General features: G+C 71.3%; 48 protein-coding genes and 1 pseudogene (2 of these 49 running past the window's edge). 34 read left to right on the top strand and 15 right to left on the bottom strand.

Annotated elements, in window-relative coordinates; translation table 11 throughout:
* Positions 1-48 carry the beginning of a hypothetical protein gene (locus ACGFML_RS20770; protein ID WP_393546436.1) on the bottom strand. Its footprint begins 84 nt before the window's first position, so the window shows 48 of its 132 coding nt (coding positions 1-48); it begins with the start codon at positions 46-48; its stop codon lies beyond the left edge, outside the window.
* A 131-nt stretch (positions 49-179) separates the two neighbouring features.
* On the opposite strand from ACGFML_RS20770, the gene ACGFML_RS20775 reads away from it, so the two are divergent.
* The 5 genes from ACGFML_RS20775 (at position 180) to ACGFML_RS20795 (ending at position 4,864) form a co-directional block, all read left to right on the top strand.
* Positions 180-638 (top strand): Lrp/AsnC family transcriptional regulator, encoded by a 459-nt coding sequence (locus ACGFML_RS20775; RefSeq protein WP_393545709.1) that lies wholly within the window; start codon positions 180-182, stop codon positions 636-638.
* A 189-nt stretch (positions 639-827) separates the two neighbouring features.
* Positions 828-1,991 carry an aminofutalosine synthase MqnE gene (gene mqnE, locus ACGFML_RS20780; protein ID WP_393546383.1) on the top strand — a complete coding sequence of 388 codons (1,164 nt, stop codon included), beginning with the start codon at positions 828-830 and terminating at the stop codon, positions 1,989-1,991.
* Positions 1,992-2,044: 53 nt separating this feature from the next.
* Positions 2,045-2,569 carry a GNAT family N-acetyltransferase gene (locus ACGFML_RS20785; protein ID WP_393545711.1) on the top strand — a complete coding sequence of 175 codons (525 nt, stop codon included), beginning with the start codon at positions 2,045-2,047 and terminating at the stop codon, positions 2,567-2,569.
* 185 nt (positions 2,570-2,754) lie between these two features.
* On the top strand, positions 2,755-3,042 hold the full coding sequence (locus tag ACGFML_RS20790; protein WP_393545713.1) for a DUF4229 domain-containing protein: 288 nt from the start codon (positions 2,755-2,757) through the stop codon (positions 3,040-3,042).
* Between the two features lie 460 nt (positions 3,043-3,502).
* Positions 3,503-4,864, top strand: coding sequence for a dicarboxylate/amino acid:cation symporter (locus tag ACGFML_RS20795; RefSeq protein ID WP_393545714.1), 1,362 nt, complete (start codon positions 3,503-3,505; stop codon positions 4,862-4,864).
* Positions 4,865-5,032: 168 nt separating this feature from the next.
* On the opposite strand, the gene ACGFML_RS20800 is transcribed toward ACGFML_RS20795, so the two are convergent.
* Positions 5,033-5,452 carry an alpha/beta fold hydrolase gene (locus ACGFML_RS20800; RefSeq protein ID WP_393545715.1) on the bottom strand — a complete coding sequence of 140 codons (420 nt, stop codon included), beginning with the start codon at positions 5,450-5,452 and terminating at the stop codon, positions 5,033-5,035.
* A gap of 207 nt (positions 5,453-5,659) precedes the next feature.
* On the opposite strand from ACGFML_RS20800, the gene ACGFML_RS20805 reads away from it, so the two are divergent.
* Positions 5,660-6,328, top strand: a complete 669-nt coding sequence (locus tag ACGFML_RS20805) for a TetR/AcrR family transcriptional regulator (protein WP_393545717.1) — start codon at positions 5,660-5,662, stop codon at positions 6,326-6,328.
* Positions 6,329-6,382: 54 nt separating this feature from the next.
* Here ACGFML_RS20805 and ACGFML_RS20810 read toward each other — a convergent pair whose 3' ends face one another.
* Together ACGFML_RS20810 and ACGFML_RS20815 are read right to left on the bottom strand one after the other, a co-directional pair.
* The gene (locus ACGFML_RS20810) at positions 6,383-7,288 is read right to left on the bottom strand and encodes a MaoC/PaaZ C-terminal domain-containing protein (protein WP_393545719.1); all 906 of its coding nucleotides are present in this window, start codon (positions 7,286-7,288) and stop codon (positions 6,383-6,385) included.
* On the bottom strand, positions 7,288-8,664 hold the full coding sequence (locus tag ACGFML_RS20815; RefSeq protein WP_393545721.1) for a 3-oxoacyl-ACP reductase: 1,377 nt from the start codon (positions 8,662-8,664) through the stop codon (positions 7,288-7,290). The genes ACGFML_RS20810 and ACGFML_RS20815 overlap by 1 nt, the downstream gene beginning before the upstream one ends.
* A 71-nt stretch (positions 8,665-8,735) precedes the next feature.
* Between ACGFML_RS20815 and ACGFML_RS20820 the strand changes: the two genes are divergently transcribed.
* Entirely contained in the window at positions 8,736-10,091 is a 1,356-nt protein-coding gene (locus tag ACGFML_RS20820; protein ID WP_393545723.1) for an acetyl-CoA C-acetyltransferase, read from the top strand.
* 133 nt (positions 10,092-10,224) lie between these two features.
* Positions 10,225-12,147, top strand: a complete 1,923-nt coding sequence (locus ACGFML_RS20825; RefSeq protein WP_393545725.1) for an AMP-dependent synthetase/ligase — start codon at positions 10,225-10,227, stop codon at positions 12,145-12,147.
* 1,232 nt (positions 12,148-13,379) lie between these two features.
* On the opposite strand, the gene ACGFML_RS20830 is transcribed toward ACGFML_RS20825, so the two are convergent.
* Positions 13,380-13,583 carry a cold-shock protein gene (locus tag ACGFML_RS20830; RefSeq protein WP_003984261.1) on the bottom strand — a complete coding sequence of 68 codons (204 nt, stop codon included), beginning with the start codon at positions 13,581-13,583 and terminating at the stop codon, positions 13,380-13,382.
* 249 nt (positions 13,584-13,832) lie between these two features.
* Between ACGFML_RS20830 and ACGFML_RS20835 the strand changes: the two genes are divergently transcribed.
* From ACGFML_RS20835 to ACGFML_RS20865, 7 genes are all read left to right on the top strand, one after another.
* Positions 13,833-14,723, top strand: coding sequence for a menaquinone biosynthetic enzyme MqnA/MqnD family protein (locus ACGFML_RS20835; RefSeq protein ID WP_393545727.1), 891 nt, complete (start codon positions 13,833-13,835; stop codon positions 14,721-14,723).
* A 342-nt stretch (positions 14,724-15,065) separates the two neighbouring features.
* Positions 15,066-16,811 carry a serine/threonine-protein kinase gene (locus tag ACGFML_RS20840; protein ID WP_393545729.1) on the top strand — a complete coding sequence of 582 codons (1,746 nt, stop codon included), beginning with the start codon at positions 15,066-15,068 and terminating at the stop codon, positions 16,809-16,811.
* Between the two features lie 160 nt (positions 16,812-16,971).
* The gene (gene mqnC, locus ACGFML_RS20845) at positions 16,972-18,171 is read left to right on the top strand and encodes a cyclic dehypoxanthinyl futalosine synthase (protein WP_393545731.1); all 1,200 of its coding nucleotides are present in this window, start codon (positions 16,972-16,974) and stop codon (positions 18,169-18,171) included.
* A 7-nt stretch (positions 18,172-18,178) separates the two neighbouring features.
* Positions 18,179-18,730: a hypothetical protein gene (locus tag ACGFML_RS20850; RefSeq protein ID WP_393545733.1), complete on the top strand. Its 552-nt coding sequence runs from the start codon at positions 18,179-18,181 to the stop codon at positions 18,728-18,730.
* Between the two features lie 433 nt (positions 18,731-19,163).
* Complete coding sequence (locus ACGFML_RS20855) at positions 19,164-19,862, top strand: demethylmenaquinone methyltransferase (protein ID WP_393545734.1); 699 nt, start codon at positions 19,164-19,166, stop codon at positions 19,860-19,862.
* Between the two features lie 209 nt (positions 19,863-20,071).
* The gene (locus tag ACGFML_RS20860; protein WP_393545736.1) at positions 20,072-22,621 is read left to right on the top strand and encodes a hypothetical protein; all 2,550 of its coding nucleotides are present in this window, start codon (positions 20,072-20,074) and stop codon (positions 22,619-22,621) included.
* 135 nt (positions 22,622-22,756) lie between these two features.
* Entirely contained in the window at positions 22,757-23,422 is a 666-nt protein-coding gene (locus ACGFML_RS20865; RefSeq protein WP_393545738.1) for a hypothetical protein, read from the top strand.
* 97 nt (positions 23,423-23,519) lie between these two features.
* Here the strand turns inward: ACGFML_RS20865 and ACGFML_RS20870 are convergent, their stop codons facing one another.
* Positions 23,520-24,101 carry a GNAT family N-acetyltransferase gene (locus tag ACGFML_RS20870; RefSeq protein ID WP_393545740.1) on the bottom strand — a complete coding sequence of 194 codons (582 nt, stop codon included), beginning with the start codon at positions 24,099-24,101 and terminating at the stop codon, positions 23,520-23,522.
* A gap of 123 nt (positions 24,102-24,224) precedes the next feature.
* On the opposite strand from ACGFML_RS20870, the gene ACGFML_RS20875 reads away from it, so the two are divergent.
* Positions 24,225-25,544 (top strand): geranylgeranyl reductase family protein, encoded by a 1,320-nt coding sequence (locus tag ACGFML_RS20875; protein ID WP_393545742.1) that lies wholly within the window; start codon positions 24,225-24,227, stop codon positions 25,542-25,544.
* Between the two features lie 308 nt (positions 25,545-25,852).
* Here ACGFML_RS20875 and ACGFML_RS20880 read toward each other — a convergent pair whose 3' ends face one another.
* Entirely contained in the window at positions 25,853-26,650 is a 798-nt protein-coding gene (locus ACGFML_RS20880; RefSeq protein ID WP_393545744.1) for a C40 family peptidase, read from the bottom strand.
* 769 nt (positions 26,651-27,419) lie between these two features.
* Here ACGFML_RS20880 and ACGFML_RS20885 point away from each other — a divergent pair.
* Genes ACGFML_RS20885 through nuoN form a run of 14 tightly spaced genes read left to right on the top strand, consistent with a single transcriptional unit; the run spans position 27,420 to position 43,564 of the window.
* Positions 27,420-27,779 (top strand): NADH-quinone oxidoreductase subunit A, encoded by a 360-nt coding sequence (locus ACGFML_RS20885; RefSeq protein WP_030262580.1) that lies wholly within the window; start codon positions 27,420-27,422, stop codon positions 27,777-27,779.
* Positions 27,780-27,788: 9 nt separating this feature from the next.
* Positions 27,789-28,343: an NADH-quinone oxidoreductase subunit B family protein gene (locus tag ACGFML_RS20890; protein WP_046927389.1), complete on the top strand. Its 555-nt coding sequence runs from the start codon at positions 27,789-27,791 to the stop codon at positions 28,341-28,343.
* Positions 28,340-29,074, top strand: coding sequence for an NADH-quinone oxidoreductase subunit C (locus ACGFML_RS20895; RefSeq protein WP_393545746.1), 735 nt, complete (start codon positions 28,340-28,342; stop codon positions 29,072-29,074). Before ACGFML_RS20890 ends, ACGFML_RS20895 begins: the two co-directional genes overlap by 4 nt.
* Entirely contained in the window at positions 29,074-30,396 is a 1,323-nt protein-coding gene (locus ACGFML_RS20900) for an NADH-quinone oxidoreductase subunit D (RefSeq protein ID WP_393545748.1), read from the top strand. Before ACGFML_RS20895 ends, ACGFML_RS20900 begins: the two co-directional genes overlap by 1 nt.
* A 17-nt stretch (positions 30,397-30,413) precedes the next feature.
* Positions 30,414-31,301 carry an NADH-quinone oxidoreductase subunit NuoE gene (gene nuoE, locus ACGFML_RS20905; RefSeq protein WP_393546384.1) on the top strand — a complete coding sequence of 296 codons (888 nt, stop codon included), beginning with the start codon at positions 30,414-30,416 and terminating at the stop codon, positions 31,299-31,301.
* The gene (gene nuoF, locus ACGFML_RS20910; protein ID WP_393545750.1) at positions 31,301-32,674 is read left to right on the top strand and encodes an NADH-quinone oxidoreductase subunit NuoF; all 1,374 of its coding nucleotides are present in this window, start codon (positions 31,301-31,303) and stop codon (positions 32,672-32,674) included. The genes nuoE and nuoF overlap by 1 nt, the downstream gene beginning before the upstream one ends.
* Positions 32,671-35,202: an NADH-quinone oxidoreductase subunit G gene (locus tag ACGFML_RS20915; RefSeq protein ID WP_393545752.1), complete on the top strand. Its 2,532-nt coding sequence runs from the start codon at positions 32,671-32,673 to the stop codon at positions 35,200-35,202. Before nuoF ends, ACGFML_RS20915 begins: the two co-directional genes overlap by 4 nt.
* On the top strand, positions 35,202-36,590 hold the full coding sequence (gene nuoH / locus ACGFML_RS20920; protein ID WP_393545754.1) for an NADH-quinone oxidoreductase subunit NuoH: 1,389 nt from the start codon (positions 35,202-35,204) through the stop codon (positions 36,588-36,590). Before ACGFML_RS20915 ends, nuoH begins: the two co-directional genes overlap by 1 nt.
* Positions 36,583-37,194: an NADH-quinone oxidoreductase subunit NuoI gene (gene nuoI, locus ACGFML_RS20925; RefSeq protein ID WP_393545756.1), complete on the top strand. Its 612-nt coding sequence runs from the start codon at positions 36,583-36,585 to the stop codon at positions 37,192-37,194. The genes nuoH and nuoI overlap by 8 nt, the downstream gene beginning before the upstream one ends.
* Positions 37,191-38,060 (top strand): NADH-quinone oxidoreductase subunit J, encoded by an 870-nt coding sequence (locus tag ACGFML_RS20930; protein ID WP_393545758.1) that lies wholly within the window; start codon positions 37,191-37,193, stop codon positions 38,058-38,060. The genes nuoI and ACGFML_RS20930 overlap by 4 nt, the downstream gene beginning before the upstream one ends.
* Complete coding sequence (nuoK, locus tag ACGFML_RS20935; RefSeq protein ID WP_393545760.1) at positions 38,057-38,356, top strand: NADH-quinone oxidoreductase subunit NuoK; 300 nt, start codon at positions 38,057-38,059, stop codon at positions 38,354-38,356. Before ACGFML_RS20930 ends, nuoK begins: the two co-directional genes overlap by 4 nt.
* Positions 38,357-38,369: 13 nt before the next feature.
* On the top strand, positions 38,370-40,253 hold the full coding sequence (nuoL, locus tag ACGFML_RS20940; protein ID WP_393545762.1) for an NADH-quinone oxidoreductase subunit L: 1,884 nt from the start codon (positions 38,370-38,372) through the stop codon (positions 40,251-40,253).
* 3 nt (positions 40,254-40,256) lie between these two features.
* Entirely contained in the window at positions 40,257-41,915 is a 1,659-nt protein-coding gene (locus ACGFML_RS20945) for an NADH-quinone oxidoreductase subunit M (RefSeq protein ID WP_393545764.1), read from the top strand.
* Positions 41,912-43,564, top strand: coding sequence for an NADH-quinone oxidoreductase subunit NuoN (gene nuoN, locus ACGFML_RS20950; protein WP_393545766.1), 1,653 nt, complete (start codon positions 41,912-41,914; stop codon positions 43,562-43,564). The genes ACGFML_RS20945 and nuoN overlap by 4 nt, the downstream gene beginning before the upstream one ends.
* A gap of 87 nt (positions 43,565-43,651) precedes the next feature.
* On the opposite strand, the gene ACGFML_RS20955 is transcribed toward nuoN, so the two are convergent.
* From ACGFML_RS20955 to ACGFML_RS20975, 5 genes are all read right to left on the bottom strand, one after another.
* The gene (locus ACGFML_RS20955) at positions 43,652-44,146 is read right to left on the bottom strand and encodes a hypothetical protein (RefSeq protein WP_393545768.1); all 495 of its coding nucleotides are present in this window, start codon (positions 44,144-44,146) and stop codon (positions 43,652-43,654) included.
* Between the two features lie 188 nt (positions 44,147-44,334).
* Positions 44,335-45,012: a GPP34 family phosphoprotein gene (locus ACGFML_RS20960; protein ID WP_393545769.1), complete on the bottom strand. Its 678-nt coding sequence runs from the start codon at positions 45,010-45,012 to the stop codon at positions 44,335-44,337.
* Positions 45,009-46,286 (bottom strand): fumarylacetoacetase, encoded by a 1,278-nt coding sequence (gene fahA, locus ACGFML_RS20965; RefSeq protein WP_393545770.1) that lies wholly within the window; start codon positions 46,284-46,286, stop codon positions 45,009-45,011. The genes ACGFML_RS20960 and fahA overlap by 4 nt, the downstream gene beginning before the upstream one ends.
* 444 nt (positions 46,287-46,730) lie before the next feature.
* Positions 46,731-48,755 (bottom strand): CocE/NonD family hydrolase, encoded by a 2,025-nt coding sequence (locus ACGFML_RS20970; RefSeq protein ID WP_393545771.1) that lies wholly within the window; start codon positions 48,753-48,755, stop codon positions 46,731-46,733.
* A 32-nt stretch (positions 48,756-48,787) separates the two neighbouring features.
* Entirely contained in the window at positions 48,788-50,260 is a 1,473-nt protein-coding gene (locus tag ACGFML_RS20975) for a peptide MFS transporter (RefSeq protein ID WP_393545773.1), read from the bottom strand.
* A 238-nt stretch (positions 50,261-50,498) separates the two neighbouring features.
* On the opposite strand from ACGFML_RS20975, the gene ACGFML_RS20980 reads away from it, so the two are divergent.
* From ACGFML_RS20980 to ACGFML_RS20995, 4 genes are all read left to right on the top strand, one after another.
* The gene (locus ACGFML_RS20980; protein WP_393545775.1) at positions 50,499-51,512 is read left to right on the top strand and encodes a polyprenyl synthetase family protein; all 1,014 of its coding nucleotides are present in this window, start codon (positions 50,499-50,501) and stop codon (positions 51,510-51,512) included.
* A gap of 334 nt (positions 51,513-51,846) precedes the next feature.
* On the top strand, positions 51,847-53,124 hold the full coding sequence (locus ACGFML_RS20985) for an outer membrane lipoprotein carrier protein LolA (protein ID WP_393545776.1): 1,278 nt from the start codon (positions 51,847-51,849) through the stop codon (positions 53,122-53,124).
* Between the two features lie 103 nt (positions 53,125-53,227).
* Positions 53,228-54,247: an ATP-binding cassette domain-containing protein gene (locus ACGFML_RS20990; protein ID WP_393545778.1), complete on the top strand. Its 1,020-nt coding sequence runs from the start codon at positions 53,228-53,230 to the stop codon at positions 54,245-54,247.
* The gene (locus ACGFML_RS20995) at positions 54,234-55,106 is read left to right on the top strand and encodes an ABC transporter permease (protein ID WP_393545780.1); all 873 of its coding nucleotides are present in this window, start codon (positions 54,234-54,236) and stop codon (positions 55,104-55,106) included. The genes ACGFML_RS20990 and ACGFML_RS20995 overlap by 14 nt, the downstream gene beginning before the upstream one ends.
* Here the strand turns inward: ACGFML_RS20995 and rarD are convergent.
* The 3 genes and pseudogenes from rarD to ACGFML_RS21010 all read right to left on the bottom strand — a co-directional run.
* Positions 55,096-56,169: an EamA family transporter RarD gene (gene rarD, locus ACGFML_RS21000; RefSeq protein ID WP_393545782.1), complete on the bottom strand. Its 1,074-nt coding sequence runs from the start codon at positions 56,167-56,169 to the stop codon at positions 55,096-55,098. The two genes, ACGFML_RS20995 and rarD, sit on opposite strands and share 11 nt — an antisense overlap.
* Before the next feature lie 81 nt (positions 56,170-56,250).
* Positions 56,251-57,099: pseudogene (locus ACGFML_RS21005) on the bottom strand (SDR family oxidoreductase); the annotation flags it as partial.
* Positions 57,100-57,292: 193 nt separating this feature from the next.
* On the bottom strand, positions 57,293-57,671 hold the final stretch of the coding sequence (locus tag ACGFML_RS21010) for a 2-oxoacid:ferredoxin oxidoreductase subunit beta (RefSeq protein ID WP_393545784.1). Its footprint extends 716 nt past the window's final position; only the last 379 of its 1,095 coding nucleotides appear in the window; the start codon falls outside the window, past its right edge — the gene reads right to left on this strand; the stop codon is at positions 57,293-57,295.

Here is a 57,671-nt window from a genome sequence, read left to right on the forward strand (position 1 = left end):
GTCCTGCAGCTCGCGCATGCGGGCGTAGGCCATCTCGATCGAGTACACGGTGACAACTCCTGTGAAGATCGTCGCTGATCGTCGGAAGATTCGACAGAATCACAGGGCATGAGGCCCTGTATGCCTTAGATTCTACATGCAGAACACGAAAATGCGTAAAGATTGGAAGGCTTGAGGGCATGGACGCGGTGGATAGGCAGCTCATCCAGGCACTTCGCGAGAACGGCAGGGCCTCCTATGCGGAGCTCGGCCGGCTCGTGGGCCTCTCCGGACCCAGCGTCACGGACCGGATCAACCGGCTCGAAGCGGCCGGTGTGATCACCGGCTATCGCGCCACGGTCGACGCCGCCTCCCTCGGGCTCGGCGTCACCGCGCTCGTCGGCATCTCCCTGTCGGACGCCGCGGACCACGAGGACGTGGCGCGGCGGCTCAAGGACCTCGCCGAGATCGAGGACTGCTGGTTCATCGCCGGCGACGACTCGTACATGCTCAAGGTGCGGGTGGGCGACGTCGACGGACTGGAGCGCACCATCCGCCGGCTCTCCGGCACCAGGGGCGTCTCCCGCACGCGTACCACCATCGTGCTCTCCACCAAGTGGGAGAACCGCGTCGGCGAGCTGCCCGAAGAGTCCGAGTAACGGCCGCGTCCGGCCCGGCGGCGGGCGGACGGGGCACACCGAGGGCTTCCGTCCGCCCGGGTGCATGGGCGCTCCATGCACCCGGAAAACGGGAGTAGGCTCGGCGGAGCCGATTTTCCGGTACCGAAAGGGCACCGGAGCGGCACGGATACGGCAGAGACACTGGGAGGCGACGGGATGGCTGCATCTATGGACGCGGGCCTGAAGCGCGAGCTGGAGGCGAAGGTCCACGCCGGTGAGCGGCTGACCCGCGAGGACGGTATCGCCCTCTACGAGTCCGACGACCTGGCGTGGCTGGGCGGCCTCGCCCACGAGGTGCGGACGCGCAAGAACGGCGACGTCGTGCACTTCAACGTCAACCGGCACCTCAACATGACGAACGTGTGCACCGCGTCGTGCGCCTACTGCTCCTTCCAGCGCAAGCCGGGGGAGAAGGACGCGTACACGATGCGCATCGAGGAGGCCGTCCGCCTCGCCAAGGCGATGGAGGGCGAGAACCTCACCGAGCTGCACATCGTCAACGGTCTGCACCCGACGCTGCCGTGGCGCTACTACCCGCGCTCCCTGAAGGCCCTCAAGGAAGCCCTCCCGGAGGTCTCCCTCAAGGCCTTCACCGCCACCGAGATCCACCACTTCGAGACCATCTCGGGCCTGACCGCCTCCGAGATCCTCGACGAGCTGATCGAGGCCGGCCTGGAGTCGCTGACCGGCGGCGGCGCCGAGATCTTCGACTGGGAGGTCCGGCAGCACATCGTCGACCACCGCACCCACTGGGAAGACTGGTCGCGCATCCACCGCCTGGCCCACGAAAAGGGCCTCAAGACCCCCTCGACCATGCTCTACGGCCACATCGAGGAGCCCCGCCACCGCGTCGACCACGTCCTGCGCCTGCGCGAGCTCCAGGACGAGACCGGCGGCTTCCAGGTCTTCATCCCGCTGCGCTACCAGCACGACTTCGTCGACATGCAGGACGGCAAGGTCCGCAACAAGCTCCAGGCCCGTACGACGATGGCCAGCGGCGCCGAGGCCCTCAAGACCTTCGCCGTCTCCCGCCTGCTGTTCGACAACGTCCCGCACGTCAAGTGCTTCTGGGTGATGCACGGTCTGCAGACCACCCAGCTCGCCCTCCAGCACGGCGCCGACGACATGGACGGCTCGGTCGTCGAGTACAAGATCACGCACGACGCGGACAACTACGGCACGCCGAACAAGCTCACCCGCGACGACCTGCTCGACCTCATCCGTGACGCCGGCTTCCGCCCCATCGAGCGCAACACCCGCTACGAGTCCATCCGCGAGTACCCGGGCCCGGACCCGGACCGCCGCGAGGCGCCCCAGCCGATGCGCCTCTGACCTGACCGGGGGCGCCATCGGCGCGGAAACCGGAAGGTCCTAGGGTCCAGGTCATGAGCGTGCGCTTCGACCTGGACCCTGCTGTCACCCCCGAGCTCCGCGACGGGATCTGCGCGCTGTGGGCGGACGTCTCCAACGCCGGCGGCGCCGTCGGCTTCGTGCCGCCGGTCACCCGCGACGACGTGCGCGCCGACCTGCTGCGGCATCTGGCGGCCATGGCCGAGGGCCGGGCACGCCTGGTCACCGGGCGCGACGCCGACGGCCGCGTGGTGGCCACGGCCTTCCTGACCCTCAACAGCCACCGGCTGATGCGGCACTGGCTCTGGGTCTACACCGTGATGGTCCACCCCGACCACCAGGGCCGGGGCACCGGGCGCGCCCTGATGTCCGCGGTGGCCGACGCCGCCCGGACGGTCGACGGCGTCCACGGCATCCGCCTCACCTGCCGCGGCGGCACCGGCGTCTCCCGCTTCTACGGCTCCTGCGGCTACAAAGAGGTCGGCCGGGTCCCGGGCGCGATCAAGGTGGCGGAGGGGGACTACCGGGACGACGTCACCATGTGGCTCGACCTGGGGTGAGCGCGGCGGCAGCGCGCAGGACCTGCGGGGTGCGGCCCCGGCCCGCCGGTACGGCACCGGCCCGCCGGTCCGATACGCCGGAAAGGCCGCGTAAGGGGGCGTTCCGGCGGCCGGTGCGCAGTGCGTATCCTGGCTCGGGGAATCGACTCGTCGACGCCGTCATGATTCAGAAGAAGGTCCCATCCGTGAGTAGCCACCAGTTCGCCACACTCCGCTACACCGCACTTCGTATCGGCCTCTTCATCGCCTCGTTCGCCGTGGTGTGGGTGCTGGCCTACTTCCGGATCATTCCGCTCGGTGTCGGCAGCTCCAATCTCATCTGGCTGCTGCTGCTCGCCATCGTGATCTCCGCGCCGCTCAGCTTTGTGCTGCTGCGCAAGCAGCGCGATGCGATGTCCGAGCAGATCGTGGCCAAGGTCGACCGTCAGCGCGATCGCCTCGCGGCCAACCGCAGCCAGGAGGACGGGGCCTGAGCGGCTCCGGTCGGGGCGCGCACCGGGTGTAAGACGCCTCACATCACGACATCCGCGGCAGGCGCCCGGTAGTTGGGACATGTCCCAACTACCGGGCGCCTGCCGCGTTGTGCGGTCCTGCCGTCCCGCCACTGCCCCGCCGGCGGTGTCGCCTCGTCCCAAAGATTTTCTTTGGGTTCCTCAAAGTTCAAGTGTTAACGTGTTTGTCATGAAGACAGCAGTCGCGCCCCCGTCCCCCATGAGCGTCGCGCTCGTGGCGCGCCTGCACGTCGATCTCTGCCGCTGTATGTCCGCGGCCTGTTGCCGCCGTTGACCACCCCCGCAGCCAGCGGCCGGAGATCCATTACGCCCCCACCCTCCGGGCGGAAGGGGCCATGAGCGCCCGCTGCGCAGTTCGCTCGATCTCCTGGCGTTCCACGCCGTTCCCCGTGCCTTACGTGTCCTCACCGGAGTGTGTCCGTTGTCCTCGTCCCCGTCTGCCCAGACGCCCAAGACGTCCCGAATACCCAAGATCCCCTTCTGGGTCCAGATCCTGGCCGGTCTCGCGCTCGGCGTGCTGCTCGGCTGGATCGCCAAGAGCGGTGACGTCGGCTGGCTCACGTCCACGCTGCAGCACATCGGCGACCTCTTCGTCCAGCTGCTGAAGCTGGCCGTCGCCCCGCTGGTCTTCTTCGCCATCCTGGTGTCGATCACCAACCTGCGGCAGGTCAACAACGCGGCCCGGCTCGCCACCCGCACCCTGCTGTGGTTCATGGCGACCTCGCTGATCGCCGTCGCGATCGGCCTGGCGATCGGCCTGCTGACCAACCCCGGCGCGGGCACCGGCCTGACCCCCAAGGACGGCAAGCTCCCCGAGCACGCCGGCTCCTGGATCGACTTCCTGACCGGCATCGTCCCCACCGACATCATCACGCCGTTCACCGAGCTGAACGTCCTGCAGATCGTCTTCATGGCGGCCGTCGCCGGTATCGCGGCACTCCAGCTCGGCGAGAAGGCCGAGCCGGTCCTCCACATCAGCCGTTCCGTGCTGGAGCTGCTGCAGAAGGCCCTGTGGTGGGTCATCCGCCTCGCCCCGATCGGCACCGTCGGCCTCATCGGCAACGCCATCGCGACGTACGGCTGGAACCTGATCGGCAAGTACGCGACCTTCACCGTCGACGTCTACATCGGCTGCGCGCTCGTCCTCTTCGGCGTCTACCCGCTGCTGCTGTCGACCGTCGCCAAGGTCAACCCGCTGCAGTTCTTCCGGGGCGCCTGGCCCGCCATCCAGCTGGCCTTCGTCTCCCGCTCCTCGGTCGGCACCATGCCGGTCACCCAGAAGGTCACCGAGCGCCTCGGTGTGCCGCGTGAGTACGCGTCCTTCGCGGTGCCGTTCGGCTCGACGACGAAGATGGACGGCTGCGCCTCGATCTACCCGGCGATCGCCGCGATCTTCATCGCGCAGATCTTCGATGTCCACCTGGGCATCGGCGACTACGTCCTGATCGCGTTCGTCTCGGTGATCGGCTCGGCCGCCACCGCCGGTCTGACCGGTGCGACGGTCATGCTGACCCTGACCCTCTCCACCCTGGGACTGCCCCTGGAGGGTGTCGGCCTGCTGATGGCCATCGACCCGATCCTGGACATGATGCGGACGGCCACCAACGTCGCAGGTCAGGCGGTCATCCCGATCCTGGTCTCCGCCAAGGAGAAGATCCTGGACCGCGACGCGTTCGCCCGGGCGACCAGCATCCGTATCGGCGAGACCGAGACCGGAGCCGAGGCCGGGGCGGCGGGCGAGCCCGAGGTCACCGCGGTGCCCGCCGCGGCCACCGCGGGCTGACGCCCCCGGCGATCCGAAGAGGCGCCCCCGCGGCTGGTACGTCCGGCCGCGGGGGCGCTGTCGTGTCCGGACCGATCCGGTGCCGTCCCACCTGCCGGGCGCCGCCCCGGTGTGCTCGATGACGCGGAGATCCGGGGCGCGGAGCGTGTCGGCGTCGAGGGGATCCGATCACCGGCGAGTACCCGCCAGTGTGCGACCCGGCGGTCCCCCGTCGACCTCCTGGACGTGGTCCTCGACCGGGCGGGCCCGCATCTCCAGGACCTCGGGTGCGATGCCGGGGAGCGCCTCGACCGGGACCGTGCCGCCGTCGGGGCGGGTGTAGGGGGTGGCGCTGAGGGCGCTGGTGCCCATGAGGGTGGCGCTGATCAACCGGTCGGGGTGGTCGGCGAGCGCCATCTGGGCGAGCATGCCGCCGAGGGGCAGGCCGACGAGATGCGTCCGCCCGATGCCGAGTCCGTCCAGGACGGCGACCGCGTCGGCGGCGAGATCGGCGATGCGGTACGGCCGCGCGTCGAACGGCCGGCCGGAGCGGCCGGTGTCGCGGTGGTCGTAGCGGATGACCCGGTGCTGCGCGGCGAGCGCGTCCACCAGGGGGCTCCGCCCGGCCGACGCCGGACGCCCGGGCGCCCGGACGCCCATGACCGGTCGCAGCGGGGGTGTGGGAGTGCGCAGCCCGCGCCACGTGGCGAGACGTGTCGTCTTGTGGTGTCGCGATCGTGTCAAGAAACAAAGGGCGGAGGGCGAAGATCGTAAACTTACTTTGCGGTAAAGGGGCGGGACGGAAGGACATTCGGCGTGAGTGCTGTGAAGAACAAGCGGATGCCACGGGCGGTCCGGGAACGGCAGATGCTGGACGCGGCGGTCGGGACGTTCGCCCGGCGTGGTTACCGGGCGGCCTCGATGGACGAGATCGCCGAGGCCGCCGGGGTGTCGAAGCCGCTGGTCTACCTCTATCTGCATTCGAAGGACGAGCTGTTCACGGCGGTGATCCGGCGGGAGTCCGCCGCGCTGGTGGAAGCCGTGCGGGCGGCGGTCGAGCCGGACGCGCCGGCGGACCGGCAGCTGTGGAGCGGGCTGAAAGGCTTCTTCGCGCACACCGCCGCGCATCCGGAGGGGTGGGCGGTACTGCACCAGCAGGCGCGTACGCACGGCGAACCCTTCGCGCGTGAAGTGGCCGCGATGCGCGACGAGATCGTGGAGTTCGTCACGGAGCTGATCGGCGCGACGGCCAAGGAGGCGGGCTGCGCCGGGGAACTGGCCGACCGGGAGGTGGCGGGCCTCGCGCACGCCCTGGTCGGGGCGGCCGAGTCGCTCGCCGAGTGGGCCAACGCCCCTACGTACGAAGGGTTCCCCGGGGAGGGGGAGCGCCCGGCGGCGAAGGACACGGCGGCCACCCTGATGAACTTCGCCTGGGCGGGGCTGGGCCGGATGGTGGCCGGCGAACGCTGGGCGCCGGGCGGCTGACGGCGGCGCGCCGATCGACCCCGCCGGGCCGGCGCCCTCGCGGGCCCGGCGCGGTCAATCGGCCGGGGCGGCCGGCCCGGGCAGGAGCTCCACCGTTCCGGAGAGGTGCACCCGGGGCCGCTCGCCGGTGTCGCCCCGCAGCTGGAAGGCGACCGTCCCGTCCGCCGTGTCCCGTTGGGCGTAGGAGACGGTGGCGGGCAGCAGCACCGGTGCCCGGAAGGCGGCCGTGAGGCGTACCGCCGCGGCCCCGGCCGGGACGGCCGCCGCGGCGCACCGGGCAGCCGTCCACATCCCGTGCGCGATGGCGCGCGGGAAGCCGAGCGGGCGGGCGGTGAGCGGGTGGAGGTGGATGGGGTTGTAGTCGCCGGAGACGGCGGCGTGGCGGCGACCCAGGCCGGCGGGCAGCTGCCACCGATCCCGTACCGGGAGCGTCGGCAGGTCCGGTGACGGCTCCTCGGGAGTCGAGCCCTCGTGGTCGTCCGGCACCCGGTGTCGTGCCAGATAGCCGCTGCGGTCCACCCACACCAGCCGCCCCGCCCGCCGTGCCTCGGTCGTCATGACGACCTCCGTGCCCCGCCGGTGGGCTCGCAGCTCCTCGGCGCGCACGGAGAGTTCGAGGTAGTCCTCGATCTCCAGCTGCGTGTACTGCTCGATCTCCAGCGTGGTGTGCACCAGGCCCAGCAGCGGCAGCGGGAAGGCGCGGGCGCTCATCAGGCGGGCCGCGAGCGGGAAGCCGAGGATGTGCGGGTAGGTGAGGGGGAGGGGGCCGGTCTCGGGGAAGCCGCAGACCCGGGCGTACGCGGCGACGTCGGCCGGGTCGATACGGGCGGCGGGCAGGACGAGCCGGGTGGGCGGCAGCGCGGCGCCCGGGTGCGGGCGCTTGCCGATGCCGGTCAGAACGCCCTTGCCCAGGGCGGGCATCAGCCGCGGTGTCCGGCTCAGCACGGTCGTGTCACTCATCAGGCCCCCAACAGGCTCTGCCCGCACACGCGGACCGTCTGGCCGTTGACGCCGGAGGAGGCGGGGCTCGCCAGCCAGGCGATGGTCTCGGCGACGTCGACGGGTGCGCCGCCCTGGCCGAGCGAGCTCATCCGCCGGCCGGCCTCGCGGAGGAACAGCGGAACCGCGGCGGTCATCTTCGTCTCGATGAAGCCGGGCGCGACGGCGTTGACGGTGACCCCGTGCTCGGCGGCGGCGCGCGGGGCCAGTGAGCGCACCAGGCCGATGATGCCCGCCTTGCTCGCCGCGTAGTTGGTCTGGCCGGTGTTGCCCGCGATGCCGGCGATGGAGGCGGTGGCGATGATGCGCCCGGTGCCGCGGCACAGGGCGCCCGCGTCCAGGAGGTGGTCGGTGGTCCGGAGCACCGCGCCGAGGTTCACGTCCAGGACCGGACTCCACCGCTCCTCCGGCATGTTGGCGAGCCGCCGGTCGCGGGTGATGCCCGCGTTGTGGACGAGGATGTCGAGCCCGGGGGAGGGGAGCGCGGCGGCGATGCGGGCGCCCGCGTCGGGGGCCGTGATGTCCAGGGGGAGCGCGGTGCCGCCGAGCCGCTCGGCGACGGCGGTCAGATCGTCCGCTGCCTGCGGTACGTCAAGGCAGATGACCTGCGCGCCGTCCCGGACGAGCGTCTCGGCGACGGCCGCGCCGATGCCCCGCGCCGCGCCGGTCACCAGCGCGGTACGGCCGGCCAGGGGGCGGGCCCAGTCGTCGGGCACCACCGCCGCGGAGGCCCCGATCTCGACGACCTGCCCGCTGACGAAGGCCGAGCGGGGCGAGAGCAGGAACCGCAGGGTCGACTCCGCCGGGTCCGGCGCGCTCGCGGAGCCCTCCGCTCCCGGTGCCAGCCGCAGGAGTTGGGCCGTACGGGCCCGTCCCAGCTCCTTGCCCAGGGAGCGGACGAAGCCGGCCAGGCCCTCCTGCGCCGCGGCCTGGTGGTGGTCGAGCGGGTCGGGGACCGTGCCGATCACCACGACGCGGGCGTGGTCGTCGAGGGACCGTACGACGGGATGCAGCGCGGCGTGCACGTCCCGCAGGCCGGCGGGGTCGGCGACCCCGGTGGCGTCCACGACGGCCGCGGCGACGGGGGTGCCTCCTTCACGGGCGTGGGGGAGGGGGCCGGCCGCGCCGGTGGAGGTGTGGACGGTGAGCCCGGTGCGGGCGAGGACCGCGTCGAGACCGTCGCCGGACGAGCCGGCCTTCAGCAGCAGCACCGGCCCGTCCAGACCGGGATGTTCGGGGCTCCAGCGGCGCAGCGGGGTGGGCTGCGGCAGGCCGAGGCGGCGGGCGAGGAAGCGGCCGGGGCCGGAATTGGTGAGACGAAGGTAGCGATCGGGCATTGGCCAACTCCTGGTCCTCGCGTAAATTTACTTCGAAGTAAGGTTACTGATGGGTCAGGAGTTGGTCGAGGATGAGAGCTGGCAACGGGCCGACGGAACGGCCGGCGGATGCCGCCCCAACCGGCCGGCGCATACGGCACGTTGCGGTCATCGGCGGCAGCCGCACACCCTTCGCCCGCTCCGACGGCCGGTACGCGACCGCCTCCAACCAGGACCTGCTGACCGCCGCGCTCAACGGCCTGGTGGACCGCTACGGCCTGGCGGACGAGCGGGACGGGACCTCGCCCGACGCGGGCCCGGTGGTCGGCGAGTTCGTCGCCGGTGCCGTCCTCAAGCACAGCCGTGACTTCAACCTCGCCCGCGAGACGGTCCTCGGCTCCCGGCTCGACCCGCGCACCCCCGCGTACGACATCCAGCAGGCGTGCGGCACCGGGCTGCAGGCGGTCATCGCGGTCGCCAACAAGATCGCCCTCGGCCGGCTCGACTGCGGCATCGCGGGCGGCGCGGACACCACGAGCGACGCCCCGCTGGGCGTCAACGACGCCCTGCGCAAGATCTTGCTGGCCGCCCGGCGCGCCCGGTCGGCCGGCGCCAGGGCCCGTGCGCTCGCCCGCATCCGGCCGCGCCATCTGGTCCCCGACATGCCCCGCAACGCCGAGCCCCGCACCGGCCTCTCGATGGGCGAGCACGCCGCCCGTACGGCGAAGGAGTGGGGGATCGGCCGGGCCGCTCAGGACGAGCTGGCCGCCACCAGTCATCAGCGCCTGGCCGCCGCCTACGACCGCGGCTTCCTGGACGACCTGGTGGTGCCCTTCCAGGGCCTGGCACGCGACGAGAACCTCCGCCCCGACTCCACGGCGGAGAAACTCGCCCGCCTCAAGCCGGTGTTCGGCACCGAGGACGAAGACGCCACCATGACGGCCGGCAACGCGACCCCGCTGACGGACGGTGCGGCGACCGTCCTGCTGGCCGACGAGGAGTGGGCGCGGGCCCGCGGCCTGAGCCCACTCGCCCATCTCACCGCGTACGAGAGCGCCGCCGTGGACTTCGTCGGCGGCGCGGACGGCCTTCTGATGGCACCGACGTACGCCGTTCCGCGCCTGCTGGAGCGCGCCGGTCTCGGCATCGAGGACTTCGACTTCATCGAGATCCACGAGGCGTTCGCCTCGCAGGTGCTCGCCACCCTGGCCGCCTGGGAGAAGCGGGGACTCGCCCCCGTGGACCGTACCCGCCTCAACGTCGCCGGCTCCTCCCTCGCCACCGGCCACCCCTTCGCGGCCACCGGCCCCCGGATCATCGCCACCCTCGCCAAGCTGATGGCCGAGGCGGGGCGGGAGGGCGCGGACGGTGCCCCGGTCCGCGGCCTGGTCTCCGTCTGTGCGGCGGGCGGCCAAGGAGTGACGGCCCTCCTCGAACGCCCCGCCTGACCCGCCACGCCCGGCCTGCCCCCACACACCCTGCCTGCCTCCCCACGCCCCGCCTGACCCCCCACGCGCCCCCTTCCCCCGCAAGTACGCGCCGCCATGTCGCAGATGTCGCGGAAGACCCGAGGAGCCGCCCGTGTTCAGCCAGGAAAGCGCCGCCCCCGCAACCGAAGCCGCCGCCCCCGGGCTCCTGGAACCGCACAAGACCCTGCACGACGGCACGGTCCGACAGGTCTTCGTCCCCGCCCTCGCCCCGCCCGTCCGCACCGGCTCCCTCGGCGACCTGCCGTTCGTCAACGACGCCGAGGCCCCGGCCGACGTCGTCCTGGCCCGCAAGCAGCCCAGCGGCGCCTGGCGCGACATCACCGCCGCCGAGTTCGCCGCCGAGGTACGAGCCGTGGCGAAGGGCCTGATAGCGCACGGTCTGAACCCCGGCGACCGGCTCGCGATCATGGCCCGTACGACCTACGAATGGACCCTGATCGACTTCGCGGCCTGGGCCGCCGGACTGGTCACGGTGCCCCTTTACCCGACCTCCTCCGCCCATCAGGCGCGGTGGATCCTGCACGACTCCGGCGCCCGCGCCTGCGTGGTGGAGAACGTCGACGAAACCCGCCTGATCAGCGGCATCCGCACCGAACTCCCGGCCCTCGACCACCTCTGGCAGTTCAACACGGGCGCCGTCTCCCAGCTCGTCACCGCGGGCCGGCACCTTCCGGACGAGGTGGTCGACGAGCGCCGCGCCACCGTCGGTCCGGCCTCCCTCGCCACCCTCATCTACACCTCGGGCACCACCGGACGCCCCAAGGGCTGCGTCCTGACCCATGCCAACTTCTTCGCCGAGGTCGACAACGCCGTCGAGCTGCTCCACCCGGTCTTCAGGTCCGTCAGCGCCGAACCCGCAGCCACCCTCCTCTTCCTCCCCCTCTCCCATGTCTTCGGCCGGATGGTCGCCGTCGGCTGCCTCCGCGCCCGCGTCCGCCTGGGCCACGCCCCCAGCATCCAGACCGACGACCTGCTCGCCGACCTGGCCGCCTTCCGGCCGACCTTCCTCCTGGCCATCCCCTACGTCCTGGAGAAGGTCTTCAACACCGGCCGCGCCACCGCCGAGAAGATGGGCCGCGCCGCCTCGTTCGACCGCGCCGCCCGCATCGCCCGCTCCTACGGCGAGGCCGTCGAGGCGAAGGAGCACGGCACGGGCCCCGGCCCCGGCGTCGCCCTCAAGGCCGCCCGCAAGATGTACGACCCGCTGGTCTACCGCCGCATCCGGGCCGCCCTCGGCGGCAAGGTCCGCTACGCCATCTGCGGCGGCTCACCGCTGGGCCACCGCCTCGCCGCCTTCTACTCCGGCGCCGGCATCGAGATCTTCGAGGGCTACGGCCTGACGGAGACCACCGCCGCCGCGACCGTCACCCCGCCGCTGCGCCCCCGCATCGGCACGGTCGGCTGGCCGCTCCCGGGCAGCGCGGTCCGGATCGCCGACGACGGCGAGATCCTGCTCCGCGGTGGCCATGTCTTCAGCGGCTACTGGGACGCGGGGCGCGGCGCGGCCGTCCCGGCCACCGACCGGGACGGCTGGCTGGCCACCGGCGACCTGGGTGCCCTGGACGCCGACGGCTACCTCAGCATCACCGGCCGCAAGAAGGAGATCATCGTGACCACGGGCGGCAAGAACGTCGCCCCCGCGCCCCTGGAGGACCGCCTGCGCTCGCACCCCCTGGTGGGCCAGTGCGTGGTCATCGGCGACAACCGCCCCTACGTCACCGCGCTGCTCACCCTCGACCCCGACGGTCTGTCCCACTGGCGCCAGATGACCAAGAAGCGGGACGTGCCGCTCGCCGTACTCCTCCAGGACGAACGCCTCCTGGCCGACCTCCAGCACGCCGTCGACGACGCCAACAGCCTGGTCTCGCGCGCCGAATCCATCCGTCGCTTCGCCGTCCTTCCGGCCGAGTTCACGGAGGAAACCGGCCATCTCACCCCGTCCCTGAAACTCCGCCGGGCGGCCGTCGTCCGCGACTTCACCAAGGAGATCGAGTCCCTCTACGCGCGCGGCTGACCCCGCGTACGGGGGCGACCGGCACCGCCTGCGAGCACGGCAGGCCCGCCGGAACGGGCTCGGCACCGCCGCCCGCCACCCCGGAGACACGAAGATCATTCGGCTAGGGTCGCTCAGGTGCGCGTCGACCTGAAGGGGTTGATGACCGTGCCCCCGGACCGGTCGCAGGGTCGCGGGGGTGCTCCGCCGCGCCGTGCGGAAAGAAGCGGCTCCCGCGCTCTGGAGCCCGGGCGCCCGGCGCGTCAGACTGGAACCCCGTGTCACCTCTGTGGGGGAGGTGGCACGGGGCCCTTCGGTGTGCGGCGGCATGGCGGATCGCGGCGGTCGGCCGGCGGGCCGTGCCGGTGTGGCAGTCACCCGGCGCGAGGAGCGAGCGGGCGTAGCCGCCCGCAGGGGCCGGCGACTCGATACCGGGCGACGGCGGCGTGATCCCGTCGCGGCGACCGCGGACCCCGCCCCGCCGGCGGACGGCAGGAGCTTGCCGACCCTCCCGGGCCCCGGGCCACCGGGCGGACGGACGGCGCCGACGGGCGCGGAGCCGTATACGGCGAACAGAATCCCGAGCCCTTCCGGTTTCCCTGCCACGGCTGTGCGCCGGTCGGCCGAGGACGATCCGGAGGAATGGGCGCCGGTGAATTGACGGCGACGGGATGGTGAATTCTCTCGGCGGCGCGGCGGAACCGCCACGTTCCTTGTCGCGCACCTCGCCTACGGGCGGACGAGGAAGTCGAGGAGGAAGCCGAGGGGGAGAGGGAGCCGGCGGGAAGGCGGAATCGGTATTCGGCGCGGCCTGCTTCACGCCCTATCGAAAATTCGTCCCCCTCTGTGGGCAACCGTCCGGCGGGACGCATTCCCGTAGCGAAAGGCCCGGGATTCCTCGGCGGCGGCCGGCCCCGACCGCGGACCGCGGCGGCCCGTCGGACGGCGGGCCCGGGTTCACTCCGGAACGCCATTGTCGTCACTGCGTTCGAATGGCGGTCGGTGGGCGGTCGGTGGGCGAGAGGGATGCGCCACCGGATGCGGATCCCCTGCCCTGCGGGTGGCGAACGGCAGGCCCGGCCGGAGGCCCTCGCGGTGGTGGCGGCGGTGGCCGCGGGCCGCCAAGTGGGGTCTGCCCAGGGGCGGTAGGGGCGGCACCCGGGGCAAAAGGCAGGAGCCCCGCTCCCCACCGAAGTGGAGGAGCAGGGCTCCTTGGGTACTGCTAAGTCGACCTAAAGGTCGGACCGGGCAACTTAGACCGGCGTAACGTTCTCCGCCTGCGGGCCCTTCGGACCCTGCGTGACGTCGAAGTTAACCTGCTGGTTCTCCTCCAGGGAGCGGAAACCAGAGGCGTTGATCGCCGAGTAGTGGACGAAGACATCCGGGCCGCCGCCGTCCTGGGCGATGAAGCCGAAGCCCTTTTCAGCGTTGAACCACTTGACGGTTCCGGTAGCCATAAGCCCTCCTTGGGCCAAAGGGTTGCCCTGCTCCAGAACCTGCAAACAAGTCTGAAAACTACAAAAGCCTGCGGGTCACATGCTCCGCAGGCTCTGTACTGCAAGGGAAACCAAACTGCAACTTGCGGTGAGCCTAGCACGGTGCGCTCGTGAGGCGGAAGAGCCAAAGATCACGTTTAGCCGAAGCGGGCGAGGGCCATGTGCGGCCCCGCCGCGTTGCCCCGGAGGAGACGGGTCTAGCCTCCGCATGTGGACAATTCAACCTTCGGAGACGCACCCGCAGTCGCACCGGCCGACTACCGTCGGAGCCGGCCGCGGGTGGGCCACATCCAGTTCCTGAACTGCCTGCCCCTCTACTGGGGCCTCGCGCGGACCGGCACCCTGCTCGATCTGGACCTCACCAAGGACACCCCGGAGAAGCTCAGCGAGAAGCTGGTGCGTGGGGAGCTCGACATCGCACCGGTGACCCTGGTCGAGTTCCTGCGGGCCGCCGACGATCTGGTGGCGTTCCCCGATCTCGCCGTCGGCTGCGACGGGCCGGTGATGTCCTGCGTGATCGTCTCGCAGAAGCCGCTCGACCAGCTGGACGGCGCCCGGGTGGCCCTCGGGTCGACCTCGCGGACCTCCGTACGGCTGGCCCAGCTGCTGCTGGCCGAGAAGATCGGCGTGCGGCCGGACTACTACACCTGCCCGCCGGACCTGGGCCTGATGATGCAGGAGGCGGACGCCGCCGTGCTGATCGGCGACGCCGCGCTGCGCGCCAACCTGCACGACGGTCCCCGGCTGGGTCTGGAGGTGCACGACCTCGGGCAGATGTGGAAGGAGTGGACGGGTCTGCCGTTCGTCTTCGCCGTCTGGGCGACCCGGCGCGAGTACCTCGAGCGCGAGCCGCTCGTCGTGGAGAAGGTGCACGAGGCGTTCCTGGCCTCCCGCGACCTGTCGCTGGAGGAGGTCTCCAAGGTCGCCGAGCAGGCGGCACGCTGGGAGACGTTCGACGAGCCGGTGCTGGAGCGGTACTTCACCACCCTGGACTTCCGGTTCGGGGCCGATCAGCTGCGGGGCGTGACGGAATTCGCCCGCCGGGTCGGGCCGACGACCGGATTCCCGGCCGATGTGAAGGTCGATCTGCTGGGGGCCTGACACCCGTCGCCAAGGCCCCGGGGCCGGGGCCGGGCCACGCAGCCCTTGCCGATCCCCTCCGAGGCGGCCTCCCGCATGCCGCGGACGTGATGCCGCGGACCTGGCCCTTGGCGCCGGACGGGGATGTCGCTGCCGTCCGTCGCCGTAGCGGTCCGCGGACGCGTCCGTGTCCGGGGTCGGGCTCGGGACGGGCAGGGCGGCGAGGAAGGGCCTGCTCCATCGGCCGCCGCCAGGTCGTCACGTGCGCCCTGTTTCGATGCGGAAAGTGGTGCACAGGTTTCCGAAGACCGCGCAGGGCATGGGCCATAAGCTGAGGTGCGCCGTACGAGGGGGAGGCACACCATGGAGCCGCTGACAGGGGAGGATCCACGGGTCCTGGGCGGATACCGGTTGCTCGGCCGGCTCGGTGCCGGCGGCATGGGGCGGGTCTACCTGGGGCGCAGTGAGGGCGGCCGTACGGTCGCGGTGAAGGCCGTCCACGCGCAGCTCGCGGCCGACGACCAGTTCCGCGCCCGGTTCCGGCGGGAGATCGAGTCCGCCCGGCGGGTGGGCGGCAGATGGACCGCGCCCGTCCTGGAGGCCGACCCGGACGCCACCGTGCCCTGGATCGCCACCGGCTACGTCGCGGGCCCCTCGCTCGCCCAGGCGGTCGCCGATGTCGGACCGCTCGGCGAGCACTCCGTACGGGCCCTGGGTGCCGGGCTGGCCGAGGCGCTGGCCGCCGTCCACGCGCTCGGGCTGGTGCACCGGGACGTCAAGCCGTCCAACGTGCTGCTGACCCTCGACGGGCCACTGCTGATCGACTTCGGCATCGCCCGGGCCACGGAGGGCACCGCCTCGCTCACCTCGACCGGCGTCTCCGTCGGTTCGCCGGGATACATGGCGCCCGAGCAGATCGTGGGCGAGGGCGCGGCGGCGGCCTCGGACGTCTTCTCGTTCGGGGCGGTGCTGGCGTTCGCGGCGACCGGGGTCAGCCCGTTCTCCGGGGAGTCGTCGGCCGCCCTGCTCTACAAGGTGGTCCACGAGGAGCCGGCGCTGGGCCCGCACCTCGCCGGCGAACTGCGGGAACTGGTGGCCGCCTGCCTGTCCAAGGACCCGGCCGCCCGGCCCGCCCCGCCGGTGCTCGCCGCGCGGCTCGCGGGGGAGGGGAGCGCGGGGGCCGCGGAGCTGGTGCGCGCCGGATGGCTGCCCGGTGCCGTGGTGGAGCAGGTCAGCCGGCGCGCGGTGGAGCTGCTGAATCTGGAGGCCGTGGCTCCGGCCCCGCCCGGTGCGGGGTTCGGACCGCCGGACCCCTCGTACGGGCGGAGTGCGGACCCTTCGTACGGGCAGCCCTCCGGGCTCGTGCCGTTCGAGACGGAGGCGTCCGGGCCCGTCGGCGCGCCCACCCCTGCGCCGGCGGCGTCCGGGGCGCCCGTCCGCCCGGCCGGGCCGCCGGCCGCCCCGTGGCCGGTGGCCGGGGTGGCCGCCGCCGATGCGCCGACCGCGGATCCGTCCCCGGCCGCCGGCAAGGAGCGGCGGATCGCGCTGACCGGGGCGGTCGGCGGCCGGGAGCGCCCGCGCCGGGTGAGCTGCGCGCTGGTGCTGTCGGTGGCCGGTGCACTGGCCGCCGCGACGACCGCGGCCTTCGTCTTCCAGCTGCTGCCGGGCGGGGAGAGCGGCAACGACGCCGCCGGCGCCCGGCCGCCGGCCCACCGCACGCCGTCCCCGGGAGCCTCCACACCCGGGGACGGCGCCGCCGGGGCCACCGTCGCCAAGGGGTTCGTCGGCACCTGGTCCGGCAGCGTGACGACGGCGCGCGGCCTGCCCAACGGCACGATGACGAGCGTGATCAAGGAGGGCGGCAAGGGCGACTACGTCATCCACACGACGTACGACGTGGTGGTGGTGCGCTGTGCGGCCAAGGCGAAGCTGGTGTCGGCGAGCGAGCGGCGCCTGGTGCTGAGGGAACGGCCGGACGGCAAGCAGGGGCCCGGCTGCACGGGCACCACGTCCCAGGTGACGTACACGCTCGGCAAGGACGGCGGGATCACCTTCGCGTCGGACGACGACGCGGGCGGCACCCCGAAGGCGACCCTGACCCGACGCTGACCGGAGCGCCGACCGGGGCTATGGGACGAGGGCGCCGTCAGGGCCCGCGCGAGGCCCGTGCCCCGGCTGCGCGGCGCAACACCCGACCGGCGGCCGGGGCGTCGGACCCCTGACGTACGCTGGTTCGGTCGTTATGCCCGCCTCCGAAAGGGACGCCCCGGTGACCGAGAACGCCGACCTCCAGTCCGTACTCGACCGCGCCGCGCAGGGCGGCCGCATCACGCCGGAGGAGGCGCTCGACCTGTACCGCTCCGCGCCGCTGCACGCGCTGGGACAGGCCGCCGACGCCGTGCGCCGCCGCCGCTACGCAGGCACCGAGCACATCGCCACGTACATCATCGAGCGCAACATCAACTACACCAATGTGTGCGTGACGGCCTGCAAGTTCTGCGCCTTCTACGCCGCGCCCAAGGACACCGCCAAGGGCTGGACCCGCGACCTGGACGACATCCTGCGCCGCTGTGCGGAGACCGTCGAACTGGGCGGCACCCAGATCATGTTCCAGGGCGGCCACCACCCGGACTACGGCGTCGAGTACTACGAAGAGCACTTCTCGGCGATCAAGAAGGCGTACCCGCAGCTGGTCATCCACTCGCTGGGCGCCTCCGAGGTCGAGCACATGGCCCGGATCTCCAAGGTGTCGGTCGAGGAGGCCATCTCGCGCATCCACGCGGCGGGGCTGGACTCCTTCGCCGGCGCCGGTGCCGAACTGCTGCCGGCCCGGCCCCGCAAGGCCATCGCGCCGCTGAAGGAGTCGGGCGAGCGCTGGCTGGAGATCATGGAGGCGGCCCACCGGCTGGGTGTGGAGTCGACGTCCACGATGCTGATGGGCACCGGCGAGACCAACGCCGAGCGCATCGAGCACCTGCGGATGATCCGGGACGTCCAGGACCGTACGGGCGGCTTCCGCGCCTTCATCCCGTACACCTACCAGCCCGAGAACAACCACCTGAAGGGCCGGACGCAGGCCACCCTCTTCGAGTACCTGCGGATGATCGCCATCGCCCGGATCTTCCTCGACAACGTCGCGCACATCCAGGGCTCCTGGCTGACCACCGGCAAGGAGGCCGGCCAGCTGTCGCTGCACTACGGCGCCGACGACCTGGGCTCGATCATGCTGGAGGAGAACGTCGTCTCCTCGGCGGGTGCCAAGCACCGCTCCAACCGGATGGAGATCATCGACCTGATCCGGAAGGCGGAGCGGGTCCCGGCGCAGCGGGCGACGACGTACGAGCACCTGGTCGTGCACGACGACCCGGCGAACGACCCGGTGGACGAGCGGGTGGTCTCGCACCTGTCCTCGACGGCCATCGAGGGCGGTACGGCGCATCCGGAGCTGAAGCTCGTCCAGGCCAACTGACCGTCCGATGCTGACACTTCACCGCGTGCGCGGGGTCCGGCTCGTCCATGACGGGCCCCTGGACACCGGGCACGCGGTCGTCGTCGACGGCGCGCGCATCGCCGCCGTCGGCCCGTACGACGCGCTGTTCGCGACCTACGGCGAGCAGGCGCGGGTGCGCGAATGGGACGGCGCGCTGACCCCGGGCGGCCACGAGCCGGCCGGGGCGGCGCTGTTGGAGGCGGCCTACCACCCCGACCCGCGCGAGGCCGACGAGCTCGGCAGCGAGCCGATCACGGGGGAGGCGCTCGCCGCGCTCGGGATGACCGAGGCCCGCTGGGGCGCCAGCGCCCGGCGGGGGCTGCAACGCCTGCTGGCGACCGGCACGACGGCGCTGACCGGGCCGTTCACCCGGCCCGCGGTCCGTACGGCGGTCCAGCGGTCCGGCATCGTGGAGCTGCCGGACCGGCGGCCGCGCGCGCTGACCGTCGGGGGGCCCGCCGACTTCGCCGTCTTCGGGGAGGACGGCACCTGTCTGGCCACCGCACTGGCCGGCCGACTGGTCTTCCGCCGACGCTGACCGGACGCCTCCGGTCCTGTCGTGTCCTGTCCTGGCCCTCGCCCCGGCGAGCGACCTGGCTCCTGACCTGGCTCCTGACCGGCCTCCTGATCTGCCTCCTGACCTGGGCCTCTCGACGGTGCGGACTCCTCGGCGATCTTCGTCAAGGGTCCGTCAACGCGGCTGTGCCGCACGTCAGAGCGGCGTCAACGGAAACGGAACGAGCGGTGCGGTCCGGCAGCATCGCTGATGCGGGGACGGCCGGCGCCGGCCGCTCACGATGCGCTGCACCGTGGGATGCCCGGATGTTCTGAGGGTGGGGGTCCCCCCGGCTCGAACGGAGCCGAGAGCTCGGGGGAATCCGGCCGTCCCCGACCAGCCGTCCCGGACCGGCCGTCGACGCGGCCCCGTGCCCGGTGCGGGCGCCGGCCGCCCCACGGTGGACAATGGCCGGGTGACCCGAGCATCCCTGGACAAGCAGCCGCACGAAGTCGCCGCGATGTTCGACGACGTGGCGGCGCGGTACGACCTCACCAACGACGTGCTCTCCCTGGGGCAGGCGCGGCTGTGGCGCAAGGAGGTGGAGCGCGCGGTGGCCGCGCGGCCCGCCGAGCGGGTCCTCGACCTCGCGGCCGGCACCGGCACCTCGTCGCTGCCGTTCGCCCGGACCGGGGCCTACGTCGTGCCGTGCGACTTCTCCGTCGGCATGCTGGGGGAGGGCAAGAAGCGTCACCCGTGGCTGCCGTTCACCGCCGGCGACGGCACCCGGCTGCCGTTCGCCGACGGGGTCTTCGACGCCGTCACGATCTCCTTCGGGCTGCGCAACATCCAGGACACCGACGCCGCGCTGGCCGAGCTGTACCGGGTCACCAAGCCCGGCGGCCGGGTGGTGATCTGCGAGTTCAGCGAGCCGACCTGGGCGCCGTTCCGGACCGTCTACACCGAGTACCTGATGCGCGCGCTGCCGCCGGTCGCCCGCGCGGTCAGCAGCAATCCGGATGCGTACGTCTATCTCGCCGAGTCCATTCGCACCTGGCCCAACCAGCCCGAACTCGCGTCCCGCATGCAGGGCGTGGGCTGGACCAAGGTCGCCTGGCGCAATCTCACCGGTGGCGTGGTCGCACTCCACCGGGCGACGAAACCGGCCGGCTGAACCGGCCGACGAAACCGGCCGACGAAACCGTCCGGCCCTTCGGGCGTCCGGATGACGGCTTTTCGGGCATCGGCGGAGCCGGCGGGATCCGCTTCGGCAAAGTCGCGTCACCGGGCGTGAGTTGGCGGGAACCATGCGTGGGACAGTCATGTCCCTAACGTTCGCGAGTGGCAGCTGTCCGCTGCCCGTCGAGTTCCCCGGAGTCCGTTGTGTCCGACCGTTCTGCCTCCTGCCCGGAATGTGGTTCCTCCTCGCCGCCCGAGGCGCGCTTCTGTATGGGCTGCGGCGCGGCGCGGCTTGCCGCCGCGCCGCCCCTGCCGGACGCGCCACCGCCCCCGCAGCCCCCGGCCCGGCCTCCCGTCCCGGCGGCGCCGCCCGGCCCGCCGCCGTCCGTGGCCCCCGCCCCCGCCCGAGCTCCTGGGGAGCAGGGGGGACCCGCATCGCCCCTGGGCGCCTTCCTCGGCCGGACGGTCCGGGGCGACTGGGTCGCGGCCCTGAAGATCGCCGCCGGGCCGACGTTGCTCCTGCTGGTCCTCGCGGGTGTGCTCGGCATCTTCTCGTCGGACGACGCGGACTCCGCCGGCCTCGGCTGGGGGATCCGCATGCGCTGCTTCCTCGCGCTGCTGCTGCAGGGCGTGGGCGGCGGGGTCACCCTCTCCGGTAGCGCCACCGGCCCCCTGGGCGGGCTGGGCGAGGGACTCAGCGGCGAGATGTCGGTGTCGCTGATCCCGCTGGTGGTCACCGGACTGTGGGTGACGCTGCTGGCGGTCGCCGCCCGCAGGGCCCGCCGCGCGGCCGCCGCGACGGTGGCCGGGGCCCCGGGCACCGCCCCGTCCGGCGGAATACCGGGCACGGCCGTGCTGGAGCCGGTGCTGCGGGTCGCGGTGCTGTGCGGCGTCGGCAGTCTGGTGCTCGGCCTGCTCGCCCAGCCCTCCTACGACGGCCTGGAGCTGTCCTCGTCGGCCTGGTCCGCGCTGCTGTGCTCCTTCCTGCTGGCGGCCGTGGTGAGCGCCGCCGTGCTGGCGCGCGACGAGGCACGGGCCTGGCTCGCCGTCCGGCCCGGATGGCACGTCGCCGTCACCGCGCTGCGCACCGCGCTGATCGCGCTGCTGACCGTCGTCCTGGCGGCCGGACTGGTCGCCTTCGTGGTCGTCCTCGCGAACGCGGACGACGTCCAGGGCGGCGACGCGGTCGCCCTGCTGGTGCTGCTCCCCAACCTCGGCGCGCTGGCCCTGGCGCTGGCCTGGGGCGCGCCGGTGAACGCCGAGCTGAACCTCCCCGACATCCCGTTCCTGGAGTCCGGCCGGCAGTCCATCGGCTACTCCGAACTGGCGGACCTCGCAGGCGGCTGGGGACTGTTCGGCATCATCGCCGGCGGTCTGGCCTGCGCGCTGCTGGTCGGTTTCCTGGCGGTCCGGCGCAGCGCCGACCGTCGCGAACAACTGCTGGCCGCGGGCTTCTTCGTGGTCGCACTGGTGCTTGCGGTGTGGGCCGCCGGAGCCGGCGCCTCGGCCGCCTTCCACGAAGCGGTCGGTGGTGGCTTCGGCGATTCCGGCGGTGGCTTCGGCCGCGAGTCGGGGAGCGGCTTCGGCGACTACGGCGGCAGCCCCGGCGGCGGTGCCACCGCCCACGGCGAACTGGCCGCCGGCGGCCCCGAAACGGTGCTGCTCGCGCTGGTGTGGACCTTCGGCGCGGTGCTGATCGTCCCGTACCTGCTCCTGCTGGTGGGCCGCGGCGGCCCGGCCGTCCTCGCCGCGCCGGCCGGTGCTCCCACGGTGCCCCCGGCCACCCCCGGCATGCCGACGGCGCCTCCTGCACCGGCCCCGGCCTCGGCCGCCCCGGCGCCCCCGTCCGCTGCGCCGCCCGTCGCCCCGCCGGCGCCTGCCGCACCGCCCACGCCGCCGGCTTCGCCCACGCCGACGGCTTCGCCCACCCTCGCGGACGTGCCCGCGGTGCAGCCCGCTCCCGAGGCTGCCGTGCCGCCGGACGCACCCGTGGCGGCGCCGCCCGCCGCCCCCGAGGACCTCGGGTCGGCCCGGCGCCCCGTGGTCAAGTGGGTGTCGATGGCGCTCATCGCGTTCCTGGTGGGTGGCGGTGCCACGGCCGGCGCGCTGTACCTCAAGAACCACCGCAGCACCGCCGAAGCGGCCCACGGGGCCGAGCAGTCCGCCGTCGAGAAGAGCGGCCGGGCCACCGCCCGCCCCGCCCCCTCCGAATCTCCCGCCCCCTCCGACTCCCCCGAGCCGTCCGGCTCCCCGTCCCCCGCGTCCTCCGTCTCGCCCTCCCCCTCCGCACCTGACGAGGGCCTCCCCGCAGGCTTCGAGCGGAAGGACGACCCCTACGGCTTCTCGGTCGGTGTGCTGAGCGGCTGGGAGCGCTCGACAAAGGGCACCCAGGTCGACTACAAGGCCCCGACCGGCACGTCGTACCTGCGCGTCGGCGTCATCGCCCACGCCCCGCAGTCGTCGTACGACAACTTTCTCAGCATGGAGAAGGGCGCCGAGAAGCGCACCGACTACCAGCGGACGGAGCTGAAGCGGAACACCTTCGAGGACAGCGACGGCGCCCGCTGGGAGTTCACCTACGTCAACGACACGGGGAACACCATTCACGCCATCGATCAGGCGTACATGGCGGATGACGGCACCGAATACAGCATTTACTACGAATGTCTGGACTCGGAGTACGACGCCAAGAGCGACGAGGTCTTCCGTACGGCGCTCAGCAGTTGGGACGTTCCCGACGCCGATGTGGACTAGCACGGCAACTGCGTGTGCACTGACGCGCTGTGGGGTGTCGGGCAGGCCCGGCATGCGAGGTGACATCCGCCGAGGAGGTGGCGGAGGACTACCGGAGCCGGATCCCGTGGGGGCGGCGATGAGGAGCGTTTTCGGATGGAGGACTTCATGAACGCGATGGACCAGCCGGAGGCGCCTGATGTCGAGCAGGTCCTGAGACACAACTCCGCACTGCGGAACCGGCATGTCGCCGGACGCCTCGCCATTGGCGTCCCGCTGTTCGTGTCGCCGTTCGTCTTGTACTCGCTGGGAGTGCCGGATTCCTTCTTCACGATGCTGCCTCTGGTCCCCGGCGGGTTCGTACTCATCTTCCTGGCGCTGCGACTCATCCATGGGCGGCGCTTGGGCGTGTGCAGGAAGGTTCTGCACACCTATCCGCTCGAATATCGCACGCGAGTGGAGAGGAAGGCGGAAGGAGACAGGAACGGGGAGGCGTGGAAGTACCTCGGCACCATTCACACGGTCAAGCTCTCCAGCCGCGGCCAGCATGGCGCTCCGCGTATGCGGGCCGTGAATGCCTCGACGGTGCGGCGTTGGCCCAAGGTGGCCGAGGACGGCGGAGCCTGGTTCGCCGGTGATCCTGCCTTCGGCGGCGTCATGATTGTCCCCGGCAGCAACGACATGTTGTTCATGCAGCCCGCGAGCTGGGCGAAGTTCGAGAAGGAGCGTGCGCAGGCCGACCCCGCACGGATCGCGCGGGCGCAGCAGGCGGGCATTTCCCAGCTGCTCGAGCGCGACCCGCGCATCCCGCTCGGGCTGTAACGCAACCCGCGCCTGCCGTACCACCAGGGGCGTTGACGGGAACAGCGCATCCGCACCCGTCAACGCTCCCCGGTCAACGCCCCGCCACCTCCGGCCGCTACGGGGCCGGAATCTCCAGCCGATGGCAGTAAGCCGTCCGCTTCCCCACCGGCGTGATCACCGTCTCCGCCGGCCGCATCCCCAGCCGCCGGGCCACCGCCAGGGACCGCTCGTTGCGTGCGTCCACCATCGCGACCACCTCCCGCACCCCGGCCGCCCGTACCGCCTCAAGTGCCGCCTGCGCGGCCGCCGTCGCATACCCCTTGCCCCAGTACGCGCGCCCCAGCCGCCAGCCGATCTCGATCTCGCCCGCCGGGCCCCACTCCCACGGCCACGGCTGCGCGCCGGTGAACCCGATGACTTCGCCGTCCGCCGGATCCACCAGCGTGTAGAGGCAGAACCCCCGCTCCGCGTGGTGCCGGCGCTGCCGCGCGGTGAGCTCCTCGTACACCGAGAACTCGGCCGGTGCGCCGCCGTGGAACTCCATGACCTCCACGTCGTTGAAGACCCGGTGCCAATGCAGCGTGTCCTCCTCGGTGGGCACGCGCAGTTCGACGGCGGGCAGCGGTCCGTACGCCGCAGGAGGGGCGTCCGCGGGCGCCGGGCCGTCCGTCGGTCCGGCCACGGTCTCAGGCTTCATGGGGCAACCCTTCAGTTTCCGATCACCAAGGCCCCCATAGACTGCCCGTGCCCCGTGCCGGTCGGCACCCAGATATCCAGATATCGACGTCATCGGCTTCCATCGACCTCCGGGAGAGCCCCCGTGACCGAGTCAGCGCCCGCGTCCGTGAGCGAGTCCGTGACCACACCCCGCTCTGAACACAGCGCGGACGTGATCGTCGTCGGCGCCGGGCCCGCCGGCTCCACGACCGCCTACCACCTGGCCAGGTCCGGCCTGGACGTCCTCCTTCTGGAGAAGACGGCGTTCCCGCGCGAGAAGGTCTGCGGCGACGGCCTGACGCCGCGCGCCACCAAGCAGCTGGTCGCCATGGGCATCGACATCTCCGAGGAGGCGGGCTGGCTGCGCAACAAGGGGCTGCGCATCATCGGCGGCGGCTCCCGCCTCCAGCTCGACTGGCCCGACCTCGCGTCGTACCCGAACTACGGACTGGTCCGCAAGCGCGACGACTTCGACGAGCAGCTCGCCCGCCAGGCCCAGAAGGCCGGCGCCCGCCTCTACGAGCGCTGCAACGTCGGCGCGCCCGTCGTCGACGACCTCACCGGCCACATCACCGGCGTCCACGCCAAGCTCGGCGAGGAGAAGACCCCGGTCACCTTCCACGCGCCCGTCGTCGTCGCCGCGGACGGAAACTCCACCCGGCTCTCGCTGGCCATGGGCCTGCACCGCCGTGAGGACCGCCCGATGGGCGTCGCCGTACGCACCTACTTCACCTCTCCCCGGCACGACGACGACTACCTGGAGTCCTGGCTGGAGCTGTGGGACCGGCGCGGCGCCGAGGACCGCCTCCTGCCCGGCTACGGCTGGATCTTCGGCATGGGCGACGGCACGAGCAACGTCGGCCTGGGCATCCTCAACTCCAGCTCCGCCTTCCGGGAGCTCGACTGGCGCGAGATCCTCAAGGCGTGGTGCGCCTCGATGCCCGCCGACTGGGGCTACACCCCCGAGAACATGACCGGCCCGATCCGCGGCGCGGCCCTCCCGATGGCCTTCAACCGCCAGCCCCACTACACCAAGGGCCTCCTCCTGGTCGGCGACGCCGGCGGCCTGGTGAACCCGTTCAACGGTGAGGGCATCGCCTACGCCATGGAGTCCGGCGCCATCGCCGCCGAGGTCGTCGTCCAGGCCCAGGCCCGCGCCACCTATGCCCAGCGCGAGCTGGCGCTGCACCGCTACCCCAAGGTCCTCAAGGACACCTACGGCGGCTACTACTCCCTCGGCCGCGCCTTCGTGAAGCTCATCGGCAACCCCAAGATCATGAAGATCGCCACCCAGCGCGGTCTCACCCATCCGATGCTGATGCGCTTCACCCTCAAGATGCTCGCCAACCTCACGGACCCCACGGGCGGGGACGCCATGGACCGGATCATCAACGGCCTGAGCAAGGTGGCGCCGAGGTCGTGAGGCGGCGCCGCGGGTGGCGCAGGGAGCAGTAGCGCCCGGGGCGGGACATCCAGGTGCCGGGTGAAGCGCCCGGTCAGGTGCGCCTGGTCGTGGAACCCCGCGGTCATGCGACATCGGCCGGGCGCCGTCCGGCGAGCAGGAGCCGGACGGCGCCCGGCCGATGCGTGTGCCGGTGAGGCGGGTGTGCGGCGGCAGGCGGAAGCGGGAACCGGACGCGGTGTGCGCCGGGGGTACGCCGAAGGGCCGCCCCTGGGGATGGGGGCGGCCCTTCACAGGCTCCGGTCACAGGCTCCGGGAAGGCGGCGGTCTCAGAGGACGCGCACCGCACCGGTCGGCTGGTCGTAGCTGAGCGGGCGCTCGACGATGCCGGTGCTCGAGTTCTGGGCGCCGATGAAGTTGCCGTTACCGACGTACACGCCGACGTGGTAGGCGCTGCCCGCGCTGCCCCAGTAGAGGATGTCCCCGACCTGGAGGTTGTCCAGACCGACCTGGGTGCCGGCGGTGGACTGGTCCTGGGAGACGCGCGGCAGGTCGATACCGACCTGCTTGAACGCGGCCTGGGTCAGACCGGAGCAGTCGTACGAGGAGGAGCCGGTGGCACCGAGGACGTACGCCTTGCCGAGCTGGGCCTTGAGGAAGGAGACCAGGGTGGCGGTGGTGCCGGTGGCGGTGGACGTCGCGGAGAGGGAGGTGCGCTCGCTGGAACGGGAGGCGCGGGCCTGGGCCTCTTCCTTGGCCTCCCGGGCCTCCGCGGCCTTCTTCTTGGCCTCGGCCTCGGCCTTGGCCTTCTTCACGGCGGCGGCCTTGTGCTTCTCCGCGGCCTTGGCGGCCTTGGCGAGCGCGCTGTCCTGGAGGGCCTCGCGCTCGTAGTTGAACGCGACCTGCTGAGCGGTGTCGGCGCTCTTGGCGGCGCTGGTCGCCAGCGCCGTCGTGATGGTGGGCATCTCCTGTGTTTCGGAGACGGGCTTCTGCGCGGCGTTGGCCGGCACGGTCGCGCCGGTGACCGCGAGGGTGAGGAAGCCACCGGTCACGCCCGCACGCAGGGCCCGCGAGGACGCGGAACGGCGGGGCTTCCGGTGGCTGGGTATGAGTGCGTTCGGGGACATGGCACCACGGCTATCAGGAGCCGAAGGTTGCTGCCAACAAAGGTGGGCTCCACCACATTTGACGTGTACGCGACGAACAAAAGGGACTTTTGGTTGCGCGGGGAGGCCGCGGCGCGATGTCCGGATTTCGCGATCATGTTCCTGTGCATGGCATTTGCTGCCGCAGAACGGGGTCGGAGGGGCTTATCACCTCCACATCCGCCACGCCAAGGCTTCCCAGCCGTCAAGGACCTACCGCCCGAAAGTGCGTGGGATAGGTCACTCTTGAGTGTCCGTTATGTTCCCGTGATCTGACGGCGTGGGCCGCTCGGCGGTTCGCCCGGTCGCGCGCCCGATCGTCACGCCCTCGGCCGCTCGTGAATGCGGGCACGCGCCGATGATCACGGTCACGTCACGGCCGGATCACTCAACGGTGTGGGATGCATATAGCAGTTGACCGTGGCCCGTGCCAATTTGCTTGCACGGGCCATCACTTGATAGTGCAACCACACCTCTGACCAGCGGTAACCCCGAGGAATGTCACCTCTCGTGATCACTCGGGTGCTTCCCGTACGAAGATCACCAGTCATCCGGCTTCATGATCCTTCGTCAGGTGGTGAAGATCACAAAGTCGTTGTCGAACCCCGTGTCGCAGATCACAGACCGGCGGGCATAAGATGCAGGCGTTCGGGCTTGTGAACTGCCTCACATGTGCACGATCTCCATGGGGCGGTCGGTGGGCCCGGGCGGACCGCCATCCAGTCATCGTCGACTGAAGGGAGCGAGGACGGTGAACGCTTACGCGCCCATCCTCGTACTGGGAGCCCTCGGGGCAGGCTTTGCGATCTTCTCTGTCGTGATGGCCACGCTCGTCGGACCCAGGCGCTACAACCGGGCGAAGCTTGAGGCGTACGAATGCGGAATCGAGCCGACCCCGCAGCCGTCCGGCGGCGGTCGCTTTCCGATCAAGTACTACCTGACGGCGATGCTCTTCATCGTTTTCGACATCGAGATCGTCTTCCTCTACCCCTGGGCCGTCACCTTCGACGCCCTCGGGCTTTTCGGGCTCGTCGAGATGCTCCTCTTCGCGCTCACCGTCTTCGTCGCCTACGCCTATGTCTGGCGTCGTGGCGGCCTGGAATGGGACTAGGGGTCACACATGGGACTTGAAGAGAAGCTGCCGAGCGGCTTTTTGCTGACCACTGTCGAGCAGGCCGCGGGATGGGTGCGCAAATCATCGGTCTTCCCCGCGACCTTCGGGCTGGCCTGCTGCGCCATCGAAATGATGACGACCGGCGCCGGGCGGTACGACCTCGCCCGCTTCGGCATGGAGGTCTTCCGCGGCTCTCCGCGGCAGGCGGATCTGATGATCGTGGCCGGCCGGGTGAGCCAGAAGATGGCGCCCGTGCTGCGGCAGGTCTACGACCAGATGCCGAACCCGAAATGGGTGATCTCCATGGGCGTGTGCGCCTCGTCGGGCGGCATGTTCAACAACTACGCGATTGTGCAGGGCGTTGACCACATTGTTCCCGTTGACATCTATTTGCCGGGCTGCCCGCCGCGCCCCGAAATGCTGATGGACGCCATTCTCAAGCTGCACCGGAAGATCCAGGACACCAAGCTCGGGGTCAACCAGGAGCAGGCGGCCCGCGAGGCGGAGGAGGCGGCGCTCAAGGCCCTCCCGCTGATCGAGATGAAGGGGCTGCTGCGGTGAGTGAGCCGACGAACCCCGAGGGCGACCAGGGAAACCGCAACGGCGGCGTCCCGGTCCAGCGTGACGACACCGGCGAGGTGATCGGCACCCGCCGCGGCATGTTCGGTGCCAACAACGGCGGCGACACCTCCGGTTACGGCGGCCTGGTCCGGTCCGTACGGCTGCCCGGCGCGACCCGGCGGCCGTACGGCGGATGGTTCGACGAGGTCGCCGACGAGCTGGAGGGCGCCCTCGACGAACAGGGCCTCGTCCCGGAGAACGTGATCTCCAAGACCGTCGTGGACCGCGACGAGCTGACCTTCCACATCGAGCGGGAGTACCTCCCCACCGTCGCCAGGACACTGCGCGACGACCCGGCGCTGCGCTTCGAGCTCTGTACGGGCGTGAGCGGGGTGCACTTCCCCGGCGACAAGGGCCGCGAGCTGCACGCCGTCTACCACCTGCGCTCGATCACCCACAACCGGCTGATCCGGCTGGAGGTCTCCGCCCCGGACGCCGACCCCCACGTGCCCTCGCTCGTCGACGTCTATCCGACCAACGACTGGCACGAGCGCGAGACCTACGACTTCTTCGGGCTCGTCTTCGACGGTCACCCGGCGCTGACGCGGATCATGATGCCCGACGACTGGCAGGGCTTCCCGCAGCGCAAGGACTACCCGCTCGGCGGCATTCCCGTCGAGTACAAGGGTGCCCAGATCCCGGCTCCCGACCAGCGGAGGTCGTACAGCTGATGACCACTCCTCCTGTAACCCCGCGAGACACGACGGAAGGCACGGTCTACACCGTCACCGGCGGCGACTGGGACGAGGTCGCGGCGGCCGCCGTCAAGTCCGACGACGAGCGGATCATCGTCAACATGGGGCCGCAGCACCCCTCCACCCACGGCGTGCTCCGGCTGATCCTGGAGATCGACGGCGAGACCGTCACCGAGGCCCGGTGCGGCATCGGCTATCTGCACACCGGCATCGAGAAGAACCTCGAGTACCGGACCTGGACGCAGGGAACCACCTTCGTCACGCGGATGGATTACCTCACCCCGTTCTTCAACGAGACCGCCTACTGCCTGGCCGTCGAGAAGCTGCTCGGCATCACCGACCAGGTCCCCGACCGGGCCTCGGTCATCCGCGTGCTGCTGATGGAGCTCAACCGGATGTCCTCCCACCTGGTGGCCATCGCCACCGGCGGGATGGAACTGGGCGCCACGACGATCATGATCTACGGCTTCCGCGACCGGGAACTCATCCTCGACATCTACGAGCTGATCACCGGCCTGCGGATGAACCACGCCTACGTCCGCCCCGGCGGCCTCGCCCAGGATCTCCCCCCGGGCGCCGTCGACCAGGTGCGCGCCTTCGTGAAGAAGATGCGCAAGAACATCCCCGAGTACGACAAGCTCGCCACCGGCAACCCCGTCTTCAAGGCCCGGATGGAGGGCATCGGCTATCTCGACCTGGCCGGCTGCCTGGCCACCGGCGCCACCGGTCCCGTGCTGCGTTCCGCCGGACTGCCCCACGACCTGCGCAAGACGCAGCCGTACTGTGGATACGAGAACTACGACTTCGAGGTGCCGACCGCCGACACCTGCGACTCCTACGGCCGGTTCCTGATCCGGCTGGAGGAGATGCGCCAGTCGCTGCGCATCGTCGAGCAGTGCCTGGACCGGCTGGAGCCGGGGCCGGTCATGGTCGAGGACAAGAAGATCGCCTGGCCGGCGCAGCTGGCCCTGGGCCCGGACGGCCTCGGCAACTCCCTGGACCACATCAAGAAGATCATGGGCACCTCGATGGAAGCCCTGATCCACCACTTCAAGCTGGTGACGGAGGGCTTCCGGGTCCCGCCCGGACAGACCTACGCCGCCGTGGAGTCCCCCAAGGGCGAGCTGGGCGTCCACGCGGTCAGCGACGGTGGCACCCGCCCCTACCGCGTGCACTTCCGCGACCCCTCCTTCACCAACCTGCAGGCCATGGCGGCGATGTGCGAAGGCGGCCAGGTCGCCGACGTCATCGTCGCCGTCGCGTCCATCGACCCCGTGATGGGAGGCGTCGACCGGTGAACGACGTCCAGCTGGGCATGCCCCAACTCCCCGCCCCCGACTACCCGGCCGACGTACGGGCCCGGCTGGAGGCCGACGCCAGGGAGGTGATCGCCCGCTACCCCGGCTCGCGCTCCGCGCTGCTGCCCCTGCTGCACCTCGTGCAGGCCGAGGAAGGCCACGTCACCCGCACCGGCATCCGCTTCTGCGCCGAGCTGCTCGACCTGACCACGGCCGAGGTCACGGCGGTGTCGACCTTCTACTCCATGTACCGCCGCAAGCCCAGCGGCGACTACCAGGTCGGGGTCTGCACCAACACCCTGTGCGCGGTGATGGGCGGCGACGCCATCTTCGACGAGCTCAAGCAGCACCTCGGGGTCGGCAACGGCGAGACCACCGACGACGGCGCCGTCACCCTCGAACACATCGAGTGCAACGCCGCCTGCGACTTCGCCCCCGTCGTGATGGTCAACTGGGAGTTCTTCGACAACCAGACCCCCGAGACGGCCAAGCGGCTGGTCGACGACCTGCGGGCCGGGCGGCGGGTGGAACCCACCCGCGGCGCCCCCCTGTGCACCTACCAGGAGACGTCCCGGATCCTCGCCGGCTTCCCGGACGAGCGGCCGGGCGCCGTCGAGGCCACCGGCGGCGCCGGCCCCGCCTCGCTGATCGGGCTCCGCCTGGCCAAGGGCGAGACCGCACCGGGCCGCGGCACGGACCACGTCATCGCGCCCCGCACTGCCGGCGGCCCGACCGACGGGACCGGCCCCGCCGCGGCACCGGACGCGGAGGCTGCCGGCGGTTACGGCCGCCGCCCCGACACCCAGGCGCCCCCGGGCCACCCCAGCTCCCACGACGCACCGCAGGAGACCGCGGCCTCCGACCCCGGGCACCCGGCCGGACCCGCAGCAGAGGAGGGGGAGTGATGACCGTGGCAGCCGAGTACGGGGGCACCCGGCCCGAGGCCGGGGGCGACCCCGAGAAGATCCTCGCGCCCGTCCTGTCCGCCTTCTGGGACCAGCCCGAATCCTGGACACTGGAGACCTACCGCCGGCACCAGGGCTACGAGGGCCTGCGCAAGGCCCTCGCCATGCCGCCCGACGACGTGATCGCCTACATCAAGGACTCCGGGCTCCGCGGCCGCGGCGGCGCGGGCTTCCCGACCGGCATGAAGTGGCAGTTCATCCCGCAGGGCGACGGCAAACCGCACTACCTCGTCGTCAACGCCGACGAATCGGAGCCCGGGACCTGCAAGGACATCCCGCTCCTCTTCGCGAACCCGCACTCCCTCATCGAGGGGATCGTGATCGCCTGCCATGCGATCCGTTCGCACCACGCCTTCATCTATCTGCGCGGCGAGGTCGTGCCCGTACTGCGACGGCTCCACGAGGCCGTACGGGAGGCGTATGCCGCGGGCTTCCTCGGAAAGGACATCCTCGGGTCGGGACTCGACCTCGATGTGATCGTGCACGCGGGCGCCGGCGCGTACATCTGCGGTGAGGAAACCGCGCTGCTGGATTCGCTGGAAGGCCGTCGCGGACAGCCCCGGCTGCGTCCTCCTTTCCCGGCGGTGGCGGGCCTCTACGCCTGCCCCACTGTGGTGAACAACGTCGAGTCCATCGCGTCGGTTCCCGCCATCATGAACAACGGCAAAGACTGGTTCAGGTCGATGGGCAGCGAGAAGTCCCCGGGCTTCACGCTCTACTCGCTCAGTGGCCACGTCGCGGGCCCCGGCCAGTACGAAGCCCCGCTGGGCATCACGCTGCGCCAGCTGCTCGACATGAGCGGCGGCATGCGCCCGGGCCACCGGCTGAAGTTCTGGACGCCCGGCGGCTCCTCCACACCGATGTTCACCGACGAGCACCTCGACGTCCCCCTGGACTACGAGGGCGTCGGCGCCGCCGGCTCGATGCTCGGCACCAAGGCCCTCCAGTGCTTCGACGAGACCACCTGCGTCGTACGGGCCGTCACCCGCTGGACCGAGTTCTACGCCCACGAGTCCTGCGGCAAGTGCACACCCTGCCGCGAAGGCACCTACTGGCTGGTGCAGTTGCTGCGCGACATCGAGGCCGGCAAGGGCGTCATGGACGACCTCGACAAGATCGACGACATCGCCGACAACATCAACGGCAAGTCCTTCTGCGCCCTCGGCGACGGCGCCGCCTCGCCGATCTTCTCCTCGCTCAAGTACTTCCGCGAGGAGTACGAGCAGCACATCACCGGCAAGGGCTGCCCCTTCGACCCCGCCAAGTCGACCCTGTGGGCCGACAACGACGCCCACCTGGGGGTGAATGCATGACCGTCACGACAACGGGGGCCAACAGCGGCTCCGCCGCGGGCCCCACCGGGGGCGGCGAGGCGGCGATCCCGCCGGAGGACCTCGTCACCCTGACGATCGACGGCATCGAGATCTCCGTCCCCAAGGGGACGCTGGTCATCCGCGCCGCCGAACTTCTCGGCATCGAGATCCCGCGCTTCTGCGACCATCCGCTGCTGGACCCGGCCGGCGCCTGCCGTCAGTGCATCGTCGAGGTCGAGGGCCAGCGCAAGCCGATGGCCTCCTGCACCATCACCTGCACCGACGGCATGGTCGTCAAATCGCAGCTCACCTCCCCGGTGGCCGAGAAGGCCCAGCGCGGGGTCATGGAACTGCTGCTGATCAACCACCCGCTGGACTGCCCGGTCTGCGACAAGGGCGGCGAATGCCCGCTGCAGAACCAGGCGATGCAGGTCGGCGACCCGGATTCGCGCTTCGAGGGCAAGAAGCGCACCTTCGAGAAGCCGGTGCCGATCTCCACGCAGGTGCTGCTGGACCGCGAGCGGTGCGTGCTGTGCGCGCGCTGCACCCGCTTCAGCAACCAGATCGCCGGCGACCCGATGATCGAGCTGGTCGAGCGCGGCGCCCTCCAGCAGGTCGGCACCGGAGAGGGCGACCCCTTCCAGTCGTACTTCTCCGGCAACACCATCCAGATCTGCCCGGTCGGCGCCCTCACCTCCGCCGCCTACCGCTTCCGCTCCCGGCCCTTCGACCTCGTCTCCTCGCCGTCGGTGTGCGAACACTGCGCGGGCGGCTGCGCCACCCGCACCGACCACCGGCGCGGCAAGGTCCTGCGCCGGCTGGCGGCGAACGACCCCGAGGTCAACGAGGAGTGGATCTGCGACAAGGGACGGTTCGGCTTCCGCTACGCGCAGCAGCGGGACCGGCTGGAGCAGCCCCTCGTCCGCAACGCCGAGAGCGGTGAACTGGAGCCGGCGAACTGGCCCGAGGCACTCGAGGCCGCAGCCCGCGGGCTGGCCGCGGCCAAGGGGCGCACCGGCGTCCTGACCGGCGGCCGGCTGACCGTCGAGGACTCCTACGCCTACGCCAAGTTCGCCCGGATCGCGTTGGACACCAACGACATCGACTTCCGGGCGCGGGCACACAGCGCCGAGGAGGCCGACTTCCTCGCGGCCAGGATCGCCGGCCGCGGCCGCGACCTGGACGGCGGCGGCCTCACCTACACGGCGCTGGAGGCGGCACCTGCCGTCCTCCTCGCCGGCATCGAGGCCGAGGAGGAGGCGCCCGGCGTCTTCCTGCGGCTGCGCAAGGCGCACCGCAAGAGCGGCCAGCGCACCTACGGCCTGTCCCCCTACGCCTCCCGCGGTCTGATCAAGGCGGGCGGCACCCTGCTCCCGGCCGCGCCCGGCACCGAAGCCGAATGGCTGGACGCACTCGCGGGCGGCGTCGGCCTGGAGGACGAAGGCCGCGCCGCGGCCGAGGCGCTGCGCGCGGAGGGCTCGGTGATCGTCGTCGGCGAGCGGCTGGCCACGACGCCGGGCGCCCTGACCGCCGCGGTCCGCGCCGCCTCCGCCACCGGCGCGCGGCTGGTGTGGATCCCGCGCCGGGCCGGCGAGCGCGGCGCCGTCGAGGCGGGCGCGCTGCCCGGGCTGCTGCCCGGCGGTCGGCCGGCCACCGACCCCCGGGCCCGCGACGAGGTCGCCGCCACCTGGGGCGTGGCCGAGCTCCCGCACCGCCACGGACGCGACACCGGCCAGATCGTCGAAGCCGCGGCGACCGGCGAACTGGGCGCACTCCTGGTGGCCGGCGTCGAGGTCGACGACCTGCCGGACCCGGCCCGCGCACTGACCGCCCTGGACGAGGTCGGCTTCCTGGTCAGCCTGGAACTCCGCCCCTCGCAGGTCACCGAACGGGCGGACGTCGTCCTCCCGGTGGCGGCCGTGGTCGAGAAGGCCGGCACGTTCCTCAACTGGGAGGGCCGGGCCCGGCTGTTCGAGGCCGCCCTCAAACCCGACCAGATGACCCGCCGGCATCTGCTGCCGGACGCCCGGGTCCTGCACATGCTCGCCGACGCCCTCGATGTCCACCTGGGCCTGCCGGACCTGCGCTCGGTACGCCGCGAACTCGACCGCCTCGGCGGCTGGGACGGCCCGTACGCGGGCGAGCCCCAGGAGACGGGGCGCCCGCTGCCCCGTCCCGACACCGGCGAGGCCGTACTCGCCGGACACCGCCTCCTGCTGGACCGGGGCCGGCTCCAGGAGGGCGACGACGCGCTGGCCGGCACCCGGCACGCCGCGGTCGCCCGGCTGTCGGAGGCCACCGCCCAGGAGACCGGCGTCAAGGACGGCGACCTCCTGGCGGTCACCGGACCGGCCGGATCGGTTCACCTGCCGCTCCAGATCACACCGATGCCCGACCGGGTGGTGTGGCTGCCGCTCAATTCCGTGGGCGCCGGCGTCGCCGCCGACACCGGGGCGCGCCCCGGTGAGCTGGTGAAGGTCTCCGCCGTATCCGGTACGCCGGAGCCCGTAGAGGAGAGGGAGGTCTGATGCAGCGGCTCGATCAACTGGCAGCCATGGGGCCCGCGCTGGCGCAGGAAGACCTGTCGATGTTCGGCCGCGACCCGTGGTGGCTGGTCGTCATCAAGGCGGTCTTCTGCTTCGCGTTCCTCATGCTGACCGTGCTGTTCTCCATCGTCTGGGAGCGCAAGGTCGTCGCGTGGATGCAGCTGCGCATCGGCCCCAACCGGCACGGCCCCTGGGGCCTGCTCCAGTCCCTCGCCGACGGCATCAAGCTGATGCTGAAGGAGGACCTGGTCGTCAAGCGGGCCGACAAGGCGGTCTACGTCCTCGCGCCGGTCGTCGCGGCCATCCCGGCCTTCATGGCGATCGCGGTGATCCCCTTCGGGCCCGCCGACAACGAGGTCTCGATCTTCGGCGTCCGCACCCCGATGCAGCTCACCGACCTCCCGATCGGCATCCTCTACATCCTGGCCACGGCCTCGGTGGGCATCTACGGCATCGTTCTGGCGGGCTGGTCCTCCGGCTCCACCTACCCGCTGCTCGGCGGTCTCCGCTCCTGCGCCCAGATGATCTCGTACGAGATCGCGATGGGCATGTCCTTCGCGGCGGTCTTCCTCTACTCCGGGTCGATGTCGACGTCGACGATCGTGGAGTCGCAGCAGAGCAAGTGGTACGTCCTGCTGCTGCCGGTCTCCTTCATCATCTACATCATCGCCATGGTGGGGGAGACCAACCGGGCGCCGTTCGACATGCCGGAGTCCGAGGGCGACCTCGTCGGCGGCTTCAACACCGAGTACTCGTCGATCAAGTTCGCGATGTTCATGCTCGCCGAGTACATCAACATGGTCACCGTCTCGGCGGTCGCGGTCACCCTCTTCCTGGGCGGCTGGAAGGCGCCGTACCCGATCACCACGGTGTGGGAGGGCGCGAACCACGGCTGGTGGCCGATGCTCTGGTTCGTCATCAAGGTGCAGCTGCTGCTGTTCTTCTTCATCTGGGTGCGCGGCACGCTCCCGCGTGTGCGCTACGACCAGTTCATGAAGCTGGGCTGGAAGGTCCTCATCCCCGTCTCGCTGGTCTGGCTGATGCTGGTCGCCACCGTCCGGGCGCTGAAGAACGAGGGCTACGACTTCCAGCAGATCGTGCTCTACGTCGCCGGGGCCGCCATCGCCCTGCTGCTGATCTCGCTCGTCGTGGACTTCTTCCGGAACAGCGAACGGGAGGAGGAGCCGGACGGCGCCGGGGAGTTCGACCCGATGGCCGGCGGATTCCCCGTACCACCGCTGCCCGGCCAGAGCCTGCCACCCGTGCCGCGCCGGCGGCCTCGCCACGGCGGGGAGCTGATTGTCAGTGGTCGGGTGGACACTGTCGGTGACGAAAGTGAAAGTGACGGAAAGGGGGGCGACGGTGCCTGAGTTCCAGAACCCTGTGGCCGGTTTCGGCGTGACCTTCAAGGCCATGTTCAAGAAACGGCTGACCGAGCAGTACCCGGAGGAGAAGAAGCCGACGGCCCCGCGCTTTCACGGCCGCCATCAGCTCAACCGCCATCCGGACGGCCTGGAGAAGTGCATCGGCTGCGAGCTCTGCGCCTGGGCCTGTCCGGCGGACGCGATCTACGTCGAGGGCGCTGACAACACCGAGGAGGAGCGCTACTCCCCGGGCGAGCGGTACGGCCGCGTCTACCAGATCAACTACCTGCGCTGCATCCTGTGCGGGCTGTGCGTCGAGGCCTGCCCGACCCGCGCACTGACCATGACCAACGAGTACGAACTCGCCGACCGGTCCCGCGAATCGCTCATCTACACCAAGGAGGAGCTGCTCGCGGGCCTGGAGGAGACCATGGTCGATTCGCCGCATGCGATCTATCCCGGCATGACGGACAAGGACTACTACAGCGGGCTGGTGACCGAGGCCGCACCCGGTACCGAGCGGCAGATCGCGGTGACCAAGGGCGAGGAGCCCCCGACGGAGCCCGCAGGCCGGGCCGGGGACGCCACCGAAAAGGGGGTGCAGTCATGACCGGCCTCGCCGCCGCGGCCTCCACGACGTCCACCGGGGAGGCCGTGCAGTTCTGGATCCTGGGCACCGTCGCCGTCCTCGGCGCCCTGTGCACGATCTTGATGAAGCGGGCCGTGCACAGCGCCCTCTCACTCGCCGGGACCATGATCATCCTGGCGATCTTCTATCTGGCCAACGGCGCCTACTTCCTCGGCGTCGTCCAGGTCGTCGTCTACACCGGCGCGATCATGATGCTGTTCCTCTTCGTCGTCATGCTCGTCGGTGTCACCGCGGCGGACTCCCTCAAGGAGACCCTCAAAGGCCAGCGCTGGCTCGCCGCGGGCCTCGGCCTCGGCTTCGGCATCCTGCTCATCGCCGGCATCGGCAACGCCTCGCTCACGGAGTTCAACGGCCTGGGCGAGGCCAACGCCGGCGGCAATGTGCAGGGCCTGGCCGCACTCATCTTCACCAAGTACGTCTTCGCCTTCGAAATCACCGGCGCGCTGCTCATCACGGCGGCCGTCGGCGCGATGGTGCTCACCCATCGCGAGCGCACGGAGCGTGCCAGGACCCAGCGCGAGCAGTCCATCGCGCGGATCAAGGAAGGCAAGCAGGTGCCCCCGCTGCCCGCTCCCGGGGTCTACGCCCGGCACAACGCCGTGGACATCCCGGGCCTGCTGCCCGACGGCACCCCCTCCGAGCTGACCGTCAACCCGACGCTGCGGGCGCGCGGCCAGATCCGCGACGTCTCCCGCAAGTCGCTCGCCGAGCTCAAGGCGCTGGAGCAGCGCTCGGAGGAATGGCTGGAGCGGGGTTCCGAACCGCCGGCCGAGCCACCGTCCTCGTCGTCCGGCCCGGTGGCCCCGAAGGAGGAGGCCAAGAAATGAGCCCGGTCTACTACCTCTATCTGGCCGCCCTGTTGTTCACCATCGGCGGAGCCGGGGTGCTGATCAGGCGGAACGCCATCGTGGTGTTCATGTGCATCGAGCTGATGCTCAACGCCTGCAATCTCGCCTTCGTGACCTTCTCGCGGATGCACGGGAATCTGGACGGCCAGATCATCGCCTTCTTCACGATGGTCGTCGCCGCGGCCGAGGTCGTGGTCGGCCTGGCGATCATCGTGTCGATCTTCCGCACCCGTCATACGGCATCGGTCGACGACGCCAGCCTGATGAAGCTGTAAGGGGTCGCACAAAGTGGAGAACTTGATCGCGCTGCTTGTCGCGGTACCGCTGGTCGGTGCGGCCCTGCTGCTGTGCGGTGGGAAACGACTCGACCGCACCGGCCACTTGATCGGCTCGCTGTTCGCGGTGGGCTCGTTCGCCGTCGCCGTGGCGCTCTTCGTCGACATGCTCGGCAAGGGGGCCGAGCACCGTGCCCTCCATCAGCATCTGTTCAGCTGGATCCCGGTCGGCGGCTTCCGGGCCGATATCGCCTTCCAGCTCGACCAGTTGTCGATGACGTTCGTCCTGCTGATCACGGGTGTCGGATCGCTGATCCACATCTACTCGATCGGCTACATGGCGCACGACGAACGACGGCGCCGCTTCTTCGGCTACCTCAACCTGTTCCTGGCGGCGATGCTGCTGCTGGTCCTCGCCGACAACTACCTCCTGCTGTACGTCGGCTGGGAGGGCGTCGGCCTCGCCTCGTACCTCCTGATCGGATTCTGGCAGCACAAGCCCAGCGCGGCCACGGCCGCCAAGAAGGCGTTCCTGGTCAACCGGGTCGGCGACATCGGCCTGTCCATCGCGATCATGCTGATGTTCACGACCTTCGGGACGTTCGCCTTCGGCCCGGTGCTCGCCGCGACCGGGGACACCGGCGAGGGCAAGCTGACGGCCATCGGGCTGATGCTGCTGCTGGCCGCATGCGGCAAGTCGGCCCAGGTGCCGCTGCAGTCCTGGCTCGGCGACGCGATGGAGGGCCCGACCCCGGTCTCGGCCCTGATCCACGCCGCCACGATGGTCACCGCCGGCGTGTATCTGATCACCCGCTCCGGGGCGATCTTCAACGCCGCACCCACCGCCCAGACGGCCGTCGTCGCGGTCGGCGCGGTCACGCTCCTCTTCGGTGCGATCGTCGGTTGCGCCAAGGACGACATCAAGAAGGCGCTGGCCGGCTCGACGATGTCGCAGATCGGCTACATGATCATGGCCGCCGGTCTCGGCCCCATCGGCTACGCCTTCGCGATCATGCATCTGGTCACCCACGGCTTCTTCAAGGCGGGCCTCTTCCTCGGTGCCGGTTCCGTGATGCACGGCATGAACGACGAAGTGGACATGCGCCGTTACGGCGGCCTGCGGAAGTACATGCCGGTCACGTTCGTCACCTTCGGCCTCGGCTATCTGGCGATCATCGGCTTCCCCGGGCTGTCCGGCTTCTTCTCCAAGGACAAGATCATCGAAGCGGCGTTCGCCAAGGGCGGCACCGAGGGCTGGATCCTCGGCGGCGCGGCCCTGCTGGGCGCAGCGATCACCGCGTTCTACATGACCCGGGTGATGCTGATGACCTTCTTCGGCGAGAAGCGCTGGGATCCGGAGAAGACCCACCCGCACGAGTCCCCCAAGTCCATGACGATCCCGATGATCGTGTTGGCCTTCGGATCGGTCTTCGCGGGCGGCCTGTTCAGCATCAACGAGTCGTTCGTGAAGTGGCTGGAGCCGGTCACGTCCTTCGCCCACGGCCACTCGCCGCTCAGCGCCACCACCGTCACCGGCGCGACCATGGTCGTCCTGGTCATCGGCGTCGGCATCGCCTGGGCGATGTACGGCCGCAGGCCCGTACCGGCCACCGCACCGCGCGGCTCGGTGCTCACCCGCGCCGCCCGCCGCGATCTGCTCCAGGACGACTTCAACCACGTCGTCCTGGTACGTGGCGGCGAACACCTGACCCGCACACTCGTCTATCTCGACCATTCCGTGGTGGACGGCGCGGTCAATGGCACGGCGGCCACGATGGGCGGACTCTCCGGCCGGCTGCGCCAGTTGCAGAGCGGCTTCGTCCGCTCGTACGCGGTCCAGATGCTGGGCGGGGCCGCCGTTCTCGTCGCCGCGACCCTGCTGATGAGGGGTGTCTGACCCATGTCCTTTCCCCTGCTGACGGCGACCGCCGCGGTCCCGGCGATCGGCGCGATCGCCACCGCCGCGGTGCCCGCCGCCAAGCGCACCGCGGCCAAATGGCTGGCGCTGGTGTTCTCGCTGGCCACCTTCGTGCTGGCCCTGCTCATCGCGTTCCGCTTCGCGCCGGGCGCCAAGAGCCCCTTCCAGCTCACCGAATCGCACTCCTGGATCCGGGACTTCGGGGTCCGCTACGAACTCGGCGTGGACGGCATCGCGGTCGCTCTGATCGCGCTGACCGCCCTGCTGATCCCGTTCGTCATCCTGGCGGGCTGGCACGACGCGGACCCCCTGGAAGAGGACAGGCCCAACCGCCGCTGGCGGCCCACCCAGGGCTTCTTCGCCCTGATCCTGGCCGTCGAGGCCATGGTGGTCATCTCCTTCGAGGCCACCGACGTCTTCCTCTTCTACATCTTCTTCGAAGCCATGCTCATCCCGATGTACTTCCTCATCGGCGGCTTCGGGGATCTCGCCGGAGCACACGGCGAAGAGCAGGCCGCCACCCAGCGGTCCTACGCCGCGGTGAAGTTCCTGCTCTACAACCTCGTCGGCGGCCTGATCATGCTGGCCGCGGTGATCGGGCTGTACGCGGTCACCGCCGACCAGCTCGGCAACGGCACCTTCTCGCTTCAGCAGATCGTCGAGGCGCGGGCGTCCGGCAAGCTCACCTTCGGCACCGGCACCGAACGGCTGCTCTTCCTCGGCTTCTTCTTCGCCTTCGCGGTGAAGGCGCCGCTGTGGCCGCTGCACACCTGGCTGCCCAACGCCATGGGCGAGGCGACCTCCCCGGTGGCGGTGCTGATCACGGCCGTCGTCGACAAGGTCGGCACCTTCGCGATGCTCCGCTTCTGCCTCCAGCTCTTCCCGGAGGCCAGCAGCTGGGCGACTCCGGTCATCCTGGTCCTGGCACTGATCAGCATCGTCTACGGCGCGCTGGTGGCCGTCGGGCAGCGCGACATCAAGCGCCTGATCGCCTACGCCTCCATCTCCCACTTCGGCTTCATCATCCTGGGCATCTTCGCCATGACGTCCCAGGGCCAGGGCGGCGCGACGCTCTACATGGTCAACCACGGCATCTCCACCGCCGCGCTGATGCTGGTGGCCGGCTTCCTGATCAGCCGGCGCGGCTCGCGTCTGATCGCTGACTACGGTGGCGTGCAGAAGGTCGCCCCGCTCCTCGCCGGCACCTTCCTGATCGGCGGGCTGGCGACGCTCTCGCTGCCCGGGCTCGCCCCGTTCGTCAGCGAATTCCTGGTCCTGGTCGGCACGTTCAGCCGCTACCCGGTCATCGGCATCATCGCCACCGTCGGCATCGTCCTCGCCGCGCTCTACGTCCTCGTCCTCTACCAACGGACGATGACCGGCCCGGTGAAGGCCGAGGTGCGCAGCATGCCCGACCTGCGGGCCCGGGAACTGGTGGTGGTCGCGCCGCTCATCGCGCTGCTGCTCTTCCTCGGGGTGTACCCCAAGCCGCTCACCGACATCGTCAATCCTGCGGTGGACCACACCCTGTCCGTCGTGGACAAGAAGGACCCCAAGCCCGCCGTGCAGGTGGACGCCGTGCCCGGTGGAGGCCGGCACGGTCATGCCGTGCGTGATCAAGACGTGGAGGCCGCGAAGTGAGTTCCGTGGCAAGTGTCCACAGCCTGTGGACAGTGGCGGCCGAAGTGCCGGGCCGGATCCCGGCGCCGCACATCGAGTACGCCCAGCTGTCGCCGACACTGATCGTCCTGGGTGCCGCGGTGATCGGTGTCCTGATCGAGGCACTGCTGCCCCGCGGCAGCCGCTACTACGCCCAGCTGATGCTGTCCGTGGTGTCGCTGGCCGCCGCGTTCGCCGCGGTGGTCGGCCTGGCCGCGGGCGGCTTCGGCTCGTCCAAGGCGCATATCGCCGCGATGGGCGCCATCGCCGTGGACGGCCCCGCCCTGTTCCTCCAGGGCACGATCCTGCTGGTCTCCCTCGTCGCCGTCTTCACCTTCGCCGAGCGTCGGCTCGACCCCGCCGCGCACGGCAAGCGGGTGGACTCGTTCGCGGCCCAGGCCGCGGCCGTTCCCGGCGGCGCCGCCGAACAGGCAGCGGTCAAGGCCGGGTTCACCACCACCGAGGTCTTCCCGATCGTTCTCTTCGCGATCGGCGGCATGCTGGTCTTCCCGGCGGCCAACGACCTGCTGACCCTCTTCATCGCCCTGGAAGTCTTCTCCCTCCCGCTGTACATCCTGTGCGCGCTGGCCCGCCGCCAGCGCCTGCTCTCCCAGGAAGCCGCGGTCAAGTACTTCCTCCTCGGCGCCTTCTCCTCCGCTTTTCTCCTGTTCGGCATCGCCCTCCTGTATGGCTACGCGGGCACAGTCACCTACTCCGGTATCGCCGAGGTCATCTCGGACGGCGCCAAGCAGATCGACCCGGCGCTGGCGGGCACGATGGGCAATGACGCGCTGCTGCTGATCGGCGCGGCCCTGGTCCTGATGGGGCTGCTGTTCAAGGTCGGCGCGGTCCCCTTCCACATGTGGACGCCGGACGTCTACCAAGGCGCCCCGACCCCGGTCACCGGCTTCATGGCGGCCGCCACCAAGGTCGCTGCCTTCGGCGCGCTGCTGCGCCTGCTGTACGTCGTCCTGCCGGGCATGCGGTGGGACTGGCGGCCGGTGATGTGGGGCGTGGCGATCATCACGATGCTGGGAGGCGCGATCGTCGCCATCACCCAGACCGACATCAAGCGGCTGCTGGCCTACTCCTCCATCGCGCACGCCGGTTTCATCCTCGCCGGTGTCATCGCCACCAGCGAGGACGGCATCTCTTCGGTGCTGTTCTACCTGGGGGCCTACTCGTTCGTGACACTCGGCGCGTTCGCGGTCGTCACCCTGGTGCGGGACGCGAGTGGCGAGGCCACCCACCTGTCCAAGTGGGCCGGGCTGGGCCGCCGTTCGCCACTCGTGGCCGCGGTCTTCGCCGTCTTCCTGCTGGCCTTCGCCGGCATCCCGCTGACCTCGGGGTTCGCCGGGAAGTTCGCCGTCTTCAAGGCGGCGGCCCAGAGCGGCGCGGGCTGGCTGGTCGTGGTCGGTGTCATCTCGTCGGCCATCGCGGCGTTCTTCTACATCCGCGTCATCGTGCTGATGTTCTTCAGCGAGCCGAAGGCGGACGGCCCGACCGTCGCCGTCCCCAGCCCGCTGACGACCACGGCCATCGCCATCGGCGTCGCCGTGACACTGGTGCTGGGCCTGGCGCCGCAGTACTTCCTCGACCTGGCCGGCCAGGCGGGGGTCTTCATCCGCTGACGACGCCACTCCACCGCCGTACGCGTCATACGGCCGCCGCCCGGAACCCTTTGGGTTCCGGGCGGCGGCCGTATGACGTGCGGACTCTCAGCTGCTGGGCATGCTCGGCAGCTTCGGCATGTCCGGGATCTTCACGCTGCCGTCGGTGGACTTGGTGTACTTCTCGGTCGGCCCGTTCTTCCAGCTGACCGTCAGTGTCTTACCGTCCGAGCCGGGCTTGAGGGTGCCCATGGTGCGGGTGTCGTCGCCCTTGGTGCACGTCAGCGCGGCCGCCGTCATGCCGCCCATCTCCTGCACCTTGCCCATACAGGCGGTCTTGTGCCCGTCGGCGAGCGCCACGGTGCCCTTGGTGATCATGAGGATCAGCGAGCTGTCGGCCGACCCGGCCTTCCAGGCCCCCTCGAACGCCTTGCCGCCCGTGGTCTTGCCGTCCCCGGCACCGTCGCCGCCCGGAGTCGACGGCCCGCTCTCCGGCGCCTTGCTCGGCGTGCTGTCGCTGCCCTTGTCGCCGCTGCTTCCGCAACCGCTGAGCAGCATCGCGGCGATCGCGGCCGCCCCGGCGATCTGCGTTGCCTTGCGCACGTACGTCTCCTCCGTTGTGGGACAGGGAGAGGCGAGGCTAGCAGCCGAGGGATGGGGCGGGGTGGTGCAGGCGAGTGGGGCGGCGGCGCTGGGCGGGGGCCCGGCCCCGGCCTCCCCCCCCCCGCCCCCTCCCACGCCCCTGGGCCGTCGGACCGCCCGCCCGTCTCCGTGCCGAGTCGCCGCCCCGGCTACGTACTGCCTCCCGCGTTCGACGCCGAGCTCTTGTCCAGCTGGACGGCGTGGTAGGCCGCGTGGGCGGTCCACATCTGCTTGACGAGCCGTTTGTGCTCGCGGCGTTGGGCGCGGAAGGCCCCGCCGGGCAGGAGCTTGGAATCCAGGTCGGTGGCGGAGGCGAAGGCGGCCAGGACGCGCTCGCGGTGGCCCGGGAGGCCGGCGTCGACCGCGGAGCGGAAGCGGGCGCGGGCCGGGTTGGTCAGGTCGACCTCGCCGGCGGGATACCGGTCGTACGGGAAGAGGCCGAGGGCACGCCGGGGCTCGCGGCGTATCGCGCCGCGTTCCACCAGGCGCCGCAGGCACAGTTCGTGCACCGGTCGCGCGGCGGTGCGTACCCAGCGCTGTGCCTTGACGTTCGCCCTGCGGCTCTTGCCCGGGTCGGGCAGCGCGGCGAGCGCGCCGTCCAGCACCGGGTCGTTCATCGGCAGCGGATTGGCCACCGAGACCCGGTCGCCGCGCTCGACCGCGATCCGGCCCGCCGCCTCCAGGTCGGCCAGCGCCGCGCCCGCCAGGCCGTAGCGCAGGTACTTGGGGTTGTTCAGGGGGCGGCCGCGGGCCGGGTCCATGGCGAGCAACAGCAGTTCCTCGGCGAGGGTGAGACCTGGCGAACCGGGGCCGTCTGCGGCCGTCATGTGGCCTCCCGGCCTGCTGGGGCGGGCGTCGCCGAACCCGCGCCGACGGCGGCCGGGGCCGTGCCCAGCTCGAGCGCGGGCAGGACGCGTCCGGTGACCTCGCCCAGGCCGATCCGCGCGCCATCGGGGCCAGGGGCCCAGGCGCCGAGGGTGATCTCGTCGCCGTCCTGGAGGTAGGGGCCCTTGCCGTGGGTGAGCTCGAGCAGGCAGCCGAGCTGATCGGGTTCGGGACCGGAGACGGTGCCGGACGCGAACAGGTCCCCGGTGCGCAACGAGGCGCCGTTCACCGTCATATGGGCCAGCTGCTGGGCGGCCGTCCAGTACATCGTGGAGAACGGCGGGCGGGAGAGGACCCGGCCGTTGAGGGACACCTCGATGCGGATGTCGAGGCCGCCCGGTTCCGCGCCGGTGTCGTCGAGATAGGGCAGGAGCGGGACATCCCGGGCGGGTGGTGCCGTACGGGCCTCGTCGAAGGCGTCGAGCGGGGTGATCCAGGCGGAGACGGAGGTGGCGAAGGACTTGCCGAGGAAGGGGCCCAGCGGTTGGTACTCCCAGGCCTGGATGTCACGTGCGGACCAGTCGTTGACGAGGCAGACGCCGAAGACGTGGTCACGGAAGGAGTCGAGGCCCACCGGCTCGTGGAGGGCGGAGGGCGCGCCGACGACGAAGCCGACCTCGGCCTCGATGTCCAGGCGGGCGGACGGGCCGAAGGTCGGAGCGGAGTCCGCCGGGGCCTTGCGCTGGCCGTTGGGGCGCACCACGGGGGTGCCGGTGGCCACAACGGTGCCGGCCCGGCCGTGGTAACCGATCGGCAGATGCTTCCAGTTGGGGGGCAGCGCCGCGCCGTCGGGGCGGAAGATCCGGCCGGCGTTCGTGGCGTGGTGCTCGCTGGAGTAGAAGTCGACGTAGTCGGCGACCTCGAAGGGGAGGTGGAGGGACACCTCGTCGAGGGGGAGGAGGAGAGGTGTCACCGCGGGGCGGTGCGCGGAGGCAGTGAGGGCGGTGCGCACGGCCGCGCGGACCTCGTGCCAGACCGTACGTCCCGCGGCGAGCAGTGGGTTGAGGGTCGGCGCGGTGAGCAGCGCGGTGTGCGACGGGCGCAGGACGTCGGGCAGGGCGCCCGGCAGCGCGCTCAGGTCGAGGACGTGGTTGCCGTAGCGGACGCCGAGTCTGCGCCGCTCGGGCGCCTCGGTCGTGCTGAAGAGGCCGTAGGGGAGGGTGTGCGGGCCGAAGGGATCGCCTTCCGCCAGGTCGAACGGGCTCTGCTCGGGCATGGACAGCTCCTCGTTTCGTCGTCGCCGGTGGGCGGCCGCCGGCCTGATGTCGGGTGGCCGGGCCGGTCGGTCGGCGGGCCGCCCGGCTCATGGCCGATCGGTCCGAAGATCAGAGTACGGCGGGGTGCAATGCCGTGGGGGAACCTGTGGACAACCTCCGGACCGGGCGTCGCGGTCGCCTTCGGACCGGTCACCGCAGTGGCCGCCGGCCCGGTCGTCGGAGCGGTTGCAGGACCGGTTGCAGGACCGGTTGCGGGAGCGGTCGACGCAGCGTTCTCGGAGCCGTCGCCGGGCCGGTCGCCGGACCGCTCGCCCGACCGCTCGCAACGCGGCTCCCGGACGGCACCTGCACCGGGCCCGTCCAGCCCCCGGCCCCCGGCTCCGCCCCCCGGCCGGTGCCGACGCGGGGGTACGGGGAATCCGTACCTCCGCGCCGGGCCTGCCTCAGCCCGCGGTCCGCGGCAGCCTGCGGTGCCACGTCCGGCGGAAGACCTCCTGGTCGCCGTCGTGGCAGACGACCTCGTTGAGGGTGCGGAAGTCGCCCTCGTCCGCGGTGATTTCGGAGGTGGTGTCGATCCGTACGTCCCACCCGATGGCCGGCCGGTGCAGCCGCACCGACCAGGCGGAACGGGTGTGCGCGCTGGTCGGGTCGGTGCTGCGGATGCGGTAGGTCTCCAGGGCGTCCTCGGTGAACTCCAGGCCGTCGGGGTAGACGCGGGTGCCGCCGTAGCGCGGGTCGACCTCCAGGGTCCAGGTCGCGGCGGCGACATCGCGCACCACCCGCCGCTCCGGCCGCGGGTCGGTGGCCTGCGGGAAGTCCACGCCCAGCGGTTCGGCCTGCTCGGGCGGCTCGAAGGAGATCGGCGGGCCGTCGGACCCTTCGGCGCGGACGGGGAGTTCGAGGATCGAGGCCGAGGGGTCCACGGTCCACCCGGAGGTCTCCGGGTGCGGCCAGATCCACGGCCAGTACGCGGAGGACAGCGCCAGGCGGATGCGGTGGCCGGGCGGGAAGGCGTGCCCGATGCCGTTCAGTTCGAAGGTGACGTCTTCGGTGGCGCCCGGTTCCCATTCGACGGCGCGGTCCCGGCCGTGCCGTGCGAGGAGGTTGAGCACGCCCCTGGTGACCAGCGTCGAGGAGCCGTCGGGGGCGACGTCGCAGACACGGGCGATCACCTGACCGCGTCGGGCCTGCGAGGTCAGCCGCAGCCGCACCCGGGGCCGGCCGAGGATCTCGGTGCGCTCGGTGAGTTCGGGCAGGTCGAAGCAGACCGAGCGGCCGTCCTCCTCGCGCTGGTCGGGCGGCAGGTCGGCGGCGTTGCCGAACGGGAAGAAGCGGCCCGCGTCGACACCGGTGTGCTGCGGCGAGCACACCAGTCGGGGCCGCTCGCCCGGTAGCGGGTGCGCGGTCGGCGTCACCCGGGTCGAGGGCCAGGCGGCGTCGCCGACCCACCGGCCGGGCAGCTCCTGATAGACGGTCGCCGGCGGGTGCGACTCGCTGATCCAGGCGCGCAGCAGCGGCTCGTCCATGACGTCACGCCGCCCTTCCGGAGGCGTCGCCTCCGGCTTGAGCCAGCGGTCCCACCAGCGCAGTGTCTCCTGGAGGAAGCCGATGGCCGGGCCCGGCGGCAGCCCGCGGTCGGGGTACTGGTGCGACCAGGGGCCGATGATGCCGCGTACGGGCGCCGTGCTGTGCCGGGGGAGCTGCTCCACCAGACGCAGCACCGTGTCCCGGTAGGGGTCGTGCCAGCCGCCGACGGCGAGCACCGCCGCCTTGATCGCGGAGTAGTCCTCGCAGGCGCTGCCGTGTTCCCAGTAGGCGTCGCGGGACTGATGGGCGAGCCAGGTGTGGATCAGCGGGTCGAGGGCGTCCAGGCGCTCCAGCCACTGGGACCGCCAGACGTCGCCGACCTGCGCCGGGTCCGGCGGCCGGGAGGCGAAGGCGAGCATCGTGGCGGCCCAGGCGTGCATGTCGACGGCCAGCACCGAACCGCCCATGTAGTGCACGTCGTTGTCGTAGCGGTCGTCGGCGGAGCAGACCGTGACGACGGCCTTGAGGGCCTCGGGGGCGCGGGCGGCCAGCTGGAGGCTGTTGAAGCCGCCCCAGGAGATGCCGAACATGCCGACGTTGCCGGTGCACCAGGGCTGCGCGGCGAGCCACTCGATGACGGCCAGCCCGTCGGCGAGCTCCGTCTCGGAGTACTCGTCGGTCGGCAGCCCCTCGGAGTTTCCGTGGCCGCGTACGTCGACCCGTACGGAGGCGTAGCCGTGCCCGGCGTACCAGGGGTGGCGTTGGGCGTCGCGGGGCGCCGTCCAGTCGCTCAGGCGGTACGGCAGGTATTCGAGCAGCGCCGGCACCGGGGCGGTGCCGTAGGGGCGCCAGATCCGCGCGTACAGCTTCGTGCCGTCGGGCAGCGGGATCCGTACGTCCTCGCGGAAGGTCTGGTGGGGAAAGTCGGTGCGGATGTGCATGAGGGTGTCCCGGGGCGACAGGAAGGGGCGGGTCAGTGGACGGGGTGCATGGTGCGGCGCAGCCACGGTCCGGCGGCGATGACCAGCAGGCCGACGACGACGGCGATCGCACCATTGAGGCCGAAGTAGAGGTCGTTGGATATCACCCCGAAGAGCTTCACGGCCTGTGCCTGGATCCCGTTGGCCAGTGCCAGCGAGAGGAACCACAGCGCCATGGTCTGGCTGGCGAACGCGGCCGGCGCGAGCTTGGTCGTCGCGGACATCCCCGTGGTCTCCAGCAGGATGTCGCCGAGACCCAGCAGGATGTACGAGGCCACCAGCCACCACGCCGCCATCATCCAGTCGCCGCTGCGCCCGGTGGTGGCCGGGACCATCACCAGGAACGACAGGCCGCCCAGGATCACGCCGTACGCGATCTTGCGGGAGGCGTGCGGCTGCCGGTGGCCCATCTTGACCCAGACGGCGGCGACGACCGGCGCGAGCAGCACTTCCGCCACACCGAGCACCGAGTTGTACCAGGTGGAGGGGAAGTCCCAGCCGAGGACGCTGGTGCGCGCATGGTCGGCGGCCAGCAGCGTCATCGTGGAATACGACTGGAACAGGATGAAGTTGAACACCACGGACGCCGCGAACAGCACGATGAAGGGCCGGAGCCGGCCGCGCTCATCGGCGGTGACCCGCGGGCTCCTGAACATCACGGTGAAGTAGACGACCGGCGCGATCACGGAGACGGCGGTCAGGACGTCGACGGCGCCGTCCAGGGTGAGCCGGCCGGTCAGCGCGAGGGCGGTCGCGACGGCCGCGGCCAGCAGGCCGCCGCCCACCATGAGCCACACGGCGCGCTTCATGGCGCCGGGCGGCAGCGCGAACTCCGCGCTGTGCTTGCGGCCGACGAGACCGCGCCTGCCCAGGACGTACTGGACCAGGCCGAGCGTCATACCGATTGCGGCGGCCGAGAAGCCCAGGTGCCAGCCCACCTTCTGGCCGAGCCACCCGGTGACCAGCGGGCCGAGGAAGGCGCCGATGTTGATGCCCATGTAGTAGAGGGCGAAACCGGCGTCGCGGCGCTCGTCGTCGGTGGCGTAGAGCTTGCCGACCATCGTCGAGACATTCGGTTTGAGCAGACCCGTACCGGCGATGATCAGTCCCAGGCCGGCCCAGGTCGTGCCGGCGGCGGGCACGGCCATCGCGTAGTGACCGCAGGCGATGAGGATGCCGCCCCACAGGACGGCGCGGTAGCTGCCGAGTATCCGGTCGGCGAGCCAGCCACCGGCGACGGACACGAGGTAGACCAGGGTGCCGTAGGCGGCCGTCACCGAGGCGGAGGTGTTCTGGGCCATCCCCAGGCCGCCATGGGCGACCTGGTCGGAGAAGTAGAGGACGAGGATGGCCTGCATCCCCAGGAAGGAGAAGCGCTCCCACATCTCCAGGGAGAAAAGGGTCAGCAGCCCCCGGGGATGGCCGAAGAACCGATGGTCCTCGCGCGTATCGGGTTCTACGGTCACGGCTGATGCTCCAGGTCTTTTGGGAAGTCGCCAGCCTCTGCTGTCCCCTTCTTTTCGTTTGCAAACTCCCGGCGGACGGTGATCTGGAACATACCGCTCCGCGGGTCGGTGTGCTGCCCGGGTGGTTCGGGGGGCGGGCGCTCACGGTGATCGAACTGCGACCGGATACGCTGGCCAGTGGTGGAGACAGCGACAGATCGACATTCCGTTTGATCGTCAGCAGACAGGAGTACCCCTCGTGACCGTCGTCGGGCCTATTGGGCTGAGCGTGCGGGACCAGGCTCTTGAGGCCGATGTCCAGGCCGGGTTGGCCGCTGTCGAGGAGGGCCTGCTGGAGGCCACCAAGAGCGGCGTGCCGTTCATCACCGAGGCCGCCCAGCATCTGGTGCGCGCCGGAGGCAAACGGTTCCGGCCGCTGCTGGCCATGCTGGCCGCCCAGTTCGGCGACCCGTACAGCCCCGGCGTGGTGCCCTCGGCCGTCGTCGTGGAGCTGACGCACCTGGCGACGCTGTATCACGACGACGTCATGGACGAGGCCGACGTGCGCCGTGGCGTGGCCAGTGCCAACGCCCGCTGGGGCAACTCCGTTGCCGTACTGACCGGCGACTTCCTCTTCGCCCGTGCCTCGCACATCCTGGCCGACCTCGGCCCCGATGCGGTGCGGATCCAGGCCGAGGCGTTCGAGCGTCTGGTGACCGGCCAGATCCTGGAGACGGCCGGGCCGCGGGACGGCCAGGACCCCGTCGACCACTACCTCGACGTCATCGCCGGCAAGACCGGCTCGCTGATCGCCGTCGCGACCCGCTTCGGCGCCATGATGTCCGGTGCCGAGGAATCGGTCGTCAACATCCTCACCCAGTACGGCGAGCGGCTCGGCACCGCCTTCCAGTTGGCCGACGACGTCCTGGACATCGCCAGCGACTCCCACGAGTCCGGTAAGACGCCGGGGACGGACCTGCGCGAGGGCATCCCGACCCTGCCGGTGCTGCGCCTGCGCGCACAGGCCGAGGGCGAGTCCGGTACGGCCGAGGACCGCGCCCTGTGCGAACTGCTGGCCGGCGACCTCACCGACGATGCCCGGCACGCCGAGGCGCTGGCCGGCCTGCGCGCCCACCCGGCGCTCGAGCAGGCCCGCCGCGACACCGTGCGCTACGCCGAGGACGCCCGCGCCACGCTGGCGCCGCTCCCGTCGTGCACGGCGAAGGCGGCGCTGGAGGGCCTGTGCGACACGGTGGTACACCGCGCCGGCTGAGTGCCGTGCCGACCCGGCCGGCAGGCCGGGGGACGGACCCCGCCACCGGCCGGGTCCGCCGTGCGGCCGCTGCTGTCCCTGGGGAGTGAGCCGTCCCCTGGGGAATGAGCCGTCCCCTAGGGAATGATCAGCCTCACGTCGTACCCGGCCTCCCGTGTGGTGACCGGGTGTCATCCCTCAGCAGTAGACCGAATTGCCCCCGCGGGCTGACGCCATGCCCGCGTCGATTTGGTGGGATGGGAAGCACCACAACGCGGCGGACGGGCCACAATGAGCCCGAGGGGTGGACGAGTGCATCGCGCGAAAACCGCCGCACACGACGGAGGTAGGGCACATGCCACGGAACGACTCAGAGAGCACCGACGGATGGGGCGGGGGGCGCTCGCCGGGGCGCCGTAAGGCGGTGCGGTACGCCGTACCGGTCGCGGTGGCGGGAGTGGCGGCGGCCACGATCGGGCTGGTCCCGGCGTTCGCCGGCTCCGGATCTCCCGACCTGCCCAAGATCTCGGCACAGGACCTGATAGCGAAAATCGCCACGTCCGACACCCAGCAGCTGTCCGGCACGGTCCGGGTCACCACCGACCTCGGCCTGCCGTCGCTGCCGGGCGGCGGTGCCGGGGCCTTCGGCGGCGCAGGCCGGGGCGACGGCGCGAAGGACCAGGACGGGGCGTCCGCGGCCCCGCAGAAGAAGCTGATGGAGCTGGCGTCCGGTGCGCACACCCTGCGCGTCGCCGCCGACGGCCCCGACAGGCAGCGGGTGTCCATCGTGGACAACGCCGCCGAGTACAGCATCATCCACAACGGCGGCCAGGTCTGGGCGTACGACAGCGGCAGCAACACCGCCGTGCACAGCACGGCCGACCCGCACCGCCGGGCCGGCAAGCAGCACGACGCGCCCCAGGGCCTGCCGAAGGGGCTGAAGAACGCCACTCCGCAGGACCTCGCCAAGGAGGCCCTGAAGGCGGCCGGCGACACCACGTCGGTCACCGTGGACGGCACCGCGCGGGTCGCCGGCCGCGACGCCTACCAGCTCCTGATCAAGCCCAAGCAGTCCGCCTCGACGGTCGGCTCGATCCGCATAGCGGTGGACGCCGACAAGGGCGTCCCGCTGAAGTTCACGCTGACACCCAAGAGCGGTGGCGCGGCCGCGGTCGACGTCGGCTACACCGCCGTGGACTTCGCCCGCCCCGCCGCGAGCTCCTTCAGCTTCACACCGCCCAAGGGCACGAAGGTCGTGGAGGCCGACAAGGAGCGCGCGAAGGCGGAGCGGCAGCACGGCAAGGCGTTCAAGGACCGCGAGGGCCTCAAGGACCGCAAGGGCCTGAAGGACCTCAAGGACAGCGGCGGGCCGAACGTCATCGGCAAGGGCTGGACGTCCATCGCCACGATCAAGGGTGCCGGCGCCGGCCTGCCCGGCGGCAAGGACAAGGGCTCGGCCGGTGACGCGGGCGCCTTCCTGGACAGCATCGGTGACAAGGTGACCGGTTCCTTCGGCACCGGCCGGGTCTTCTCCACCCGCCTGGTCAATGCCCTGATGACGGACGACGGCACGATCTACGTCGGCGCCGTCGACAAGCAGGCCCTGATCGACGCGGCCAACGCCGCCAAGTAACGGGTCACGACCGCAGCCAGGGGCCGGCCGCGCCTCCCGCCGGGGAGGCGCGGCCGGCCCGTACGCCATACGCCACGTCCTGCGCCATCAATCGGGGGAGCCGATGCCACCGCCACCCACCGCGGATCCCGAGCGCGCGGCCCTGCCCGGCGCGGACCGGGTGATCGAGACCCATGGACTGACCAAGGCGTACCGAGGCGGCCGGCTCGCGGTCGACGGCCTGGATCTGGTCGTGCCGCGGGGCAGCGTCTTCGGCTTCCTCGGCCCCAACGGCTGCGGCAAGACCACCACCATCCGCATGCTGATGGGCCTGATCGAGCCGACCGCCGGCAGCGCCCGGGTCCTGGGCGCGCCCATGCCCGGCGCGGGCCGACGGGTACTGCCCCGGGTCGGCGCCCTGATCGAGGGACCGGCCCACTACGGCTTCCTCAGCGGCCGTGACAACCTGCTGCGCTTCGACGCCGCCGACCCCACCGCCGATCCGCGCACCCGCACCGCGCGGGTCGGGCGCGCGCTCGAACGGGTGGGGCTGGCCGCCGCGGCCGGCAAGAAGGCACGCGCCTACTCGCTGGGCATGAAACAGCGCCTCGGGCTGGCCGCCGCCCTGCTCCAGCCCCGGGAGCTGCTGGTGCTCGACGAACCGACCAACGGCCTCGACCCGCAGGGCATGCGGGAGATCCGTGCCCTGGTGCGCGAGTTGGCGGCGGACGGCACCACGGTCTTCCTCTCCTCGCATCTCCTCGACGAGATCGAGCAGGTCTGCACACACGCCGCGGTGATGGCACGCGGCCGTCTGATCGTCCAGGGCACGGTCGCCGATCTCTCCGCCACCGTCCTCGACCAGCGCGGCCACGGCAGGTTGACGGTGGCGACACCGGACGCGGCGGACGCGGCGCGCGTCCTGAAGGAACGGGGCGTCACCGGCCTCCGGGTCACCGACGACCTGGTGACCGGCGACCTCCCCGCCGCCGCCACGACGGGCCGCGGTGGCTGGGAACTGGCGGACCTCAACTCCGCGCTCGTCCACGCCGGCGTGCGGGTCCGCGGCTTCGGCACCGACCGCGCCTCGCTGGAGGACATCTTCGTGCACCTGACCGGGGAGGGCTTCGATGTCGCAGGCTGAGGCGGCGCCGCGCCGCCCGCGGCCGCTGTGGTCGGTGGGACTGCTGCGCAACGAGATCACCATGACGTTCCGGCGCTGGCGCACCCTCGCGCTGCTGGCGGTGCTCGCGGGTGTACCGGTCCTCGTCGGGATCGCTGTGAAGATCGAGACCGGCGACGGCGGCTCGTCCGGCGGCGGCTCCGACGGCGGACCGGCATTCATCTCCCAGGTGACCAACAACGGCCTCTTCCTGGTCTTCACCTCGCTCGCCGTGACCCTGCCGTTCTTCCTGCCGATGGCCATCGGCGTCGTCGCGGGGGACTCCGTCGCGGGCGAGGCCGGTGCCGGGACGCTGCGCTATCTTCTCGTCGCCCCCGCGGGCCGCGCCCGCCTGCTGCTGGTCAAGTACGCCACGACCATGACGTTCTGCCTGGTGGCGACCCTGGTCGTGGCGCTCTCGGCGCTGGCGACCGGCGCAATGCTCTTCCCTCTGGGCGACGTCACCCTGCTCTCCGGCACGGCCGTCCCGTTCGGCGAGGGGCTGCTGCGCGCGCTGGCCGTCGCCGGCGTGGTGGCGCTCTCGCTCATCGGGGTGGCCGCCGTCGGGCTATTCCTGTCGACGCTCACCACCAGCGGTGTCGCAGCGATGGCGACCACGGTCGGGCTGCTGATCACCGTGCAGATCCTGGACACGATCCCGCAGCTGCACGCCATACAGCCGTATCTCTTCCCGCACTACTGGCTGTCCTTCGCGGACCTGCTGCGCGACCCCGTCTACTGGGACCAGTTGCAGAAGAACATAGGTCTGCAGGCGCTGTACGCGCTGGTGTTCGGCTCGGCGGCGTGGGCGCGCTTCACCACGCGGGACATCACTGCGTGATGCGCGGCGTGGGGTCGGCGGCCGGATCCGCGTGGCAAGCCGCCTGCTCGGCCTCGGCCAGTGCCACATCGGCGCCCGCCCCGTCCGCGTTCTCCGCCGCTGCCTCGGCGGCCAGTGTCTCCGCCTCCGCCGCGGCCGCCCGGCCCGCGCGGGTCCCCGCCCTGGCCAGCGCCGCCCGCGCCCGCCGCGCCGTCCGCAGTGCGTCCCAGGTCAGCAGGCACAGAGCCAGCCAGACCAGCGCGAAGCCGGCCCAGCGCTCCGGCGGCATCTCCTCGTGGAAGACCGTGAGCCCCAGCGCGAACTGAAAGGTCGGCGCCAGGTACTGCATCATCCCGATCGTCACCAGCGGCAGTCGTACCGCCGAGGCGCCGAAGCAGATCAGCGGCACCGCGGTCGCGATCCCGCACCCGGCCAGCAGCAGCGCCTGGCCCGTCCCGCCGGTCGTGAAGCTGGACTCGCCGTGGTCGCCGAGGAAGATCAGGAAGCCCAGGGCGGGCAGCAGCTGTATCGCCGTCTCCGCGCTGAAGCCCTCGATGCCGTCGAGCTTGATGCCCTTCTTGACCAGGCCGTAGGTCGCGAACGACAGGGCCAGCCCGAGCGCGATCCAGGGCATCTTGCCGTAGGCGACGGTCATCACGACGACCGCGAGGACACCGACGCCCACCGCCGTCCACTGCAACGGCCGCAGCCGCTCGCGCAGCACCAGGACTCCGAAGGCGATGCTGACCAGCGGGTTGATGAAGTATCCGAGCGACGCCTCGAGCACGTGCCCGGCGTTGACGGCCCAGATGTAGAGGTACCAGTTCACCGAGATGACCACGGCGCAGACCAGGATCAGCCCGAGCCGCTTGGGCTGCCGCAGCAGCGGGGGTATCCAGGCCCAACGGCGCAGCACCGCAAGGATGATGACGGCGACCGGCAGTGACCACGCCATGCGGTGCGCCAGGATCTCGGACGGCGAAGCGGCGTCCAGCAGATGCCAGTAGAGGGGCAGCAGACCCCACATGGTGTACGCGGAGAGGCCGAAGGCGAGTCCTGCGCGCTGATCGGTTCGAGGCTGCAAGGGACCCTCCTGAGGATGCTGCGTCGACTCCGTGAAGGTAACGCCGTTCGGCACCGCTGTCATGCCCGTATCGGGATACGGTCATGACGGTGGCAGCTCCTTGAGGGCGTCGGCGATCGCGTCGGCGAGCGGTGTGGTCGGGCGGCCGAGGAGACGTGCCAGGTCACCGGGGGTGCAGCCGAGCTCGCCCCGGGCGATGGCGGCATCCGCGTCGGCCACCAACCGCGCGCCCAGCGCCGGCACGCCGGCCTCGACCAGTAGCGCCGCATACCGCTCCTGCGGGAGGTCCCGGTAGGGGATCGTCCGGCCGGTCTGCCGGGACACCTCGGCCGCGTACTCGGCCATCGTCCACGCGGTGTCGCCGCTCAGCTCGTACACGGAGTTCTCATGGCCGCCGCCGGTGAGGACCTCGGAGGCCGCCTCCGCGTAGTCCCGGCGCGCCGCACTGGCCACCCGGCCGCCGTCCGCGCTGCCGACCACCGCACCGGTCCGCAGCGTGGCGGTCAGCGCGCCCGTGTAGTTCTCGTGGTACCAGCCGTTGCGCAGCAGGCTGTACGGCACACCGGACGCGAGCAGCGCCCGCTCGGTGGCGATGTGCTCCTCGGCGATCAGGAAGGTGGCGGCCGGCCCGCCCAGGACGCTGGTGTACGCGAGCAGCGCCACGCCTGCCTCGCGTGCGGCATCGACGACGGCCCGGTGCTGGCCGAGGCGCCGCCCGGCCTCGTTGCCGGAGATCAACAGCACCCGATCGCCGGGCGCGAAGACGCCCTGGAGACTCTCGGGCCGGCTGTACTCCGCGATGCGCACCTCGACACCGCGCGCCGCGACATCCGCCGCTCTGTCCCGGTCCCGGGCGACCGCCGCGATCTCGCCCGGTGCGGTACGCGTCAGCAGCGCCTCGATGACGAGCCGGCCGAGCGCTCCGGTGGCCTGGCGAGTGGCAGGCCGTCAGCATGGCACCGGCCCGGCCCGAGCAGAAGAGACGCGCCGTGGCGGACGGTGGGGCGCGCAACCCGGGACAGGGCGGCGGACGAACGGGTGCCCTGCGGGAACGACGAACGGGTGCCCTGCGGAGCGCCGAGCGGCGCGCCCGCAGGGCACCCGGGGGTGCCGTCCGGATCGGTCAGCCGACGACCGTCCAGGTGTCGTTGCCGGCCAGCAGGGAGGCGAGGTCGCCCTTGCCCTTCTGCTCGATGGCGGCATCGAGCTGCTCGGACATCAGGCTGTCGTAGACCGGGCGATCGACGTTGCGCAGCACACCGATGGGGGTGTGGTGCAGGGTGTCGGCGTCGGCGAGCCGGGAGAGCGCGAAGGCCGTGGTGGGTGACGGGTTGTGGGCGTCGTGCACCAGCACACCGCCGGTGCCCTCCTCCCGCACGTCGATGACCTTGAGGTCGCCGGTGGCCGGGTCGCGGACCACGCCCTTGGAGCCGAAGCCGTCGGGGGCCAGCGCCCCGAACCGGATCGGCTGGCCGTGCTCCAGACGGATGACCGCCTCCTGG

It is taken from the genome of Streptomyces sp. NPDC048650 (assembly GCF_043199095.1).
Lineage (GTDB): Bacteria > Actinomycetota > Actinomycetes > Streptomycetales > Streptomycetaceae > Streptomyces.

Excerpts from the sequence above, each read along its gene's own strand:
- ACGFML_RS20990 (WP_393545778.1), top strand. The coding sequence starts at position 53,228 with ATGCCACCGCCACCCACCGCGGATCCCGAGCGCGCGGCCCTGCCCGGC.
- ACGFML_RS20900 (WP_393545748.1), top strand. The coding sequence starts at position 29,074 with ATGACCACTCCTCCTGTAACCCCGCGAGACACGACGGAAGGCACGGTC.
- ACGFML_RS20850 (WP_393545733.1), top strand. The coding sequence starts at position 18,179 with ATGCTGACACTTCACCGCGTGCGCGGGGTCCGGCTCGTCCATGACGGG.
- ACGFML_RS20995 (WP_393545780.1), top strand. The coding sequence starts at position 54,234 with ATGTCGCAGGCTGAGGCGGCGCCGCGCCGCCCGCGGCCGCTGTGGTCG.
- ACGFML_RS20880 (WP_393545744.1), bottom strand. The coding sequence starts at position 26,650 with ATGTCCCCGAACGCACTCATACCCAGCCACCGGAAGCCCCGCCGTTCC.
- ACGFML_RS20985 (WP_393545776.1), top strand. The coding sequence starts at position 51,847 with ATGCCACGGAACGACTCAGAGAGCACCGACGGATGGGGCGGGGGGCGC.
- ACGFML_RS20775 (WP_393545709.1), top strand. The coding sequence starts at position 180 with ATGGACGCGGTGGATAGGCAGCTCATCCAGGCACTTCGCGAGAACGGC.
- ACGFML_RS20785 (WP_393545711.1), top strand. The coding sequence starts at position 2,045 with ATGAGCGTGCGCTTCGACCTGGACCCTGCTGTCACCCCCGAGCTCCGC.
- ACGFML_RS20815 (WP_393545721.1), bottom strand. The coding sequence starts at position 8,664 with ATGCCCGATCGCTACCTTCGTCTCACCAATTCCGGCCCCGGCCGCTTC.
- ACGFML_RS20830 (WP_003984261.1), bottom strand. The coding sequence starts at position 13,583 with ATGGCTACCGGAACCGTCAAGTGGTTCAACGCTGAAAAGGGCTTCGGC.
- nuoH (WP_393545754.1), top strand. The coding sequence starts at position 35,202 with ATGCAGCGGCTCGATCAACTGGCAGCCATGGGGCCCGCGCTGGCGCAG.
- ACGFML_RS20820 (WP_393545723.1), top strand. The coding sequence starts at position 8,736 with ATGAGAGCTGGCAACGGGCCGACGGAACGGCCGGCGGATGCCGCCCCA.
- ACGFML_RS20870 (WP_393545740.1), bottom strand. The coding sequence starts at position 24,101 with ATGAAGCCTGAGACCGTGGCCGGACCGACGGACGGCCCGGCGCCCGCG.
- ACGFML_RS20840 (WP_393545729.1), top strand. The coding sequence starts at position 15,066 with ATGGAGCCGCTGACAGGGGAGGATCCACGGGTCCTGGGCGGATACCGG.
- ACGFML_RS20970 (WP_393545771.1), bottom strand. The coding sequence starts at position 48,755 with ATGCACATCCGCACCGACTTTCCCCACCAGACCTTCCGCGAGGACGTA.
- mqnE (WP_393546383.1), top strand. The coding sequence starts at position 828 with ATGGACGCGGGCCTGAAGCGCGAGCTGGAGGCGAAGGTCCACGCCGGT.
- nuoK (WP_393545760.1), top strand. The coding sequence starts at position 38,057 with ATGAGCCCGGTCTACTACCTCTATCTGGCCGCCCTGTTGTTCACCATC.
- nuoE (WP_393546384.1), top strand. The coding sequence starts at position 30,414 with ATGCCCCAACTCCCCGCCCCCGACTACCCGGCCGACGTACGGGCCCGG.
- nuoF (WP_393545750.1), top strand. The coding sequence starts at position 31,301 with ATGACCGTGGCAGCCGAGTACGGGGGCACCCGGCCCGAGGCCGGGGGC.
- ACGFML_RS20930 (WP_393545758.1), top strand. The coding sequence starts at position 37,191 with ATGACCGGCCTCGCCGCCGCGGCCTCCACGACGTCCACCGGGGAGGCC.
- ACGFML_RS20865 (WP_393545738.1), top strand. The coding sequence starts at position 22,757 with ATGGAGGACTTCATGAACGCGATGGACCAGCCGGAGGCGCCTGATGTC.
- ACGFML_RS20810 (WP_393545719.1), bottom strand. The coding sequence starts at position 7,288 with ATGAGTGACACGACCGTGCTGAGCCGGACACCGCGGCTGATGCCCGCC.
- ACGFML_RS20945 (WP_393545764.1), top strand. The coding sequence starts at position 40,257 with ATGTCCTTTCCCCTGCTGACGGCGACCGCCGCGGTCCCGGCGATCGGC.
- ACGFML_RS20915 (WP_393545752.1), top strand. The coding sequence starts at position 32,671 with ATGACCGTCACGACAACGGGGGCCAACAGCGGCTCCGCCGCGGGCCCC.
- fahA (WP_393545770.1), bottom strand. The coding sequence starts at position 46,286 with ATGCCCGAGCAGAGCCCGTTCGACCTGGCGGAAGGCGATCCCTTCGGC.
- ACGFML_RS20960 (WP_393545769.1), bottom strand. The coding sequence starts at position 45,012 with ATGACGGCCGCAGACGGCCCCGGTTCGCCAGGTCTCACCCTCGCCGAG.
- ACGFML_RS20890 (WP_046927389.1), top strand. The coding sequence starts at position 27,789 with ATGGGACTTGAAGAGAAGCTGCCGAGCGGCTTTTTGCTGACCACTGTC.